General features: G+C 43.3%; 44 protein-coding genes. 20 read left to right on the plus strand and 24 right to left on the minus strand.

The window, feature by feature from the left end; genetic code table 11:
• Positions 1-650 precede the first annotated feature (650 nt).
• Positions 651-920 (minus strand): hypothetical protein, encoded by a 270-nt coding sequence (locus AY607_RS04620; RefSeq protein WP_225215812.1) that lies wholly within the window; start codon positions 918-920, stop codon positions 651-653.
• Between the two features lie 485 nt (positions 921-1,405).
• Positions 1,406-2,620 carry a tyrosine--tRNA ligase gene (gene tyrS / locus AY607_RS04625; protein ID WP_044112806.1) on the minus strand — a complete coding sequence of 405 codons (1,215 nt, stop codon included), beginning with the start codon at positions 2,618-2,620 and terminating at the stop codon, positions 1,406-1,408.
• A gap of 80 nt (positions 2,621-2,700) precedes the next feature.
• Between tyrS and AY607_RS04630 the strand changes: the two genes are divergently transcribed.
• The gene (locus AY607_RS04630) at positions 2,701-3,828 is read left to right on the plus strand and encodes an anhydro-N-acetylmuramic acid kinase (RefSeq protein ID WP_005094877.1); all 1,128 of its coding nucleotides are present in this window, start codon (positions 2,701-2,703) and stop codon (positions 3,826-3,828) included.
• Between the two features lie 121 nt (positions 3,829-3,949).
• On the opposite strand, the gene AY607_RS04635 is transcribed toward AY607_RS04630, so the two are convergent.
• From AY607_RS04635 to AY607_RS04650, 4 genes are all read right to left on the minus strand, one after another.
• Positions 3,950-5,242 (minus strand): lytic murein transglycosylase, encoded by a 1,293-nt coding sequence (locus tag AY607_RS04635; protein ID WP_064101901.1) that lies wholly within the window; start codon positions 5,240-5,242, stop codon positions 3,950-3,952.
• A 703-nt stretch (positions 5,243-5,945) separates the two neighbouring features.
• A complete protein-coding gene (locus tag AY607_RS04640; RefSeq protein WP_064101902.1) occupies positions 5,946-7,067 on the minus strand; it encodes a 5-(carboxyamino)imidazole ribonucleotide synthase in 1,122 nt (373 codons plus the stop codon).
• Between the two features lie 15 nt (positions 7,068-7,082).
• The gene (gene purE / locus AY607_RS04645; protein WP_064095275.1) at positions 7,083-7,595 is read right to left on the minus strand and encodes a 5-(carboxyamino)imidazole ribonucleotide mutase; all 513 of its coding nucleotides are present in this window, start codon (positions 7,593-7,595) and stop codon (positions 7,083-7,085) included.
• 198 nt (positions 7,596-7,793) lie between these two features.
• Positions 7,794-8,135, minus strand: coding sequence for a DMT family protein (locus tag AY607_RS04650; RefSeq protein ID WP_064095281.1), 342 nt, complete (start codon positions 8,133-8,135; stop codon positions 7,794-7,796).
• A 243-nt stretch (positions 8,136-8,378) separates the two neighbouring features.
• Here AY607_RS04650 and mpl point away from each other — a divergent pair, with 243 nt between their 5' ends.
• Positions 8,379-9,743: a UDP-N-acetylmuramate:L-alanyl-gamma-D-glutamyl-meso-diaminopimelate ligase gene (gene mpl / locus AY607_RS04655; RefSeq protein ID WP_064095274.1), complete on the plus strand. Its 1,365-nt coding sequence runs from the start codon at positions 8,379-8,381 to the stop codon at positions 9,741-9,743.
• 358 nt (positions 9,744-10,101) lie between these two features.
• Entirely contained in the window at positions 10,102-11,184 is a 1,083-nt protein-coding gene (locus AY607_RS04660; RefSeq protein WP_064095273.1) for a zinc-dependent alcohol dehydrogenase family protein, read from the plus strand.
• Positions 11,185-11,262: 78 nt separating this feature from the next.
• On the opposite strand, the gene AY607_RS04665 is transcribed toward AY607_RS04660, so the two are convergent.
• The gene (locus tag AY607_RS04665; RefSeq protein WP_081408796.1) at positions 11,263-11,736 is read right to left on the minus strand and encodes a BLUF domain-containing protein; all 474 of its coding nucleotides are present in this window, start codon (positions 11,734-11,736) and stop codon (positions 11,263-11,265) included.
• A gap of 197 nt (positions 11,737-11,933) precedes the next feature.
• Between AY607_RS04665 and AY607_RS04670 the strand changes: the two genes are divergently transcribed.
• A complete protein-coding gene (locus AY607_RS04670; protein ID WP_064101903.1) occupies positions 11,934-12,281 on the plus strand; it encodes a hypothetical protein in 348 nt (115 codons plus the stop codon).
• On the opposite strand, the gene AY607_RS04675 is transcribed toward AY607_RS04670, so the two are convergent.
• Positions 12,274-12,564: a GNAT family N-acetyltransferase gene (locus tag AY607_RS04675; RefSeq protein WP_064101904.1), complete on the minus strand. Its 291-nt coding sequence runs from the start codon at positions 12,562-12,564 to the stop codon at positions 12,274-12,276. The genes AY607_RS04670 and AY607_RS04675 overlap by 8 nt on opposite strands.
• Positions 12,565-12,866: 302 nt before the next feature.
• Between AY607_RS04675 and AY607_RS04680 the strand changes: the two genes are divergently transcribed.
• Together AY607_RS04680 and AY607_RS04685 are read left to right on the plus strand one after the other, a co-directional pair.
• Positions 12,867-14,060, plus strand: a complete 1,194-nt coding sequence (locus AY607_RS04680) for a sugar transporter (RefSeq protein ID WP_064101905.1) — start codon at positions 12,867-12,869, stop codon at positions 14,058-14,060.
• A gap of 332 nt (positions 14,061-14,392) precedes the next feature.
• The gene (locus AY607_RS04685) at positions 14,393-15,358 is read left to right on the plus strand and encodes a TerC family protein (protein WP_064095280.1); all 966 of its coding nucleotides are present in this window, start codon (positions 14,393-14,395) and stop codon (positions 15,356-15,358) included.
• A gap of 39 nt (positions 15,359-15,397) precedes the next feature.
• Here the strand turns inward: AY607_RS04685 and AY607_RS04690 are convergent, their stop codons facing one another.
• On the minus strand, positions 15,398-15,913 hold the full coding sequence (locus AY607_RS04690; protein WP_081408797.1) for a nucleotidyltransferase family protein: 516 nt from the start codon (positions 15,911-15,913) through the stop codon (positions 15,398-15,400).
• Between the two features lie 159 nt (positions 15,914-16,072).
• Here AY607_RS04690 and guaD point away from each other — a divergent pair, with 159 nt between their 5' ends.
• The 3 genes from guaD (at position 16,073) to AY607_RS04705 (ending at position 18,582) form a co-directional block, all read left to right on the plus strand.
• Positions 16,073-17,392: a guanine deaminase gene (gene guaD / locus AY607_RS04695; protein WP_064101906.1), complete on the plus strand. Its 1,320-nt coding sequence runs from the start codon at positions 16,073-16,075 to the stop codon at positions 17,390-17,392.
• Positions 17,393-17,603: 211 nt separating this feature from the next.
• Positions 17,604-18,131, plus strand: coding sequence for a hypoxanthine phosphoribosyltransferase (gene hpt, locus AY607_RS04700; protein ID WP_064095267.1), 528 nt, complete (start codon positions 17,604-17,606; stop codon positions 18,129-18,131).
• Between the two features lie 193 nt (positions 18,132-18,324).
• Positions 18,325-18,582 (plus strand): GlsB/YeaQ/YmgE family stress response membrane protein, encoded by a 258-nt coding sequence (locus tag AY607_RS04705; protein WP_064095266.1) that lies wholly within the window; start codon positions 18,325-18,327, stop codon positions 18,580-18,582.
• 107 nt (positions 18,583-18,689) lie between these two features.
• Here AY607_RS04705 and AY607_RS04710 read toward each other — a convergent pair whose 3' ends face one another.
• Complete coding sequence (locus AY607_RS04710) at positions 18,690-19,391, minus strand: DsbC family protein (RefSeq protein WP_064095265.1); 702 nt, start codon at positions 19,389-19,391, stop codon at positions 18,690-18,692.
• Positions 19,392-19,773: 382 nt separating this feature from the next.
• On the opposite strand from AY607_RS04710, the gene AY607_RS04715 reads away from it, so the two are divergent.
• Positions 19,774-20,919 carry an MFS transporter gene (locus tag AY607_RS04715; RefSeq protein ID WP_064095264.1) on the plus strand — a complete coding sequence of 382 codons (1,146 nt, stop codon included), beginning with the start codon at positions 19,774-19,776 and terminating at the stop codon, positions 20,917-20,919.
• A gap of 32 nt (positions 20,920-20,951) precedes the next feature.
• Here the strand turns inward: AY607_RS04715 and mnmE are convergent, their stop codons facing one another.
• The 5 genes from mnmE to rpmH form a co-directional block, all read right to left on the minus strand.
• The gene (mnmE, locus tag AY607_RS04720; protein ID WP_064101907.1) at positions 20,952-22,310 is read right to left on the minus strand and encodes a tRNA uridine-5-carboxymethylaminomethyl(34) synthesis GTPase MnmE; all 1,359 of its coding nucleotides are present in this window, start codon (positions 22,308-22,310) and stop codon (positions 20,952-20,954) included.
• A gap of 92 nt (positions 22,311-22,402) precedes the next feature.
• On the minus strand, positions 22,403-24,166 hold the full coding sequence (yidC, locus tag AY607_RS04725) for a membrane protein insertase YidC (RefSeq protein WP_064095262.1): 1,764 nt from the start codon (positions 24,164-24,166) through the stop codon (positions 22,403-22,405).
• A gap of 5 nt (positions 24,167-24,171) precedes the next feature.
• A complete protein-coding gene (gene yidD / locus AY607_RS14815; RefSeq protein WP_004281931.1) occupies positions 24,172-24,492 on the minus strand; it encodes a membrane protein insertion efficiency factor YidD in 321 nt (106 codons plus the stop codon).
• 9 nt (positions 24,493-24,501) lie between these two features.
• Positions 24,502-24,894, minus strand: coding sequence for a ribonuclease P protein component (gene rnpA, locus AY607_RS04730; protein ID WP_064095261.1), 393 nt, complete (start codon positions 24,892-24,894; stop codon positions 24,502-24,504).
• 29 nt (positions 24,895-24,923) lie between these two features.
• On the minus strand, positions 24,924-25,058 hold the full coding sequence (rpmH, locus tag AY607_RS04735; protein WP_000831329.1) for a 50S ribosomal protein L34: 135 nt from the start codon (positions 25,056-25,058) through the stop codon (positions 24,924-24,926).
• 663 nt (positions 25,059-25,721) lie between these two features.
• On the opposite strand from rpmH, the gene dnaA reads away from it, so the two are divergent.
• The 4 genes from dnaA to gyrB all read left to right on the plus strand — a co-directional run bounded on the left by dnaA (position 25,722) and on the right by gyrB (position 31,995).
• The gene (gene dnaA / locus AY607_RS04740) at positions 25,722-27,104 is read left to right on the plus strand and encodes a chromosomal replication initiator protein DnaA (protein WP_064101908.1); all 1,383 of its coding nucleotides are present in this window, start codon (positions 25,722-25,724) and stop codon (positions 27,102-27,104) included.
• A 108-nt stretch (positions 27,105-27,212) separates the two neighbouring features.
• A complete protein-coding gene (dnaN, locus tag AY607_RS04745) occupies positions 27,213-28,361 on the plus strand; it encodes a DNA polymerase III subunit beta (RefSeq protein WP_064095259.1) in 1,149 nt (382 codons plus the stop codon).
• 29 nt (positions 28,362-28,390) lie between these two features.
• Positions 28,391-29,470 carry a DNA replication/repair protein RecF gene (gene recF / locus AY607_RS04750; protein ID WP_064101909.1) on the plus strand — a complete coding sequence of 360 codons (1,080 nt, stop codon included), beginning with the start codon at positions 28,391-28,393 and terminating at the stop codon, positions 29,468-29,470.
• 56 nt (positions 29,471-29,526) lie between these two features.
• Complete coding sequence (gyrB, locus tag AY607_RS04755) at positions 29,527-31,995, plus strand: DNA topoisomerase (ATP-hydrolyzing) subunit B (protein WP_064095257.1); 2,469 nt, start codon at positions 29,527-29,529, stop codon at positions 31,993-31,995.
• Between the two features lie 1,180 nt (positions 31,996-33,175).
• Here the strand turns inward: gyrB and AY607_RS04765 are convergent.
• Positions 33,176-34,339, minus strand: a complete 1,164-nt coding sequence (locus AY607_RS04765; protein WP_064101911.1) for a zinc-dependent alcohol dehydrogenase — start codon at positions 34,337-34,339, stop codon at positions 33,176-33,178.
• A gap of 325 nt (positions 34,340-34,664) precedes the next feature.
• Positions 34,665-36,596 carry an ATP-binding cassette domain-containing protein gene (locus AY607_RS04770; RefSeq protein WP_064095255.1) on the minus strand — a complete coding sequence of 644 codons (1,932 nt, stop codon included), beginning with the start codon at positions 36,594-36,596 and terminating at the stop codon, positions 34,665-34,667.
• Between the two features lie 217 nt (positions 36,597-36,813).
• On the opposite strand from AY607_RS04770, the gene AY607_RS04775 reads away from it, so the two are divergent.
• The 4 genes from AY607_RS04775 to erpA all read left to right on the plus strand — a co-directional run bounded on the left by AY607_RS04775 (position 36,814) and on the right by erpA (position 40,741).
• Positions 36,814-37,818: a putative solute-binding protein gene (locus tag AY607_RS04775; RefSeq protein WP_064095254.1), complete on the plus strand. Its 1,005-nt coding sequence runs from the start codon at positions 36,814-36,816 to the stop codon at positions 37,816-37,818.
• A gap of 254 nt (positions 37,819-38,072) precedes the next feature.
• Complete coding sequence (locus tag AY607_RS04780) at positions 38,073-39,083, plus strand: putative solute-binding protein (RefSeq protein WP_064095253.1); 1,011 nt, start codon at positions 38,073-38,075, stop codon at positions 39,081-39,083.
• Between the two features lie 193 nt (positions 39,084-39,276).
• On the plus strand, positions 39,277-40,284 hold the full coding sequence (locus AY607_RS04785) for a putative solute-binding protein (RefSeq protein WP_064095279.1): 1,008 nt from the start codon (positions 39,277-39,279) through the stop codon (positions 40,282-40,284).
• 121 nt (positions 40,285-40,405) lie between these two features.
• Positions 40,406-40,741 (plus strand): iron-sulfur cluster insertion protein ErpA, encoded by a 336-nt coding sequence (gene erpA / locus AY607_RS04790; RefSeq protein WP_004281944.1) that lies wholly within the window; start codon positions 40,406-40,408, stop codon positions 40,739-40,741.
• A gap of 54 nt (positions 40,742-40,795) precedes the next feature.
• Here the strand turns inward: erpA and AY607_RS04795 are convergent, their stop codons facing one another.
• From AY607_RS04795 to AY607_RS04820, 6 genes are all read right to left on the minus strand, one after another.
• Positions 40,796-41,173 (minus strand): hypothetical protein, encoded by a 378-nt coding sequence (locus tag AY607_RS04795; RefSeq protein ID WP_171254913.1) that lies wholly within the window; start codon positions 41,171-41,173, stop codon positions 40,796-40,798.
• Positions 41,174-41,278: 105 nt separating this feature from the next.
• Positions 41,279-42,187: a matrixin family metalloprotease gene (locus tag AY607_RS04800; RefSeq protein WP_064101912.1), complete on the minus strand. Its 909-nt coding sequence runs from the start codon at positions 42,185-42,187 to the stop codon at positions 41,279-41,281.
• A 60-nt stretch (positions 42,188-42,247) separates the two neighbouring features.
• Positions 42,248-43,087, minus strand: a complete 840-nt coding sequence (blaOXA, locus tag AY607_RS04805; protein ID WP_064101913.1) for an OXA-134 family carbapenem-hydrolyzing class D beta-lactamase — start codon at positions 43,085-43,087, stop codon at positions 42,248-42,250.
• A 145-nt stretch (positions 43,088-43,232) separates the two neighbouring features.
• The gene (gene dnaK / locus AY607_RS04810) at positions 43,233-45,173 is read right to left on the minus strand and encodes a molecular chaperone DnaK (protein WP_064095249.1); all 1,941 of its coding nucleotides are present in this window, start codon (positions 45,171-45,173) and stop codon (positions 43,233-43,235) included.
• Between the two features lie 119 nt (positions 45,174-45,292).
• Complete coding sequence (gene grpE, locus AY607_RS04815; RefSeq protein ID WP_064095248.1) at positions 45,293-45,841, minus strand: nucleotide exchange factor GrpE; 549 nt, start codon at positions 45,839-45,841, stop codon at positions 45,293-45,295.
• A gap of 764 nt (positions 45,842-46,605) precedes the next feature.
• The gene (locus AY607_RS04820) at positions 46,606-47,091 is read right to left on the minus strand and encodes a hypothetical protein (protein ID WP_064101914.1); all 486 of its coding nucleotides are present in this window, start codon (positions 47,089-47,091) and stop codon (positions 46,606-46,608) included.
• A gap of 217 nt (positions 47,092-47,308) precedes the next feature.
• On the opposite strand from AY607_RS04820, the gene AY607_RS04825 reads away from it, so the two are divergent.
• Positions 47,309-48,379, plus strand: a complete 1,071-nt coding sequence (locus tag AY607_RS04825) for an alpha/beta hydrolase (protein ID WP_064101915.1) — start codon at positions 47,309-47,311, stop codon at positions 48,377-48,379.
• A 68-nt stretch (positions 48,380-48,447) separates the two neighbouring features.
• Here the strand turns inward: AY607_RS04825 and AY607_RS04830 are convergent, their stop codons facing one another.
• Positions 48,448-49,122 (minus strand): acetoacetate decarboxylase family protein, encoded by a 675-nt coding sequence (locus AY607_RS04830; RefSeq protein WP_064095245.1) that lies wholly within the window; start codon positions 49,120-49,122, stop codon positions 48,448-48,450.
• A 103-nt stretch (positions 49,123-49,225) separates the two neighbouring features.
• On the opposite strand from AY607_RS04830, the gene AY607_RS04835 reads away from it, so the two are divergent.
• On the plus strand, positions 49,226-49,798 hold the full coding sequence (locus tag AY607_RS04835; protein WP_064095244.1) for a peptidylprolyl isomerase: 573 nt from the start codon (positions 49,226-49,228) through the stop codon (positions 49,796-49,798).
• The last annotated feature ends 402 nt before the right edge of the window (positions 49,799-50,200 follow it).

Below are 50,200 nucleotides of genomic sequence, written 5' to 3' on the forward strand. Positions count from 1 at the left end.
CAATGAAAATAATTTCGATCAATCAACCAGTAAAAATCCACACAAGTTGTTCTTCATAATCTCTTAATGATCTTTCTAACACCTCGTCAGTGCTAGAAGCTGGACTTCGATATACTTAACAACTCAGCAATCTGCTTCGTTCGTTTCCGTCTATCTCGTCGGTATGGGTGCATTCTAGAGGATTTCAGAATCATTGCAACCCCCAATTCACTATATTTTTCACGCATGTATCTTTTTTCTACAAAATTCATTAAAAAATCGTTTTTTTATCTAAATTTTGAGCATTTTTCTGCATTAAAAGCTGTACTCAGTGCAATTTTCTTTAATACCGCCAATCTCATTAAGACCTCATAGCTATCAAAAATGTATAAATTTCAAAAAAATGCCTAAACTTCAATCAGACGTTAAGTTTTCCACACTCTATATCCAGAACTTTCTAAAATTTCCTTATATCTATTTATATCTTTTTCTGTTTTCTAACTGGCTTATTAGACAAATAAAGGTAGAAAGCAAAATTTACTACTTTTTCTATGATCTTTTTTTACTACGAGATTTTTAAAAGCACAAATACCGGCCTGATCCCCACTGGTTCCAGATCAGTTCTAAAATTTCATTAAAGATATTTAAAGATAAAAAGGGATTAAAGTAGATTAATTCGTCTTTGATGAACTACGATCTTTTATCCAATGCTGCATCACTTCCTGAATAACCTCTTTTTTACCGTTATAGTCTTCAGCAGCGAATAATAATTTAGCCCGATGTGGTAATCGTTCTTTGACTAAGGAAAAAAGCAGATAATGTGAGGCAAGATCTAATTGCTGGAATAAAGCACAAGCATAGTGAAAAGACTTTCGCTTTTGTTCAGAAACGTCATATTCAAATAAAAAACGTAAAATGAAATCAATATCTTCATCAAACATCTGTTCAGTCTGGTAGTGATACACCTTATTTACCTTTCTTTTTTATAAATGAAATGAGGTTTAAAAAAGGATGAAGCTAATTTTGACTTTATTTCATTTGTTGAATACCGAAAATCGCGCTTAGACCACAGCAATAAAAAAGGAAGAGATCTCTCCCAAAATCTCTCCCTTAGAATTGAATCTTTACCCGATCCACGATGTCATTATTATAGTTATTCACTTTAAAGCTTAAAAAGAGTCTCTTTGGAAGGAGACCTTATAAATTGTGGATTTACCTTATTATTACTACCCTCTAGATGTCTAAACAAATTCTCTAGATGAATAAATCCTATACATAATATTCCCGAAAAGCAAGCAATTTGGAAAAAATTACCTATTGTTTTCATAGGGTTTTTTTTGAAGTTACTTATTCGATTTATGAATATAGGACATCAATAAAAAAGCAGGCCGAAGCCTGCTTTTATTTCAACAACTTAGCTCTAAATTTAGTCAACAAAAGTCACTTTAGCGATGGATTTTTTACTCGCTTGAATAATCAAAGTCACGTTCTCTTTCACAGAAAAAGAGGCATCAACTGGCTTCCAGTCCACTTTTACCGCACCACGACCAAGTGCATCTTTGGCTTGTGCTGCATTTTTAGTTAAGCCTGCTTCACGTAAAATTGAAGTAATAAAGATTTCGCCACCGAATTCAGCACGTGAAATGGTCACTTCAGGCGTACCTTCAGGCAATTCACCTTCAGTAATGATATTACCTGCACCTTTATGTGCATTGGCAGCTGCTTCAGCACCATGGAAACGCTCGACCAGCTCTAACGCGAGAATCTTTTTGACTTCTTGCGGATTACGGCCTTCTGCCACTTCTTTTAATAGTTGCTGAATTTCTTCAATTGACTTGAAACTTAACAGGTCAAAATAACGCTCGATCAGAGAATCCGGCATTGAAAGCACTTTTTGGTACATCGCACCTGGTGCATCAAATACACCAATATAGTTACCTAAAGACTTGGACATCTTGTTGACGCCATCCAGACCTTCAAGAATTGGTACAGTAATACAGACTTGTGGTTCCTGATCATAACGACCTTGAAGCGTACGACCCATCAACAGGTTAAAGGTCTGGTCTGTACCACCCAGCTCTACATCTGCTTCCAGTGCGATCGAGTCATAACCCTGAACCAATGGATACAAGAATTCATGAATCGCGATTGGCTGATGATTGTTATAGCGCTTGGTAAAGTCATCACGCTCAAGCATACGTGCAACCGTTTGCTGAGATGCCAGTTGAATCAGATCAGCTGCAGTTTTTTGAGCAAACCATTCCGAGTTGAACACCACTTTGGTTTTGTTTGGATCAAGAATCTTAAATACTTGTTCTTGATAAGTTTTAGCATTTTCTAAAACTTGTTCACGTGACAACGGTGGACGTGTCGCACTTTTTCCGGTTGGGTCACCGATCATCGCAGTATAGTCACCGATCAGGAAGTACACCTCATGACCCAAGTCCTGAAATACTTTTAACTTATTAATGAGAACCGTATGACCCAGGTGTAAGTCAGGCGCAGTCGGGTCAAAACCCGCTTTAATTTTTAATGGGCGATTCTGTTTTAATTTCTTGAGAAGGTCTTCTTCAGAAATAATTTCGTGGGTGCCTCGTTGAATGAGGGCAAGTTGTTCTTCAGCCGGCAGGAAATTTGACATCACAAAATCCAATACATCAGTTACTCAATTTGTGCGATATACTAACACTTTTTCAGCATATTGCAGGCTTAAGAATAACCATGACAGCGATCTATATTGGGGTAATGACCGGCACGAGCATGGATGGTGTCGATATTGTTGCTGCTTCTTTTGATCCACTCCAGCTTCATGCCACACTCACTTTGGCATTTGATCCCGACCTTCGGGATGAGCTGATGGCACTGACCTTGCCAGATGACAATGAAATTGACCGCATGGGTAAGGCCGATGTTGCATTGGCACAAATGATTGGTCATGGTATTAATGCGCTGATTGAAAAAAATAACCTGGATAAATCCAGAATTAAGGCGATTGGCTCGCATGGCCAGACTATCCGGCATCGTCCTGAACATGGCTTCACCCTGCAAATTGGTGACCCGAACATCATTACTGAAATTACCCAGATTCCGGTGATTTCAGATTTCCGTCGTCGTGATCTGGCGGCAGGTGGTCAGGGAGCACCTTTAGTTCCAGCATTTCATCAGGATATCTTCCAGCATGACAGCATTCACCGGGTAATTTTAAATCTGGGCGGTATTGCGAATGTCAGCCTGCTGCCTGCCGGCAAGCCTGAAGAGGTGTATGGTTTTGATACCGGACCGGCCAATATCTTGATGGATGCTTGGTGTTCCCGTTATACCGGTCAGCCTTTTGATGAAAATGGTAACTGGGCAGCCTATGGCACCCCGATTCGCAGCTTGCTGGATCGCTTGCAGTCACACGAATTCTTCTCCAAAGAGCCTCCGAAAAGTACCGGTCGTGAAGATTTTAACTTGGAATGGCTGGATGAACAGATTGCTGACTGGCGCAATGACCTACAATACGATGAACTGGAAGACACTCCAGAAAATGTACAGGCGACTTTATTAAAGCTCACCACCCGTGCCATTAAAAAAGCCATTTACCGCTCCGGCATGGATACCGGACAGGTTTTTGTTTGCGGTGGTGGTGCCTACAACTCACATTTACTGGAGCAGTTGCGCTGGCGCCTGCGCAAACATGAATGGAGCGTACAGACTACCGCCGATCTGGGCCTCAGTCCGACCTGGGTAGAAGCTACTGCCTTTGCCTGGCTGGCCATGCGTTTTATGAATCAGCTAAATGGCAACCTGCCTGCAGTCACTGGTGCCGCTGGCTATCGCGTTCTCGGCACCATTACTGCTGTTTAAATTCAGCGAATTACTATTATCTTGCATGGCTATGCTACACAGCTACTCAAAATAGCTACTCAAAAACAGTCGTCAAAAAAGGTTTGCAAAAATGCAGACCTTTTTCAGTTTTCAATATTCTTTATTGCATCATGCGTTTGGCATTTTCATTTCTAAAGGCCCGCAAAATTTGCTGACCGGCACGACCTGTAGGACTTAAGCCCAAACGCTGCTGTTCCTGACGAATCGCCTGACGGGTTTTATCTCCAATCAGGCCATCCACCGCACCAATGTCATAACCTCGATTCAATAAAAATTGCTGGATCTCACGACGTTCTGCACGAGAAGTTCCCGGATCATCGGTGGGCCATGTGGCCGTAAAGCTACCTTTACCCTGCAAACGATCTGACAGATGTGCAATCGCCAAGGCATAACTTTCTGCCGCGTTATAGCTATAAATGGCATCAAAGTTTTTAAAGACCAGGAACACCGGGCCATTCGGCCCCGCAGGCGCAAGTAATCCGGCTTGAGAGGATTGTGATAAATTTCCTTGAATTAAAGGCGAACCGTCGGCACGCACCACCCCCTGATTAAGCCAGTTACTCAAGGATTTTTTATTACGACGGCCTTCACCAGAAACCGACATGCCTTGCGGGATCTTGACTTCAAAACCCCAAGGTTGTCCGCTCTGCCAGCCTCGCTTGCTTAAAAAGTTTGCGGTCGACGCCAGTGCATCAGGAATGCTCGAAACCAGATCACGTCGGCCATCACCATCAAAATCAACTGCAAGTTCATCATAAGTCGATGGCATAAACTGGGTATGACCAAATGCGCCTGCCCATGAGCCACGCAGCTGCTCTTCACGCACATCACCACGCTGCAGCAGTTTCATGGTGGTAAAGAACTCACCACGGAAATAACTTTGACGACGACCTTCACAGCTCAAGGTACCCAAAGCCTGCAATAAAGGGTAACGACCCGAAATATCACCGAAATTACTTTCTACTCCCCATACCGCCACGATGGTTTCTGCAGGCACCCCATAAACGGCACTAATACGGTTTAACACTTCACGATGCTGCTGCAGTTTTTGCCGGCCCAGTTGGACACGCTCTTCATCAACCAAACCTGACAAATAATCCCAGATCGGTGTTGAAAACTCAGGCTGATAGTTCAGGCGCTCGATCACAGAATAATCGGGTGTTAAATTTTGGGTATAGCGATCATAAGTTGAACCACTCACCCCTTGGGCAACTGCCTGACTGCGTAAATTGGCAAGACAATTCTGAAAATTATTTTGGGATGCATAATTTGGACTACTTGAACTAGCAGGCAAATTAGTCGGTGTGACACGCTGGCCATTAATAATAAGTTCTGCCTGTGCCTGAGTTGCAGCCAAAACCACAGAACCAACAAAAAGTGCAAGCCGTTGCATAAGACCCCTGAATATTTAGATTTCGAATTATGTTTTTACCTTAGCAGCTCATGATGAAAATTAAAGCGCCAATACGTAAATTTAAATTCATAATTTCTACACTTTTGAATTCATTTTGTAGTTTTAAATTTAAATATTTATCCACAGGTTGTTTTTTAAATTCAAAATGCGCGCGGTTTTGAATTTAAAGTTATAAATTGAGTCCAATTTTATGAATTTAAAAATTAATTGTGGATAACTTAAGTTGATAATAGAGTGCTTTAAACCGTCAGAGCTTCTGGCTGACACGATGCTGGTTTTAAATTCATTAAAATGACGAGCCAGTTTTAAATTCAGAAACTTTGAATTTATTTATCGGATTTTAAATTTGAATTCATGCTTTTGAATTTAAAAGTACAATTTGAATTCAAAGCTATTTTAAATTTGAATTTATTTTTATGAATTTAAATTTAAAACCATATCCTAGTTTTAAATTCAAATATTGATTCAGGCTTATCCATAGTTGAATAGCAACAATCCCGCGCAAAATCGGCTTGAATGAGATGATGATATTTATAATCAATTGATCGGTTTATAATCAATTATTCTACAAAATGATCCGACCAATGGCAGGTATTTTTAAAGAGGCGCAATCATGCCTGAAAGCAGGCAAATAAAAAAGCGATCACAGTAGTGATCGCTTTTTTTATCAGCAAGTTAAAGCCTAGATGGTCATATCTTCGCTCAATGCCAATGGATTTGGTAGAATTTTCGCCAGTTGACGGCAAAGTATAGACAATTGCGTACTGTCATTTGGCATCAGGGTAATATGACCAATCTTGCGGCCTTCGCGCTCTGACTTGTTGTAAAGATGCAAATGCGCCCCTTCTAATGCCAGTACATCTTCAGACTTTGGATACTGCCCAATGATGTTCACCAAGACAGTTGGACGGATCACTTCCGTTGAACCTAAAGGTAAACCTGCCACTGCACGTACATGATTCTCAAACTGTGAACATACGGCGCCTTCAATCGACCAGTGCCCCGAGTTATGCACGCGTGGCGCCATCTCGTTGGCATATAAGCCTTTGTCTGTCACAAACAGCTCAAGGGTCAGCACACCAACATAGTTCAGATGATTCAGCAGGCGAGTGATGTAGTCCTGCGCCACAGGCTGCAAATCTGCACTGTATGGTGCAGGCACAATCGAATGCGACAGGATCCCGTTATGATGATGGTTTTCTGCCAAAGGCCAGGTTTTGACATCGCCATTCTGGCCACGTACTGCAATGATTGAGACTTCACGTGAGAAAGTTACAAAACTTTCAGCAATCAGTTCACCCGCAGGACCCAATTCTGCCCAGGCCTGATCCATCTGGTCTGCCGAACGTAAAACGAATTGGCCTTTGCCATCATAACCGCCACGCGAGGTTTTCAGTACGATCGGCAAGCCCAGTTCAACTACAGCTGTTTTTAAACTTTCCAGTGAAGTGACCGCTTTATACGGTGCAACCGGAATAGCCAGTTCATCAAACAAGGCTTTTTCAGACAGACGATGCTGTGCAATCGCCAAAGCCTGACGTGGCGGATGCAGTTGCTTGCTTTGCGTCAGTACGTCAACATCTGCAAGGGGCGTGTTTTCAAACTCTAGGCTAAATACATCTGCACTGTTAATAAAGTCTTGCAGACCATTTTCAGCTTTGCTCGAAATCACTGGACCTAATGCAGCAGAAGGGCAGTCTGTGCTGGCTTCAAAAAATGTACATTGAATATTTAATGGAAGTGCCGCTTGCGCCATCATACGACCCAGCTGACCGCCACCAAAAATACCGATGGTTTTATCCATAATCTGTATCTCGACTTAAACCTGGCCTGGAATATTGTTGCTTGCCACTTTATCTGTTTGCGCCGTACGGAAATCTGCAACATTTTTTGCGATCTCTGGACGGGTCAAACCCAGAATTTGCGCCGCCATAATGGCAGCATTCGTGGCACCGGCAGGACCAATCGCCAAGGTACCGACTGCAATACCGGCTGGCATTTGCACAATAGACAGCAATGAATCAACACCGTTTAAAATCGAAGATTTCACCGGTACGCCCAGTACTGGCAAATCAGTTTTCGCTGCACACATCCCCGGTAAATGCGCTGCACCGCCTGCACCGGCAATAATCACCTGAATACCACGATCACGCGCTTGCTCGGCATATTCAAACAGGCGGTCTGGGGTACGATGTGCAGAAACGACTTCGGCTTCAAATGGGACACCAAGCTGTTTAAGCATATTGGCAGTGTGTTCGAGAGTTGCCCAATCTGATTGAGAACCCATGATAATACCTACGAGAGGAGTATCTTGTGCAGCAGCCGCATTCATTGCAAATTTTCCAGAGATTAAAGTAAGAAAAGATAAATCTCGACGAGAGAGCCAAGCTTGAATAGGAGTACTCATTATAGACTGAAAATTCAGCTTCATAAAATTTAACGGTCAAAGCAAGACTCGATTTTTCTTATTTTTTTATTGAATTCTTAAAAACTGGAATAAAAATAGGGGAGTAGTCGTAGTTACTGCCATTTAGGAACTGCGGAATACAAAATAGATACATCCGCACAGACACAAAGCGGCCCAGAGATAATCCAGTCTAAGCGGCTGTTTAAACATGAAAATCATGAAAGGTACAAACACCAGTAAGGTCACCACTTCCTGGGTAATTTTCATTTGACCGACAGCCAGTCCTTGCTGTGCCAGTAATTTGGTCGCCGGAATCATCAGGCTATATTCAAACAGGGCAATGATCCAGCTGAATAAAATTGCCTGCCAGAGGGGTGCATCATGCGGCAAAAACTTTAAATGTCCGTACCAGGCCAGTGTCATAAAACAGTTGGCAATCACCAGAAGAAATAGAGCCTGGAGCATCTGCATGCACTCTGCAAAAAGGTTTAACTTATTTTACCGTTTATTTGGTGAAAAGATATTGCACTGCTTGTAACTTTTCTTTGAGTTTATCCTTGAAACTGGATTAAAAAAATCCCGCAATCCGCTCTGAGTTTTGACTATCTTTTCGTGTAAAGCCTTGCTATCGTTGCTTGCAAATTGAATAAATCATGCCAGTAGCACCAATCTAAGGTGACAGGGTCAGACAGGAACGGAGTGAAGTAGATGCATCTGCATATTTTGGGTATTTGTGGCACCTTTATGGGCTCGTTAGCGCTACTTGCACGCGATCTAGGCCATCAGGTAACAGGTTCTGACCTGAATGTATATCCGCCGATGTCGACCCAACTTGAAAATGCAGGCATTACTTTAATGCAGGGCTATGATCGTAGTCATTTGCAGCCTCATCCGGATCTGGTGATTGTCGGTAATGCCATGAAGCGCGGCATTGATGCTGTGGAATACATGCTGAATGAAGGTCTGCCTTATATTTCGGGTCCGCAGTTCCTGGCCGATCATGTGCTGCAGGGCAAACATGTTTTAGGTGTTGCCGGAACACATGGCAAAACGACGACGACCACCATGCTGGCCTGGGTCCTGGATCAAGCCGGTCTGGAGCCGGGTTTCCTGATTGGTGGTGTACCCCTTGGCTTTTCGGAAAGCGCACGTCTGGGCGGTGGCAAATACTTCTGTGTCGAAGCGGATGAATATGACTCTGCTTTCTTCGACAAGCGTTCCAAGTTCGTACATTACCATCCTAAAACTGCAATTTTAAATAACCTGGAATTTGACCATGCCGATATCTTCGATGATCTGGCAGCAATTCAAAAACAGTTCCATCATTTAGTCCGTACCATTCCCAGCGAAGGCCGGATTATCGCACCAATTACTGAAAGTAATATTGATGAAGTCTTGGAACAAGGCTGCTGGACACCGGTGGTGCGTACTAGTCTGGATGCCAATGAAAAAGCTGAGCTGTATGCTGAGCAGTTATCGGAAGATGGTTCCCATTTCAAAGTGCTGCAACATGGTGTGGTCAAAGGTGAAGTGCTGTGGAATATGACCGGGCAACATTCAGTTGCCAATGCACTTGCGACAATCGCAGCCGCTGAACATGTCGGGGTATCCATTGCAACAGCCTGTGAAGCGCTATCGAATTTTGGCGGAGTAAAACGCCGTATGGAGCTGCTAGGCACAGTCCGTGGTATCGAGGTGTATGATGATTTTGCCCATCATCCGACAGCGATTGACACGACCCTGGAAGGCGCACGTAAACGTCTGGGTGAACGCAAACTCTGGGCGATTATCGAACCGCGCTCCAATACCATGCGTATGGGCAGCCATAAAGATGGTCTGGCCCATTCTGCTCGTCTGGCGGATGAAGTGATCTGGTATCAACCTGAAGGGCTGGACTGGGATCTGCAACCGGTCATTGATGCTGCACCCAACAAAGCCAAAGTTGCACGCACACTGGATGACATCATTCAGACTGTGGTCGCTGAAGCAGGCGAGGGTGATGCCGTAGTGATTATGTCAAATGGCGGTTTTGGCGGTTTGCATCAGAAGCTAATGACTGTTTTACAAGCATAAATTAATCTAGAGTCAGTAAAAAAGCCCGCTAAGCGGGCTTTTTTTTAACAGGTTAAAATATTCATTGAGCAAAAGTGTATACCTGTACTGACCTGAAATACCATGACTTAGATATTGATCCAAACAGCGGATTCCTCCCTAAATTCCCCCTGATGATTTTTTGTTGCAATCTATACATAAGACTCATTGTAGCCCCATAACACGCAAGGCATAATCGGGAAGAATACAGGTATTTATAGACCTGAAAGCTAGATCATGAATCAGCCCATTGCTGCCACTCTAATAAAAGCGATTAAGGCATTCACCATTCTGGCTAAGCCAGGTCATTCTCACTCCTCACTCCCTTAGGAGATGTGTCATGACAAGTATGAAAGCGATGGTCTATTACGGCGAAAATGATATCCGCTTTGAAGACCGCCCTGTTCCCACTCTTTTGCATCCTGGCGATGCCATCATCAAACTAGAAAAAGTCACGATTTGTGGTACCGATCTCGGGATATGGAAAGGTAAAAACCCGGAAATTGAGCAGGAAGCTGTACGAAAAGAAGGTAGTTTTAATGGCCGGATTCTGGGCCATGAAGGCATTGGCATAGTGGAAGAAGTCGGTGCGGCAGTCAAGAACTTCAAAAAGGGTGACCGGGTCATTATCTCCTGTGTCAGCCGCTGTGGAACCTGTGAAAACTGCCAGAAACAGCTGTATGCCCATTGTCGCAATGACGGCGGCTGGATCATGGGTTATATGATTGACGGCACTCATGCCGAATATGTGCGTACTCCCTTTGCCGACACTTCACTTTATCATTTACCTGAAGGCCTGGATCAAGACGTGGCCGTGTTTCTCTCAGATATTTTGCCTACTTCCCATGAAATTGGGGTGCAATATGGCGATGTCAAACCAGGTGACAATGTCGCTGTGGTCGGCGCAGGGCCAATTGGCATGAGTTGCCTATTGACTGCACAATTCTACTCACCTGCCAATATTATTATGGTGGATACGGATGATAACCGGCTGGAATTTTCCAAAACTATAGGGGCGACTCATACTGTCAACTCCGCCAAGGAAGATGCCATCCAGAAAATTTTAGAGATTACTGATGGGCGCGGTGTGGACTGTGCCATTGAAGCAGTAGGGATAGAACCTACCTGGAATATTTGTCAACATATCGTCAAAGAGGGTGGACATGTCGCCAACGTCGGCGTGCACGGCAAACCTGTCAGCTTTGAACTGAACAAACTCTGGATTAAAAACCTGACGATTACTACAGGTCTAGTCAATGCCAATACAACCGGTATGCTGCTTAAAACCTGCTGTTCCGGCAAACTGCCACTGGAAAAACTGGCAACCCATCATTTTAAATTTGCCGATTTTGAAAAAGCCTATGATGTATTTAAACATGCAGCTGATGAAAAGGCATTAAAAGTCATGATTGACATGAACTGATACCTGTCAGATTAAAAAAGTCCGCCATGCGGACTTTTTTATTTTCTACTTTTATCTACAAATCAATCGATCAATAGATCAGAAGTAGGGGACATACCCGCGTTGCTTATAACCTTTGGGTGATGCCAGACTGGCCTGATTTTCCTCCAGACGATACAGCACTTTCAAAAATTCAGAAATTCCTGACTGCTGTAAAGCATGCGGTTCAAACTGCTTGAAACCTAAACGTGAAAATAAAGAAGAAATTTCACTATGTTTATGCACATATTTCATTGACCATTCCGAGAAATGGGACTGTTCTACAAACGCATCTTCAAAACGCAGGACATTGTGATGGCGGGCATCTCGAGAAATGCGCAGAAATAAGCTTTCCACTATTTCAGTCTGGCCTTCCAGACATTGGAAAAACTTGCCATGGGAATAATATAAAACGCCATGAATCTGATGCTGTTGATTAAAATTCCGGGCAGTCGCCAAAATATCGCTCAACTCTTGTAACAACTCTTGTTCAGATTCTATCCGTTCACTGGCATAGCAAAGTTGTAGCATCATGCGTCTTACTCAGAGGAGGAATTAAAACTGCAGTTTAATCAATTATTTTACCTTAAGTCGACTATTTTTTAAGCAAATATCCGTTTTTGCTTACAAGCATTTCTGTTTGCATTTTAGATTTGAACTTTTAACAATAGCCTCTAAATTATTAAACGAATATTTTCATACACCTACCATAAACATAAGGACACAGCCTGATGTTAAAAGATCTGATCTTAACCCTCGGCTTACTATGTGGGTGTTTTGCCCTGATGATCACTTTAAATAATTTGGCCTTCAGTACTCAAACCAATCTGCTCATCAGTTCGATTTTTATCAGCTGGACCATTTTACAATTTGTCGGTCATCACATTTATTTCCATGCCAGTTATCTGCTGATTATGGCAATTTTGTTGATGCTGCAACAATTTGAAGAAATTTTCTGGGCCATGACCGGTATGATGGCAGGCTTTGGTATATATACCCTGTTACAGGGTGTAGTTCTGCCTGTTTTAAAAGAAAAACTAGGCCGATCTTTTGAAAATTCTCCCTGGATAGTCAAATAGCCGTTGCTGCGACATCGGCCAGACTAGAATCACGTTTAAACATGACATCCACATAGGAACATTGCGGAATAATTTTTAACTGTTTCTGGCGGGCAAAATCCACCAGCACGTCCAGCATTTTGCGTGCAATCCCCTGACCGCGCAAGGAATTGTCTACCCAGGTATGATCGGCCACAATGGTTGACGCATCATGCCACTGATAGGTAATTTCGGCCAGACGTCGACCATTTTCTTCCATAAAAAATACACCGCCGCGTTTTGAATCCTGATGTTGAATATCCATACTGAAAGCTGATCCTGTGTAAAATTGCTGGTTCTTTCAATTTAAAACATCTTGCTGAATTAACAATATGAATTATTGTTAAGTTTTTAATAGGTGATGAAATTTTTTATTTCACTCCCTTATTTATTTTAAATTTTCCTGCCCTCTATCAGGTTTTATTGCTGTCTTAATTGCAGGGATAATCTCGCTTAAATCATCACAGTTTTTTCTACATTTTTTTTCTTTCTTGAATTTTAATTTTTATCTACTTCCTGATTAAGAGACAGGATTAGAATACTGCATCTTTTTACAGGCAATCCCTTATGTCTGATTCAGCTTCTGCTTCTTCTGTCACCCAGCAATGGATTGGGGTAATTGCCTTAGCCTGTGCGGCTTTTATTTTTAATACGACTGAATTTATTCCTGTGGCCTTACTAAGCGGAATCGGCCATAGCTTTGCCATGTCTGCGACCCAGATCGGTATCATGCTCACTATTTATGCCTGGATCGTGGCATTACTCTCACTTCCGATCATGCTACTCACTAAAACCGTAGAACGGCGTTTTTTGCTGATGCTGGTCTTTGCAGTATTTATTTTGAGTCATGTCCTGTCTTATTTTGCCTGGAGTTTTAGTGTACTACTAGTTAGCCGGGTCGGGATTGCCATTGCACATGCCTTATTCTGGTCGATTACTGCCTCACTCGCGGTTCGGGTGGCACCTAAAGGCAAAGAATTTCAGGCACTGGGCTTGCTGGCCACAGGAACAGCCATGGCTATGGTACTGGGCATTCCATTTGGCCGGATGATTGGTGAAGCATATGGCTGGCGTAACAGTTTTGCCCTGATTGCCTGTGCTGCACTTATTATTTGTCTGATTCTGGCTAAAGCCTTGCCACTTCTGCCCAGTGTAAATTCAGGCTCCTTGAGCAGCCTAAAAGTCCTGATCCGACGTCCAAGCCTGATGCTGGTCTTTGCTTTGACCATTCTGATGATTACTGCGCAATTTACCGCCTATAGCTATATTGAGCCATTTTCTCTGAATATCGCCGGATTTACTTCTGAACAGACTACGACCTTACTGCTGGTCTATGGCGGAGCGGGTTTTCTGGGTTCATATCTGTTTGGCCGCTTTGCTGCACAATTCCCGAAAATGACAATTCCTGCTTTTAGCTTGGGTATGGCCATTTCAATGTTACTGCTCTTGCCACTCTCTGCTACGGTCACAGGACTGTCTGGATTAACCTTGCTGTGGGGCTTGAGTATTATTGGCTTTAGTTTGGCCTTACAATCCAAAACCCTGAATCTTGCGGCAGATGCTACCGATGTCGCCATGGCCATTTATTCAGGACTATATAATGTTGGTATAGGTGCAGGTGCCTTACTTGGCGGTATCATTACGACACAGATCGGTTTAGACAGCATAGGCTGGGTAGGGGCGGGGCTGGCAATGCTTGGATTTCTGCTCAGTATCTATCTGGTTAAACGTCCAGATTTTCTGTCCAAAGCTGCTGATTAAACGCTGCTTTTTTGTAAAATAAATTGTGATTTCCAGTCAGATCTGTCATGCTCCTTGCATATTGAGCAATCGCTCAAACAGAATTGAGTTTGAACAAGGGGAGTAGCCTCCTCCAAACGTTTAAGAATGAAATTTCAGTTTTTGAACGTGTCAGAATATCGTCATTACACTTTGCAAAAAGTCGGTATCTGAGCATCTTTAGGTCACACTTGATATAAAAAAGTGAAACACCAAGATGTAGGCAAGACCTTGATCATGTTGTTATAGATGTTTTTCATCTGGCAGCTGGTCAAGGTTTTTTTATGGCCAGTCGTCCGATGTGGAGAGTTCACATGGAAACAATTGGTACGCTCTGGTTGTATCTTGTCTTTTTCGCAATTGTCGCCGTCATGCTGGTGATCGATTTTATCGGCTTTAAGCATCAGCATGGCCAGGAAGTAAAAGTCCGCACTGCGGCCTACTGGAGTATTGCCTGGGTCAGTGTCGCCACCTTATTTGGTGGCGGTTTATGGCTGTATCTGGAACAGACTGCAGGTGTGGCAATTGCCAATACCAAGGTCATGGAATACTTTGCCGGTTATCTGCTGGAAAAATCCCTGGCAATTGATAATGTTTTTGTCTGGCTGATGATCTTCGCCGCCTTTGCCATTCCACCGGCACTACAACGTAAATTGCTGTTATATGGTGTACTGGGTGCGATTATACTCAGAACCATCTTCATTTTTATTGGTGCCTGGTTTGTACAGGAGTTCTCCTGGATTCTGTATATCTTCGGTGCGTTCCTGGTGTATACCGGCTTCAAGTTTCTGCGCGGTCAGCATGAAGAAGACAGTAATATTGAAGATATGGCCATCCTGAAATGGCTACGTAAACACATGCGTATCACCCCGAAACTTCAGGGTGACAAATTTTTTGTACGTCAAAACGGATTGCTCTGGGCAACGCCGTTGTTCCTGGTCCTGATTCTGGTCGAAGCCTCTGATGTGATCTTTGCCGTCGATTCTATTCCAGCTATTTTTGCCGTTACCACCGATCCCTTTATTGTTCTCACTGCAAACCTGATGGCGATTTTAGGCCTACGCGCCATGTTCTTCCTGCTCTCAGGTGCAGCTTCAAAAATGCATTATCTGCCTTATGGTCTCGGGATCATTCTGGTCTTTATCGGCTTTAAGATGCTGATGCTGGATGTGTTCCATATGCCGATCTGGATTTCCTTAAGCTTTATTGTGCTTGTCTTGACTATCACTGCAATCTTGTCGATTCGACATAGCAAGAAGCATAACGAAACCACACTGTAAAATTAAGCATTAAAAAAGCCTGCATCAGCAGGCTTTTTTTTAGTGTTCTATCAGGGATAATTTGGGCCATTTTTGCAAAAAATGTTTGCTCAATATGCGTTGATCGAACACGGCATAGCTGACTAAATTTGGATTCCAACGCAACTTTAACTCAAATAAATCGATCAAACCGAAAGGGGTGATCAACTCTAACGCATTATCATCTTGCAGGCGCAGTGCCAAAGCTGTGGCTGTTTCTGGCCAAAGAGATAGGGGCTGTTCAACTGAAGTCAAAGGTTCAATCCTTTTATTTTGATCGCTCCGGTACCACTCATGTACAAAAGCTTGATTAGTCACATCCCAAATAATATCTAGAAAATAGTTCTTTAGCTGATCTGCCAGTTGCCACGCTAAAGGACGAGCCTGCTCATTTTCATCATAGAAAATCACATCGACCTCAGTATGATTCATTTCATATTCCCAGCCATGTAAATGTGCCCAGATCACATGACGTAATACACCCGCTGTGACATAAGCTTTAGAGTGCAATTGTGCTAACTGATGCAAGATGCGCATTAAGATCGGCTGCGCACGCACGATCTATTGCAATTGATTATGATCATTGGATGGGGTCATAGAAGAATCGGGATCACTATTTAAATATGAATGTTCATACAAACATGGCAATTTTTTCAGCTACAATCAATCGAAAAAATCAAAAAGCGTAGGTTTAAAATGTCTTCTGTAATTGCAACGACAGCGATCCGTGGTCGCTTCCTCGACATTCAGAATACAGTTGCCCAAGCACGTGATATACACGACCAAGTGCGATATGTAGAAGATGGTTTACTCATCATAAAAAATGGAAAAATCCAGTGGTTTGGCTCCTGGCAGGAAGGACAGCATCAACTTGCTGCAGGGCTAACGGTGACCCACTATCCTGAACAGCTCATTATTCCCGGCATGATTGATACCCACATCCATTTCCCGCAAACTGAAATGGTCGGGGCTTATGGTGAACAGCTGCTGGAATGGTTAAATACCTATACTTTTCCCACTGAAATCCAGTTCCAGGATTCATCCTATAGCGAAAAAATTGCCGAATTTTTCGTGCAGGAATTGCTTAAAAATGGCACTACGACGGCATTAGTCTTTTGTACTGTGCATCCTGAATCTGTAGATGCTTTGTTCAATGCGGCGACCACGCGCAATATGCGCCTGATTGCAGGTAAAGTTCTGATGGATCGTCATGCGCCAGATGCCCTGATGGACACTGCAGACAGGGCTTATTCTGAGTCTAAAGCCCTGATCGAGAAATGGCACGGTAAAGGACGAAACCTGTATGCCATCACACCGCGCTTTGCTCCGACCTCAACACCTGAACAACTGCAAAAAGCCGGCCAGCTCAAAAGTGAATATCCGGACGTGTATGTACATACCCATCTCAGTGAAAATAAAAACGAGATCGCCTGGGTAAAAGACCTCTTTCCAGAACATGAAGGTTATCTGGATGTTTACCATCATTATGGTTTAACCGGCAGCAAATCCGTCTTCGCGCATTGCGTACATCTGGAAGAAGGGGAGTGGGACTGTATGCAGCAAACCGACTCTGCGATTGCTTTCTGTCCAACCTCCAACCTGTTCCTTGGCAGTGGTTTATTTCCCCTGAAGAAAGCCTGGAGTAAAGGAGTTAAAGTCGGCTTAGGTACAGATATTGGAGCAGGAACATCCTTTAACCAGCTGCAAACCCTGAATGAAGCATATAAAGTTCAACAGCTGCAGGGAGAAAAACTATCAGCTTTTGAATCGCTGTATCATGCCACTTTAGGTGGTGCTAGAGCTTTAAGTCTGGACGACCGGCTGGGTAACTTCAACCTTGGCAAAGAGGCAGACTTTGTGGTTCTGGATCTGAATGCGACTACCTTACAAACACTGCGTCAGAGCAAGGCGAGGAATATTGAAGATACCTTTTTTGCACTGACCATGCTGGGGGATGACCGTAATATTGCAGCTACTTATGTTGCTGGACAAGCTGTCTATGTCAAAGCCCAATAAACCGCGTCAGCGCCGGATCATTTTAACTGCAATCGTCGCTATATGTGCTTTTGCACTGAAACGAGACTCTCGGCAGCCAAAAAAATGATTACATTTACCGCAGGTAAAACAGGTGCATCTCAGCTAAGGATGTATTAAAATTACCGTAATTCAGGTGTTGCAGGTCAACACCTTTTTTATTTTGCTATTTTTACTTTTTAGGTATCTACCCATGACCGTTCAAATGAGCGTAATGATTTCCGCTGAAGAAATTCAAGCTAAAGTCAAAGAGCTTGGTGCTCAAATCGATGCACACTATGCCAATAGTGACAAAGAGCTTGTGCTTATCGGTTTATTACGCGGTTCAGTGATCTTCATGGCGGACTTATGTCGTGCCATTAACAAGCCGCATGAACTCGACTTCATGACTGTATCAAGCTACGCGGGCGGTACGGTATCAAGCCGCGATGTTAAAATCCTGAAAGATCTGGACGGTGAAATTCATGGTAAAGATGTACTGGTCGTTGAAGATATTATCGACTCGGGCAATACCTTGAGCAAAGTACTGGAAATCCTGCAGACCCGTAAACCTAATTCTATTCAGTTATGTACGTTGGTAAGCAAACCTTCACGTCGCGAGATTGAACTTGAGGTGAAATTTTTGGGCTTTGAAGTTGAAGACAAGTTTATTGTCGGTTATGGCCTGGATTATGATCAGAAATACCGTCATATTCCTTTTATTGGTGAAATCGGTCTTTAAGATTGGGTTAAATCGATAAGCACTGTTTAGAAAGTGGCCTTGTGCCACTTTTTTTTATTTCTTGAATAATTTCAGTAACACAGGGAACAAAAACACAACAGCCCGTTTCAGGATTCAACTTTTTATCCACCCGACTTTATTTCAATATGAGTGAACGATGTAAAACAAAGACATGACAAGAAGGAGTATGCATATGTGGACAATTATTATGGCTATTGTCATCGGTTTTATAGCAGGTCTGATTGCTCGTGCCATTCATCCCGGTAACGATAAGGCAGGTTTTATTATGACGACCTTGCTAGGTATAGCAGGCTCCTTGTTGGCAACTTTTGCTGGCCGTATGCTGGGTTTGTATTCTGCGGACTCAGCTGCCGGTCTGATCGCTTCGGTGATTGGTGCGGTGATTATTCTGTTTATTTATAATATGATCAACAAACGCCATACCATCTAAAGCAATTTGCCATTTCGGTTAGGCTAGGCTTAATTGCCGGCATATAAAAAAAAGCACCTGATCAGGTGCTTTTTTTTATATTGCATAACGGATCATTTGATTGGATATTATAGCTCGAATTCTTTAAAGATCTGTTCAATCTGTTCTGCCGGATAGGCACCCATCACCTTAAAACCATTTGAAAATATAATCGCTGGTGTTCCATTCACACCTAAAGATTGCGCCAGTTTGTTATTACGCTCAATCGGATTGGTACAGCCTTTTTTAGAACCCGGCTGAATTCCTTTAGCAATCAAATCTTCCCAAGCCTGTGCTGGATTGGACTCGCAGTACACCTGTTTTGAAGGAGCCACAGATTGCGATTTTAATGGCAGGATAAAAGTATAAATGGTTACATCATTGAGTTTTTTCAGCTCTAGTTCAAGTTTTTTGCAATACGGGCAATTTGGGTCAGAAAAGATCGCAATCTGACGTTTACCCGTACCTCTTACACTTTTCAGTGCATCCTGAAGCGGTAATTTTTTCCAGTCGATACTATTTTGTTTTAGCATTAAATCGCGGGTCAAATTATGCTGATCCTGAATCCGCAGCATCGGGCCGGCAATTACATGCTTGGCATCTTCATTCAGATAAACCACCTGGTCCTGCATGGAGCCGCTATAAATGCCTTGCATTTCTGTGGTCTGAATATTTTCAATTTTTAAGTTAGGACTGTTTTTGGCCAAATTCGTTTTCACCGTATCAATATTGGCGAATGCAAAGCTTGAAACGAAGGCACTTAAACTCATAATCAGTATTTTTTTTAACATGAATGTTCTACATGAATTAGATAAAAATGTACTTCGATTCTAAACGCTCTTCTTTTAAATTTCTCAAGCATTTATGTTACTGCGCATTCTGGGTTAAATCCTCTTGTGATGTTTCACGTGGAACAAAAAGAAGAATTATATTTAATTCAACCACACCAAAACCAGAATAAAAACAAATAAGTTTTTGTATTTTATAATTAAATTATGATCTAAATTATTCCAGAAAAATATCTGGGCAATTGAGCCTTGACCATTTTTCTCTATCCATTCTAAACTGCAGACACTTTCTATATTCCTCGCTATGCCCTGACATGGATTGGCCAAGGATTAATACTAAAATGGCATTTTCATGACAATAACGACCAGCTGGCGACCGTTCTTGATGGTTAGCCTGGCTTTAATGATGGGAACGCTTGGCACAGCTTTGGCGAGCCCTCTTTATCCGATCTATCAGCAACTCTGGCATTTACTGCCCAGTCAGATTACCTACATTTTTGTTGCCTATATGTTGGGCTGTCTCTCGACCCTGTTATTTTTGGGCAGGACCAGCAATAGCATCGGATTTTTACGCACCCTGCAAATTGGTCTGGCACTGATCACACTGGGACTCATCGTTTCGGTCTTTGCCCAGAATGCACTCATACTGTCGATTGGCCGTTTTATTATTGGGATTGCCTCAGGCCTGATGACTACTTCTGCCATGATGGGTTTGCTGTATACCATTCCAGAAAGCCATAAACATACAGCACCACAACTGATTTCAATCATTACCGCAATGGGGTTTGGTTTGGGACCTCTGGTCGGGGGAGTGATTGCACAGTTTTCCGCTGCACCTTTGGTGATGCCATATTTACCGGTTATTCTGGGCGCTATGTTCTGTCTGTTTGGTCTGTTCTGGATCAAGGTGCCCAAGGTTGAGCTGCAGCCCTTTAGTATGGCACCCAAACTGCAACGACCTGAAGCCAAGTTTCATCTGGTGTTTATGATTATTGCAGTAACGGCTTTTAGTGCTTTTGCCGCTTTTAGCCTGTTTGCTTCTCTGTCACCCTCCTTTGTCCGCAATATTTTACCTTGGCATGGTCCTCTGGTCAGTGGCCTAGCCATTACCAGTATTCTGGTGGTCTCGGTGATCGTGCAGATGATGGCCAAAACGGTCGCAGCTTCAAAATGTCTGAATATCGGCCTGATGATGATGGGCTTGAGCATGATAATTCTGGCGCTCTGTATGTACGCAAAAATCAGCCTGCTTTTTTTCATCAGTGATCTTTGCTTTGGAATCGGCCATGGTTTTGCCCTGATGGGGGCTTTTGCAATGATTCACCAAATCACCAGCATGAACAACCGTGCAGCCGTCATGTCAACCTATCTGTTTATTGCCTATCTGGGCACCATTGTGCCCATTATTGCCGTGGGTTATCTGGCCGATCACTGGGGGCTGGATTTCGCCGTAATCAGCTTTTGTATCGCGATCAGTCTGCTGTGTTCTGCACTGTGGTGGACTTATCAAAAAGCCCCTGTAGCTGCCTAAAAAATCCCTCAACTGAGGGATTTTTTAAATAATTATTTACCAATACAGAACGATCCGAAGATCTTGCCCAGCAGATCATCGGCACTAAAATCACCCGTGATTTCGCCCAAGGCATTTTGTGCCAGACGCAAGGACTCTGCCACCAGTTCCCCCGCGTTATACACCACCAGCTGTTCACGCGCTTCAGCCAAGTACATTTGAGTGCGCTTCATTGCGTCTAAATGACGGGTACGGGCAATAAAGGTGTCTTCCTCAGGCTGGAAGCCTGCATGCGCTGTAATCGCTTCTATGAGCGCCTGAACGCCGGTTTCCTGTTTGGCGGAGACGGTGATATGGCGAAAGCCATTTAAATCCCTAATCTTGGCTTTAGTACCGGTCAGGTCGCATTTATTGCCAATCAGCATCAAACGTTTCGGTTCGATATATTCGGCAAAATATTCCTGAGCAAGTTGCAGCGGATCTTCCCCCTGGCTTAAATCATAGACCAGTAGTAATAAATCAGCCTGTTCAATTTCTTTAATCGCGCGGCGGATTCCTTCTTTTTCAACAATATCGCCGGTTTCACGCAAACCTGCGGTATCGGTGAGGGTAATTGGCAGACCATTTAAGGTAATTTTTTCATGCAAGACATCACGTGTGGTACCGGCAATATCGGTCACAATCGCACGTTCAATTCCGGCCAGCGCATTCAGCAGAGAGGATTTACCGGCATTCGGTTTACCTGCAATTACGACTTGCAAGCCTTCACGTAATAACTGACCTTGACGTGCAGATTGCTGTACTTGAGTGACTGCACTGGATACGCCATCCAGCAGATTTAAAATCTTGCCATCCGCCAGAAAATCAATTTCTTCTTCCGGGAAATCAATCGCGGCTTCCACATGCAAACGCAGGTGAATCAGCTGCTCAAGCACTGCATTGACTTTGGTCGAAAACGCGCCTTGCAAAGAACGTACCGCAGAACGGGCGGCTGCTTGCGAGCTTGCATCAATCAGGTCGGCAATCGCCTCGGCCTGCACCAGATCCAGCTTGCCATTCTCAAAAGCACGCATGGAAAACTCACCCGCTTTGGCCGCAGTAGCGCCCAGCTCAAGCAAACGGCCGAGCAGGGCATTCTGAATTACCGGCCCGCCATGACCTTGCAGTTCCACCACATCTTCACCGGTAAATGAGTTTGGATTCGGAAAACAGATGACCAGTCCTTCATCCATGACCTCACCGGCTGCATCATAGAACTGGCGGAAACCGGCAAAACGCGCTTTAGGCAGCGCTTTTTGGGTCAGTTGCTGGGCAATCTCATAGGATTTTGGACCAGACAGGCGAATCACCCCAACGCCGCCACGTCCTGGTGGAGTTGCAATCGCAGCAATAGTTGTGGTTCGGTTGAGCATAAAATTCACCTGCAAAGACTCAAAAGTACAGCCAAAAAAAATCCGCCTAAGATTACCATCTTAAGCGGATTTATTCAGCCTATCCGTACAACTTAGTTGACTGGAGTGGCCTCATCACGTTTAGCACGATCTTTGGCAACAGACTTGTTAATCAAAGTTTGTTGCAGAATCGTGATCAAGTTGTTGACGATCCAGTATAAAACCAAGCCTGCCGGGAAGAATAACAAGAATACCGTAAAGATAATCGGCATAAACTTGAAGACTTTCGCCTGCATTGGATCGGTCGGCTGCGGATTTAACGACTGCTGGATATACATGGTCAAGCCCATCAGCAATGGCAGGATGAACCAAGGATCCATTGAAGATAAATCCTGAATCCACAGAATCCATGGGGCATGACGCAGTTCAACCGATTCCATCAATACCCAGTACAAGGCCAGGAAGATTGGCATTTGCAATAATAGCGGTAAACAGCCCGCAAGCGGATTGACCTGTTCACGTTTGTACAATGCCATCATTTCTTGAGAGAAGCGCATCCGGTCTTCACCGAATTCTTCTTTCATGCGCTGCATTTCCGGGGCAATCAAGCGCATTTTCGCCATCGAGCGATAGCTCTTCGACGACAATGGCCACAGGATCAGTTTCACCAGAACGGTCAACAGAATAATTGCCCACCCCCAGTTACCTACCAAGCCATGGAAGAATTCAAGACCCACGAACAGCAATTTTGCAATTGGCCATAACCAGCCATAATCAACGGTCTGGTTTAAACCTGGAGCCAAATCTTTCAGTTCTGACTGGATTTTTGGACCTGAATAGAAAGTCGCATCTACTTCAGCCACGGTACCTGCAGGCACATTGAAAGTCGGTGAAGTAAAACCGATGATGTTCATGTTATCGGTTGATTTGCGTGATTCAAGCTTGGCGCTATAGGCTTCACCATCGCCTTGAGTCAACTTCAGATGACCTGGTACCCATGCACTCACAAAGTAATGCTGCACCATTGCCACCCAGCCACCTTTGGCTTCAGTACTGACTTTCTCTTCAACAAAGTTGTCGAATTTAAGTTTGTTGTACTGCTCGTCCGGAGTACCCCATGCACCGCCCAGGAATGTTCCCAGCGTGAAGATACCCTGATCGGATTTGCCTGGATCTTCCGAGTTATCCCGTTTGATCTGACCGAACATCTGACCTTGCCAGGTCTGGCCACTGCGGTTAACCACTTTATGGTTCACCACGACCGGATATTCACCTTCAGTGAAATTGAAGGTCTTGATGATCTCGACACCATCAGCGGTTTTAAACACCAGCGGTACAGACAAGACTTTCAGGTTTTTACCGTCTTTGCTCTTGACTGTCTTTGCATCTGCCAGAGTATAAGCGGTTTTTTCCATTTCATAGGTTGGACGGCCGTTACGGCTGCTGTCCGGTCCATTCAGACCGATCAGGCCAGACTGGGCGACATAGGTCCGTTTCGCATCGCTTTCCAGCATGACGAAAGGTTCATCGCTGTCTTTGTTCTTGTCATGATTGAGTAATTCAACACGAACAATATCACCACCCTTGGGATTGATCCAAAGATGATAAAGGTCAGTTTGTACTGAAATAAGCTGCTGACTTACAGGTGCTGTGGCATCCGTGGCTTGCTGCGCTGGCACATTTGCTTGTGGCAGATCAGAGGCAACTGTAGCCGTCTGACCATTTGGCAAATCTGCAGATACGTCATGCGAAACAACAGCAGTTTCCTGCTGCGGTTTTGTTTCAGCATTTCCATAATCTTTTTGCCACGCCAAAATGAGCAAATATGCGACAACAAACATGGCTCCGAGAATTGCAATCCTGGCCCATTGTTGCATATGTATTACCCCAAGTGGTGAGAGTGATTTTGGTTCAATAAACGATCACGAAAGGGTACAGCAACGTGAAGCGTTTGAGAATCTATTTGCTGAAATGAAATAAAACGAATCGCTTTTGAGGGAACAGGATCATATCCCGAGCCCCCCCACGGATGACAACGGCAAATACGTTTAGTAGCCAGCCACACTCCACGCCCAGCGCCATGCATCTGGACTGCTTCCAAGGAATATTGAGAACAAGTTGGAATATAACGACAGCGCGGTCCAAGAAGAGGACTAATCGCAATCTGATAGAAACGGATCAACCAATGCAGTAAACGTACCATTGGCCAACTCTACTTTTGTGGGAAGGGGGCTATTTTTGAATGCTTTTTGGCAAGACGGTTAAGTTTTTGCCAGGCAAATTGTAATTGCTGGTGCAATTCTGCATTAGATACTGTCTCAATACCAATTTTCGGCATGATTACAATGTCTAAGTCATCTAATTGCTGTTGATGCAGGCGAAAACTTTCGCGAGCAAGTCGTTTTACTCTATTTCTTTCGTGTGCGCGTCGCACTTTCTTCTTAGCAACAACTAAACCCAAACGGCTATTTGGCAGTTCGGAATGTTTTGCAAGAAATAAGAAATGGGGTTGATGCACTTTAAAAAGCGCACCATCAAAGACACCTTTATAATCGGCAGCACAGCGTAATCGCAACTCTGTGCCAAAACTATAAAGTTTTGTCATAACACCCAAAATCGTCTTAGCGTAACTGATTAAACAGTTAAGCTATGACGACCTTTTGCACGACGGCGAGCTAATACTTGACGACCAGCTTTAGTAGCCATACGAGCACGGAAACCATGAACACGCTTACGCTTTAATTCAGACGGTTGGAATGTACGTTTCATATTGAAACTCCAAAAAATGATCTTTCTGTGAAGGTCCGCGATTTTAGTGCTCATTGCTTGAGCTGTCAATGCAAAAGCACTTTTCTTTTCAAATAACAGCAAAAAAGAGCGAAGGTGTATTTTTTATGCAGAACTGGATAACACTAGCTCGATTTGAGTTAACCACAAATCAAGTTATTGTTATTTAAATAAATATAAGTTATAAACAACTCTATCAACAAAGTTATCCACATGTTATCCAGAGTTTAAATTTGAACTCCGAGTTTTGAATTTAAATTTAATACTTTTTGAGTTATCCACAAAAACTCGCGATCTTATAAGTAAATTCAAATTTATAAATTTAAATTTATTACTATTAGGGAGCGCTTTTTCTATGGATAAGCTATTTTTTATTTATATAAACATTAAGTTATGTTGTGGATAAAACTGTTGTTATTAATTTTATACTTTGTGGATAACTTTGTGATATATTTTATCCACAGCTTGCGGATAAACTTATCCACACCGGGTTTTAAATTTAAATTTATGCACCTTGATTTCTTTTTGCACAATTTTTGTGGAAATTGCCATGACAGATGTGGATAACTTGGTTAGAATGGCGACCCGCTTTTGGTCGCGGGCAGCTTTTTTTCGAATGAACAATGGAATGAATAGGGGATTCACATGCTTTGGACGGACTGCTTAAATCGCCTGCGACAAGAGCTCTCTGGAAATGTCTTTACCATGTGGATTCGGCCATTGGTTGCAGAAGAGCTGGAGGATACCTTGCGTCTTTATGCACCGAATCCTTACTGGACGCGCTACATTCAGGAACATCATCTGGAACTGATTTCAATTCTGGCAGAACAGCTGTCTGAAGGTCGCGTGCGTAAAGTTGAAATTCTGGTAGATTCTCGCCCGGGGGCAATCTTGTCTGCGAGTGAACAGCCGGCCACCACGACTGCTGCACTAGAATCCGCACCTGTTGTCGCGCCATCCCCGCGTCCCAAGAAAGAAAAAGAAGATTCAGGCAAAAATAGCCGTAAACGTCAGTTGAACCCCTTATTCACCTTTTCGCTGTTTGTGGAAGGTCGTTCTAACCAGATGGCAGCAGAAACCTGTCGTAAGGTACTGACCCAGCTGGGTGCTTCCCAGCATAACCCCTTATTTTTATATGGTCCGACTGGTCTGGGTAAAACCCATTTGATGCAGGCAGTCGGCAATGCACTGTTGCAGGCCAAACCGAATGCCCGGGTCATGTACATGACCGCAGAAAGTTTTGTGCAGGATTTTGTCAGCTCTTTGCAGCAGGGCAAGGTTGAAGAGTTTAAAAAGAACTGCCGCTCTCTGGATCTGTTACTGGTTGATGATATCCATCTGCTGGCGGGTAAAGAAGCCAGTCTGGTGGAGTTTTTCTATACTTTTAACGCACTGCTGGACGAGTCCAAGCAGATTATCCTGACCTCGGATCGTTATCCTAAAGAGCTGACCGAACTGGATCCACGTCTGGTTTCACGTTTTTCCTGGGGCTTATCGGTAGGTGTTGAACCACCGGATATTGAAACCCGGATTGAAATTTTGCTGAAAAAAGCAGAAAACACCGGAGTGGATTTACCACGTAACTGTGCGCTGTTTATTGCTCAGCAGGTCGTGGCCAATGTACGTGAGCTTGAAGGTGCGCTGAATAAAGTGGTGGCGATTTCACGTTTCAAAGGCACGCCGATTGATCTGGATGTAGTGCGTGAATCTTTGAAAGATGTGCTGGCGATTCGAGCGCGTACCATCAGTACTGAAAACATTCAGCGTGTGGTCAGTGAATATTTCCGTATTCCGTTAAAAGAGATTGTTGGTCCAAAACGTACCCGGATTTATGCCCGCCCCCGTCAGCTGGCGATGGGCTTGGCCCGTGAACTCACCGGCGACAGTTTTCCGGAAATTGGCATGGCTTTTGGGGGGCGTGATCACAGTACCGTGATGCATGCCTGCGAGAAAGTACAGAGCCTGCGCGAAGAAGATCCGATCTTTAACGAAGACTATAAAAACCTGCAACGTCTGTTGCAAAGTTGACCGAAAACGCTCAAATTCTATTCTTGCTATGCGGCTGCTTTTGCCGCATAGTAAACCGTCAAAAAATCACTTTTTCTATATTAATCTTCAGCTTTAGAGGAATGCACCGTGCGTTTAAAAATCGCGAAAGAAAGCTTACTGAATGTTCTCTCACATGTCGTAGGAGCGGTTGAACGTCGCCATACCTTGAATATCCTGTCTAATCTGAAAATTCAGGTGACCGCACAAGCATTGACCGTAACCGGTTCGGATCTGGAGGTTGAGCTGGTGGCGAGTACGGCGCTGGCTGAAGGTGCCTGTCTGCAGGAAGGTGAGACCACAGTTCCTGCACGTAAACTGATTGATATCTGTAAGTCACTTCCTTCAGCGGCATTGATCGATTTGCATATTACTGAAGACCAGCGCTGCATTCTTAAATCAGGTAACAGCCGTTTTGTACTGGGTACCTTGCCTGCTGATGATTATCCATTACTAAATACTGAAAACACACAAGGCACGCAAGTGACAGTGACACAGCGTGAACTGAAACGCCTGTTTGAAAAAACTGCTTTTGCCATGGCGGTTCAGGATGTGCGTTTTTACCTGACCGGTACCTTGCTGGAAATTGATGCCAATCAGCTTCGTGCAGTAACTACCGATGGCCACCGTCTGGCATTGTGTGAAACGACAGCACAATCTACGGCAACCCAGCCGATTCAGGCGATTGTGCCACGTAAAGCCGTTGCAGAATTACAGCGTCTGCTGAGCGTTGAAGATGAGCAATTATCTTTATTGATTGGTCGTGAACTGCTCAATGTGACCATTACCATGCCAAGCCGTGACAAGGAACAGGCGGATATTACCGTACGTTTCACGACTAAACTGATTGATGGTAAGTTCCCGGACTACCGCCGTGTAATTCCACGTGGTGGCGACAAAGTGGTGATGATCGCACATGACGTGTTCAAGCAGTCTTTGCAACGTGTGGCGATTTTAAGTAATGAAAAACTTCGCGGTGTGTTTCTGAACTTCAATGCCGATTCCTTGCAGCTTCGCGCCAATAACCCGGAGCAGGATGAAGCAATTGAAGATCTGGCAATTCAATATTCAGATTCCCCGCTAGAAATGTCATTTAATGCGCAGTATCTGATTGAAGTGCTCGGGGTGCTGGATGGCGATGATGTGTCGATGACCATGACTGAAGCGAACCAGTCTGTTTTGGTACAGGACCCGGCACATACAGATCAAGTCTATGTTGTCATGCCGATGCGTGTTTAAGCCGCGGCTTTTTGATACTCAGATAAGCTATGCATATTACGCGTTTACATATTGAGCGTGTACGGAATTTAAAGACGGTTGCTCTCCACGGATTGCAGCCGTTTAATGTTTTTTATGGCCAAAATGGTTCAGGTAAAACCTCGATTTTAGAGGCGATTCATTTACTGGCTGCCGGGCGTTCCTTCCGTACCCATATTCCCAAAAATTATATCCAGCATGGCGCACAAGATGCGATTGTGTTTGCACAGTCTACGACTGAAAAAATTGGCATGCAAAAAATGGCTGGCGGGGAACAGTTGATTAAGGTCAATGGTGATCTGGTCGCGACTCAGGGTCAGCTGGCCAAACTGCTACCCTTGCAGCTGATTGATCCGCAAAGTACCGATATTATTGATCATGGTGCCAAACCACGGCGTCAATTGCTGGACTGGTTGATGTTCCACGTGGAACCGGAATTTTATCATGCCTGGCAATATTATTCGCGTGCGCTGAAACAGCGGAACAGCCTGCTCAAAAGCAAACGCTTTCTCAGTCTTTCCGATCTGGAACCGTGGAACCAGATGCTGAGTGAATATGGAGAAATCCTGCATTCGCAGCGTGTCGGGATCGTAGAACAATGGAAGCCATTTTTTGAAGATGATCTGAAACAGTTGTTACCTGAGGTACAGGTCAGTCTGGAATACAGTCCAGGCTTCCATAGTGAAAGCGGTCTGTTGAATGACCTGACCAATCATCATGAAAAAGACTGCGAGCGACGCTATACCGAATATGGTCCACATCGCGCAGATTTGCGTTTAAAGACCCCGATGGGGGACGCAGATGTAATCCTGTCGCGCGGGCAGAAAAAGCTGCTGATGATCGCATTAAAACTGTCGCAAATCGCAATGCTACATTCTTGTAATAAGGAAACTGTGGTATTATTAGATGATGTGACAGCAGAATTAGATTTAACCGCACAACAACGTTTAATTGAGCGATTGAGCCAACTTGGTAGTCAAGTTTTTATTACCACCTTAGACCATGAAGCAGTACAGAAGCACTTACATGATTTGTCTATCTCATATCAGTTATTCAGTGTTGAAAACGGTACTGTTCAAGTTGTGCAATAATATTTTTTGAGTTTTACCCATCTTTGGATAGACCTATTTTTCACTAGGGAGAAACCATGAGTTCAGAAGATCAAGCTGCTTCTCAAACAGAACAAACCATTGAAAAGGCTTATGATTCCTCTAGCATCAAGGTATTACGTGGTTTAGACGCAGTCCGTAAGCGTCCGGGCATGTATATTGGTGACACAGACGATGGTACGGGCCTGCACCACATGGTGTTCGAAGTAGTCGACAACTCGATTGACGAAGCCTTGGCGGGCCACTGTGATGAAATTATAGTCACCATCCATGAAGATGAATCGGTTTCAGTTTCTGATAATGGCCGTGGTATTCCGACCGATATTCACCCTGAAGAAGGTGTGTCTGCAGCAGAAGTAATTTTAACGATTCTGCATGCCGGTGGTAAGTTCGACGATAACAGTTATAAGGTCTCTGGCGGTCTGCATGGTGTGGGTGTTTCCGTAGTCAACGCACTGTCTGAAAAATTACTACTGAATATCAGCCGTGCCGGAAAAACCTATGAACAAGAATACCGTCATGGTGATCCTGTTTATAAATTACGCGAAACAGGCACAACAGATCAATCGGGTACTACCGTTCGTTTCTGGCCAAGTGCAGAAACCTTTAGCCAGACCATTTTCAATGTTGATATTTTAGCGCGTCGTTTGCGTGAACTGTCCTTCCTGAATGCTGGCGTACGCATTGTGCTTCGCGATGAGCGCGTGAATCTTGAAAATGTTTATGACTATGAGGGTGGCCTGTCCGAATTCGTTAAATATATTAACGAAGGCAAAACGCACCTGAATGATATCTTCCATTTCACCACACAGGCTGAAAATGGCATTGGTGTGGAAGTGGCGTTGCAGTGGAATGATTCTTATCAGGAAAACGTGCGCTGCTTTACCAATAACATCCCGCAAAAGGATGGCGGTACACATCTGGCTGGTTTCCGTGCTGCTTTGACCCGTGGTTTAAATAACTACATGGACAGCGAAAATATCCTGAAAAAGGAAAAAGTGGTAGTCTCGGGTGATGATGCGCGTGAAGGTCTGACTGCCATCGTGTCAGTCAAAGTACCTGATCCAAAATTCTCTTCACAAACCAAAGAAAAACTGGTGTCAAGTGAAGTGAAGACTGCGGTTGAACAGGCCATGAATAAGTCATTCTCTGAGTACTTGCTGGAAAATCCGCAAGCAGCGAAAGCTATTGCCGGCAAGATTATTGATGCAGCGCGTGCCCGTGATGCAGCACGTAAAGCGCGTGAAATGACACGTCGTAAGAGTGCGCTGGATATTGCCGGTCTTCCAGGTAAACTGGCTGATTGTCAGGAAAAAGATCCGGCACTGTCGGAACTATATCTGGTCGAGGGTGACTCTGCAGGTGGTTCAGCCAAGCAGGGCCGTAACCGTAAGATGCAGGCGATTTTACCGTTGAAAGGTAAGATTTTGAACGTAGAGCGTGCCCGTTTTGACCGGATGATTTCTTCTGCTGAAGTGGGTACTCTCATTACTGCGCTCGGCTGTGGTATTGGCCGTGAAGAATATAATCCGGACAAGCTGCGTTATCACAAAATCATCATCATGACCGATGCTGATGTGGATGGTTCGCACATCCGTACGCTGCTCTTGACCTTCTTCTTCCGTCAAATGCCGGAACTGGTCGAGCGGGGTCATATCTATATCGCGCAGCCACCATTGTACAAGCTGAAAAAAGGCAAGCAGGAACAGTACATCAAGGACAATGATGCACTGGAAACTTACCTGATCTCCAATGCGATTGATGAGCTGGAACTGCATATTAGCGCAGAGGCTCCCGCGATTCGTGGTGAAGCTTTGGCACAAGTCATTGCAGATTATCAAACCTCGCAAAAGAGTTTGGCGCGTTTAACTGTACGCTATCCTGCAACGGTACTTGATGGCTTGCTTGCTCTTGATGCGTTCAAACTTGATCAAGCCAATGATTTGGATTATGTAGAAACTTGGGCTAAGCAAATGCGTGACCATGTTGAGAATATGCAACCAAGTTTGCGGCCTGAACTCAGCATTGAAACCTTTGAAAAAGAAGATGCTGAAGGTAATAAATCAAATACCTATTTACCACGTATCACGATTTATATTCATAACTTACCGCATTCTTATTTGCTGGATGCAAACTTGTTGGGTTCAAGTGAATACGCACGTTTGTTGAAAAACTCGAAGAGTTGGTTCACCTTGCTTGAAGAAGGGGCTTACCTACAAAAAGGCGAGCGTAAAATCCCTGTTTCAAGCTTCCATCAAGTGTGGCAAAACATCTTGGCTGACTCACGTCGTGGCATGATGATCCAGCGTTATAAAGGTCTGGGCGAGATGAATGCAGAGCAGTTGTGGGAAACGACCATGGATCCAGACAATCGTAACATGCTGCAAGTGACGGTCACAGATGCGATTGAGGCGGACCGTATGTTCTCTTGCTTGATGGGCGATGATGTAGAACCACGTCGTGCCTTCATTGAAGAAAATGCCTTGAATGCTGACATTGATGCCTGATCCTTCAGGATAAACTCAAACATAAAAAAGCGCCTTTCGAGGCGCTTTTTTTAGATCAATTTTTTACTCATATCCTGTGGACTAGGCAGAATAGAGTAAATATGGACAGATTTTTAGATATCGAACTGGTTCATTTTAGTTTTAAAAAGCCGGCTTGAGTGAGCCAGTTTGATTCTAGGAAAGGGGTTAGGTATAGATCCACCAGCTTGGAGGAATACAGGAAATTTGGAATGAGTATCTCATTATAAAAATGAACTGCATCAGAAATTTAAAGAGAATTTTTTGAATAATAAGGTGAGGGAGAAGGACGCTCTTTATATGATGAGGAGTATCTATGCAGTCCAAAATGCTGGGTGAACACTGTATCGGTTAAAGTGGAATTAAAGGAATATATACAATAAGGGCTGTTCAAACGCTTAGTAGGGAATTGGCTAAAAATAAAAAATAGCTTGTTCAAAAAAATCCAATATCCCAAAAGAAATGAAAAATTGCTGAATATAAATTTTTATATTTTCAATAACTTGTAAAAAATTTGGTATAAGAAGTTAAATAATACGTGAATGGTATTGCTTTAAGCGTGTAGTAAGCCTGATTAAATATGTGGATAACTCTGAAGTTATCCACGATTTTTATGTGAATAAGATAGTATTTTACGATGAGTTTTAATTCACTTCTTAATTCTTTTTTTAAATTCAAAGTTAAACTTTATGGTCTTGTGGATAAGTGTTTTTAAATTTAAAATAGCACTTTAAATTTAAAAATGGATTTGGCGAGATATTCGTAGAGTGTCCAGACTATTTTCTATATGGGTTTTAAAATAATAAATTATTATAAATTATATACTTGTGTATATAGTGTAGTTTCTCTAACCATTGGCGTGGAACATATTTTTTAATCAAAACTCAGGGTGTAGTTAAACTACATAGTTAATTTAATAATCAAGTGAACTTTCATTTTTATTTAAAATCATAATATTATCGATCTTTGCTTAATTTTTTCTTTTTCCTCTTAGGGCTTATTTTTGACTTCATTAGTGAAAATCGAACATCTCTTTCGTTTCTGGATAGAAAAGAGGGAGGGGATTGCTGAAGTGTGATGAGGAGGAGTAGAAAAAAGAGGAGTGATAAAATAACTATAAAAATAAAAAAAAGCGCCTGACGGCGCTTTCCTTTAATCATCTTTATGGCGTCAGGATGACTTTACGGCAATCTTCTTCCCGTTTATCAAAGATACGATAACCTTCAGCTGCATCTTCCAGTTTCATGCGATGGGTAATGATTACATCAGGAGAAAGATCCCCATTTTCAATATATTCTAATAACTGCGGCAGATACTTATGCACATGAGTTTGTCCCATTTTAAAGGTCAAACCTTTGTCGAAGGCATCGCCGAACAGGAAGCCATGAATTGGGCCGGCATAAACTCCCGGTACACTGACTACGCCGCCACGACGGACTGCCGCAATACATTGTCTCAGGGCAGAGCCACTCGAACCTTCTAGTTTCAGATTGGTCATTACAGTTTCCAGAACGCTACCTTTGGCTTCAAAACCAACAGCATCAATGACTGCATCAACCCCACGATAACCTGCGGTATTTTGAATAATAAACTCAGCAGCATCGACTTCATCAAAATTGACCGGAATCGCCCCATAAGTTTGATGAGCAAATCGCAAGCGATAAGGATGGTGATCGATCATGAAGATCTGTTCAGCACCGAGCATTCGCGCACAGGCAGCAGCAAGTAGACCCACTGGTCCGGCTCCATAAATAGCGACACTGGAACCTCGACCAACTTGGGCATTGGTGACTGCCTGCCAGGCAGTCGGCAGAATATCGGTCAGGAACAATACTTTTTCATCCGGCAAGGAGCCGGGTACCTTAAACGGGCCCACATTGCCTTTGGGAATTCGCACATATTCGGCTTGACCGCCTGGCACACCACCATACAGGTGGCTATATCCAAACAATGCTGCACCAGGTGGAATCTGCTTTTTATTCAGGATGGCACCACGGCCTGTATTGGTATTTTCACAGGCAGCCATGAGTTCATGTTCACAGAAAAAACAGTGTCCGCATGCAATCACAAACGGAATAATAACCCGGTCACCTTTTTTTACTGAAGTAACTTCAGGACCGACTTCTTCAACCACCCCCATAAATTCATGACCAAAAATATCCCCTTGTTCGGTTGCTGGAATTTTCCCCCGATAAAGATGCAGATCTGAGCCACAGATGGCAGTGGCCGTTACTCTAAGAATGACATCATCTGCTTCCTGAATGACTGGATCAGGAACGGATTCAACTCGTACATCGCGAGTACCGTGATAAGTAAGAGCACGCATGCGGATTTCCTCTCTAGTTCAACATTAAACAGACTTGAATTTAAGGCTGTCAAAAATTAAAAGTACTTGTATTAGAGCCTTAGGAGGTAAACTGGCGCTGTAAATTAATGTATGAAAAAAGCCACTCAATTGTTTAAAAAATAAACTTATATAAGAGTTGCGTAATTCACATACAAAATGTGTCAATTAATCAATAAAGAGGAAACTTGAAAGCACGGGGGAATAAAGTGGGTAAAAAAATATTGAAACTAGACTATTCAAATAAAAAAGAGACGAGTAACGATTGTTACCCATCTCTCAGCTAATGAATGGGATAGAAACAGCTTTAGAAGGATTGCTCCAGATTTTCCAGTTCCATCATCAGTTCCAGCATCTGTTCTTCGGCTGTTTCCAGCTTGGCTTTCAGCTCGGTTTGCTCATTCATCAATTTCAGTAAGTCATTTTTACGTGATGCTTCATATAAAGCACTGTCACCGAGTAAGGTTTCAATTTCAGCCAGACGCGGCTGAAGCTTTGCAATCTGTGCTTCGCATTTTTCAATATTTTTACGAATCGGACGACTGAGTTCCCGCTGGCGCGCAGCTTCTTTACGTTGAGCTTCTTTATCCAGTTTGGAAATGGTCGGTTTGACTTCAACCTGGGATTTCACCGGTTCGGCCGGCTTTTGCCCGTTTTTGATCATCTCGCTCCGGGCCTGGCGTAACCAGTCCGCATAAGCAGCGAGATCACCGTCAAATTCACGGCATTGACCATTATGAACCAGTAACAGTTCATCACAGACACTGGCAATCAGCTGGCGTTCATGCGAAACCAGTACCACGGCACCCTGGAAATCCTGCAAGGCCATAGTCAGTGCATGACGCATATCCAGATCTAAGTGGTTGGTTGGCTCATCCAGAATCAGTACATTGGGACGCTGCCAGACAATCAGTGCCAAGGCCAGACGTGCGCGCTCACCGCCAGAGAAGCTTTCACTTGGCGTATCCATACGTTCGCCACTAAACCCAAAACTACCCAGGAAAGAACGCAGGCTGGCTTCACTGATTTTTTTATCGGCAATACGTGCCAGCTGTAACATCGGGCTGGCATTGCCATCCAGTGCGTCCATCTGATGCTGGGCAAAATAACCGATATTGAGCAATTCTGAATCTTTACGCAGACCTTGAATCAGTTTTAAGTCACCGACCAGTGATTTGATCAGCGTGGATTTACCAGCGCCATTCATCCCGAGCAAACCGATCCGGCTGTTTGGCGTGATCTGTAAATTTACATTGGTCACAATCAGCTTGTCACCATAACCGATATCGGCATGTTCCAGTTGCAATAATGGCGAACTCATTTTGGTCGGTTCACGGAAACTGAAAGTAAATGGCGTATCGACATGTGCAGCGGACAGTTCCTGCATACGTTCCAGCTGTTTGATCCGGCTTTGGGCCTGTTTGGCTTTGGTCGCTTGTGCTTTGAACCGGTCAATATATTTTTGCAGGTGCGCGCGGGTTTCCAGCTGCTTTTCATAAGCTTGCTGCTGCTGTGCCAGACGTTCACTACGGGTGCGCTCAAAGGTCGAATAGTTACCGGTATATAAAGTCAGTTCCTGATTTTCGATATGTAAAATATGGTCGGTAATCGCATCGAGGAAATCCCGGTCATGCGAAATCAGTACCAGCGTACCTTCATAGGCTTTCAGCCAGTCTTCGAGCCAGAGAATCGCATCCAGGTCCAGATGGTTGGTCGGTTCATCAAGAAGCAGTAAGTCTGACCGGCTCATCAGGGTACGCGCCAGATTCAGGCGCATACGCCAGCCACCGGAAAAACTTGAAACATCCAGTTGTGATTGGTGTTCAAAGAAGCCCAGACCAGCCATCAGCTGCGAGGCTTTGGCAGGAGCCGAATAACCTGAAATTTCATCAAAACGGCCATATAAATGGGCCAGTTCTGCATCATCCAGTTGATCCGGCTGATCGAGTTTCTGCTGAATCTCCCAGTATTCTTCATCGCCCGACAACACGAAATCAATGGCTTTCATATCCAGGGCTTTAATTTCCTGAGCCATATGCGCCACGGTCCATACCGCAGGTCGGGTCAGTGAACCACTGTCCGATTCCATACCACCGAGCAAGGCTGCAAACAGGGTCGATTTCCCCGCACCATTGACACCGGTTAGGCCAATTTTCCATCCTGGGTGTAACTGCATCGACGCTTTTTGAAATAAAACACGTCCACCGCGACGTATAGATAACTGGTCTAACTGAATCATTGAGAAATCAAGGCTAAGCAATAAGATGTGCCTATTCTAAAGGAAAGCCCCAGAAAAATGAAAAATCTTGCAGTTTTTACTGAAATGAAAAGTTTTTTGACCTCTGTTCCCTACTAGGAGGTAAACGCTCAAGTTGAGTAAAAGCTCTATTTTTACTGTGAGTAGTCGTTTATAGTTCATATGGTTAGAACAATAAGTACGATAGAGTCAAATAAAAATGAAAAAGGGATATTTAATTTTGTCTGCGCTGGGTCTGTTTGTGTCGACTTCGAGTCAAGCCAGTGTGAATGTCTGTGTTTTCGATTTGCTGGGAAAATCGGGTGAGTCCTATAAGTTACTGGAGGAATGGGCACTGGCAGCAAAAAGCTGGGGAGTACAGGTAAAGTTGAGCGCCTATCAGGATGAAGCCAAGGTAGATCAGGATGTCAAAGCTGGAAAGTGTGATGCTTTTTATATGACCTCCATGCGCTCCCGGGCCTATAACAAATTTGCCGGATCAATTGATGCGATTGGTGGCGTGCCGAATAATGACATTGCCATGAAAGCTATCAGTTATGTACTGGATAAACGCAACAGCAAACGCCTGATGACCCAAATTGGCAAGGAAAAATTTGAAGTCGCAGGCATCGGCCAGATTGGTCCGGCTTATATTTTTGTTCGTGATCGCGGACTGAATAAACTGGAACAGGTCAAAGGCAAGAAATTTGCCGTATTGCATTATGACTATGCACAAAAGATCATGGTGAACCGGATTGAAGCGGTACCGGTAATGTCGGAAATTTCCAATTTTATCCGTAAGTTCAATCAGGGGGAAGTCGATATTGTGGCTGCACCGGCCTATGCTTTTAAACCGCTGGAGCTGGAAAAAGGCCTGGGCTCTAGAGGTGCCATGATCAATTTTCCGGTAGTGAATGTCACTGCAGACCTGATTATTCGACCAGATAAGTTCCCGGCAAGCTTTGCGGCGCAATCCCGAAGCTGGTTTGTCAGACAGTTACCACGCAGCTTTGCCATGGTCAAGCGCATGGAAGCTGAAATTCCAAGCAAATATATTCTGAATCTCAGCCGTGAAGACCGTGTGGCTTATCAAAAGATTTTGCGTGAGGGCCGAATCGATTTAACCAAGCAGGGGATTTATGATTCAGGCATGATGACTGTGTTGAAGCGTGCGCGTTGTACGGTAGAAAGAACCAATTTTGAGTGTTCAATTAGTGGTGAATAAAACTGTAATCATGTATATCTTTGTAACTATGATGAGCTAAATGTAATTATAAGCAAGCAGTATTTAAAACTAACTTATTAATAATTAATAATATATTTAAAATTGGTGTGAGCGGTTTAAATGAATTTATCTTTAGAGGCCAAAATGCGGCTTTTGAATGGAGTAAATGCTCTATTTTTTTTAATTAAACTTGCTTAATATTTGTTCCGTGTACGGACACTCAGCAAATAACAAGATTTCAAAGGATCACTACAATGAAAAAAACACTCTTATCATTGGCTGCATTTTCTGCATTTGGTTTTGCAAGTGTGGCACATGCAGAAAAAGTCGATATCTGTGTGTTTGACTTACTGGGTAAATCCGGTGAGTCTTTCCAGATGGCGCAAGAATGGGCACTGGCTGCAAAAGGCTGGGGCGCAGACATCAATCTGATTGCGCGTCAGGATGAAGCGGTTGCTGACAATGACTTTAAGGCAGGCAAATGTGATGGCGTATTTATGACTGCCATGCGTGCCCGTCAATATAACAAGTTTGCCGGTTCCATCGATGCCTTGGGTGGTGCACCGAATAATGCCATCGCCCAGCGTGCCATCAGTTTTGCCTTGGATAAACGTAATGCAGGCAAAATGGTGACCAATATGGGCGGCAAAAAATATGAAATCGCCGGTATTTCTCCGCTGGGTTCGGCATTTATTTTTGTTCGTGATAAAAATATCAATTCGATTGAAAAAGCCGCAGGTAAAAAATTCGCAGTACTTGGCTACGACGATGCCCAGAAAATCATGGTACAGCGTGTCGGTGCGCAGGCAGTAATTTCCGATGTTTCCAACTTTGTGGCCAAATTTAATAATGGTCAGGTAGATATGGTCGGTGCACCTGCCTATGCTTATAAGCCGCTGGAAATCTACAAGGGCCTGGGTAATAACGGCGCGATGTTTAATTTCCCGGTGCTGCATGTGACTTCTGATTTTGTGATCCGTCCGGAAAAATTCCCGGCAGGTTTTGGGCAAAAATCGCGTGACTGGTTTATCAAAAACCTGCCAAAGAGCATGGGAATGATCAGCCGTCTGGAAGCAGGTATTCCGTCAAAGTATAAAATGAATCTGAGTGCTGAAGATAAAACCAAGTATCAGAAAATGTTACGTGATGGCCGGATGGATATGACCAAACGCGGAATCTATGATGCCAGCATGATGTCGGTATTAAAACGTGCGCGCTGTTCTGTCGATAAAGCCAACTTTGAATGTTCACTTTCTGGCGAATAATTTGATTTTTAAAGAAAAAAGCTTAGAGTCATCTAAGCTTTTTTTATGGATGCCTCGGTCAGATCTGCCATTGTGCAGCGAATAAAATAGCTTAAGCTTGATCTAAATATTAAATTCACATGTTTTATATAAAAAACAGTCACATGTGACTAAAACTGCAATAACAAAAACAAGCAATAAGGAAATGAGGATGATGCATAGAGGATGGAAAGCACTGGCATTGGCTACGGCGACACTGGCTGTTTCAGGTCTGGCCCAAGCTAAACAGGTGATTTGCGTATTTGATCTGGTCGGTAAAAACGGTGATGTCTATAGTGTGATGAAAGACTATCAGTTGGCGGCCAAAAACTGGGGAGCAGATGTCGAACTGCGAGTAAATACCAATGAAGCCGTGGTTGCAGAAGATTTTAAAGCTGGAAAATGTGACGGGATTAGTGTGACCGGTATGCGTGGCCGACAATTTAACAAGTTTACCGGTTCTCTGGATGCAATTGGGGCTATCACCGATCTGAATCTAGCGGTTAAAGTCATGCAGGGCCTGGCCAGTCCCACCTTCGCCAAACAAATGCTGCAAGGTAAATATGAAATTGTCGGCGTGATTCCGGTGGGGGACGCTTATCTGCTGGTGAATGACCGCAGTATCAATACTGTTGCCAAAGCAGCCGGCAAGAAAATTGCGGTACTGAGCCATGACGAAGCACAAAAAATCATGGTACAGCAGGTCGGTGCACAAGCGGTGAGTGCCGAAATCAGCAATTTTGCCAGTATGTTTAACAATGGTCAGGTGGATATTATCGGTGCACCAGCTGCAGCATTTAAGCCTTTAGAATTACATAAGGGGTTAGGTAGTAAGGGTGCGATTGTGAATTATCCGGTGTTGCAGGTTACCGGTAATATTATTATCCGTCCCGATAAATTCCCGGCCGGATACGGACAAAAATCACGTGAGTGGGTCAAGAGCCAGTTACCGCGTGCCTTTGGCATTTTGGGTAAAATGAAATCAGATATTCCATCAAAATACTGGATGGATATTCCTGCGGCAGATAAACCGGGTTATCAAAAAATGATGCGGGATTCCCGAATTGACCTGACCAAACGCGGCGTTTATGACAAACGTATGATGAAACTGCTGTGGCAATTCCGTTGCAAACAGAATCCGACAAATTTTGAATGTGCCTTACAGGATGAGAACTACAAATAATCCTGATAAAATTACTCTGATTTGACTTTTAATCTGTAGAGACTGACCATATATTGAGTGTGTTATACTTAAATATGGTCTTTTCTTTCTAAAGACATTCCATTCAACAGAGGAATCCGCCATGAATGCCCAAGCGCTTGTGCTCACCGACAATGCCGCAAATAAAGTACGCCAGTTGCGTGACAGTGAAGGTAACCAAGACTTAATGCTCCGTGTTTATGTCACCGGTGGCGGCTGTTCAGGTTTCTCTTATGGCTTTAACTTTGCAGAAAGCCAGAATGAAGATGATGCAGAATTTGCCAACGGTGATGTTAAAGTCCTGGTCGATTCATTGAGTTATCAATATCTGGTCGGTTCAGTTGTGGATTATTTAGAAGGTCTGGAAGGTTCACGTTTCGTGGTACAAAACCCGAATGCCACTACCACCTGTGGTTGTGGATCTTCATTCTCGATCTAAATCCAGATATAAAAAAGTCCTCTTAATGAGGACTTTTTTATATCTGGATAAAGTTTAGCTATCCAGTTTAACCGCTTCAAGCAGGTCAAAGATTACGGTAGTAACATCCTGACTCAACTCGCGGTTATTAAAAATTTCATAGGCGCTAATAGTAATGTCGGTATCGCTTGGCAACAGACGCTGTTCTTCTTCAATCAGGTCATTGATCGGTAATAAAGTCTGTTTGATTGCCAGATGCAGAATATCTTTGTATTCCAGATTTTCATCGTCGAGTTCAATCAGTTGTTCATTGAAATAAGGCAATAAAATCGAATGAAGATAGGGTTGGATGTCCTCGATATCAAAGATTTCGATATCACGGGTTTCATCAATCGTACTAATGTGGTCATTTACTTCAATTAAAATATGGTAGTAACTCACACGAATCTCCAAAGATGGCCTGAACAATGTAGCCGTTCACAATAACATGAAATCAGAATGGAGTCTTTTTTATAATACTTATACACTTAAATTAATTAGGGGATTCAGACTGATTAACTAACGGTTATATAGCAGGGTTTTATCTGCAGGGCGTAGCTGGAAGTGTTGCAGATTCTGTTTACCCAGTACAGGATACATCAGCGCTTCCGGGTCATTATGATGATACAGACCCAAGGCATGTCCAAGTTCATGGGCTAAGGTCAGACGCAAATCATCTTCTGCATCAAACTGATAAACCTGAATTTGATCACCCATAAAAACACCCTTATGAAATTCGCGGGCAGGAAAACGCTGTTGAGCCTGAATGATATTCTGCTGATGGTTCTGGAGGCCATGCTGATGCATGGAAACATTCATATTAAAGGAACTTTGCTGTTCCTGCAGGTACTGAAACTCCCGTTGAAAAGTTGCCGATTTGCGCTGTAAAGCCAAGACTTCATATTCAATCTGTTCGCGTTCATATGCGGATAAATCTGGCTGCTGACGGCGTTGCTGTAAGGCTTGAAATTCACTATTGATCTGGTTTTTTTGCTGAATGAGGCGTTGCTGCTGACTTTCCAGATGTTGATGGGAGGCTTGCAGATTTTTGACCTGCCGCTGATACCTGGCGTCATCTGCCAGTAACTGTTTTTCAATTTTCTTTAAGGCATTGTAGTCTTGCTGGCGTTGATCATAGATCAGGCGAATACTTAGTCTGGCATTTTCATCATATACCAGCAGATCATCACGATTTGTACCCTGATGCCAGATCTCGACTGCTTCCTTGCTCAGCTGAATGACTTGATCTTTACTCATTCCAAAGCCTGAATCGACCTGATCAATGCGAAAACGTAAACGCGTATCGAAAGGATGCGTCAAGCGATCAGCCAGCGAGTTATAGCGCAGTTGTGGATGGGTTTTGGTCTGCATATGCAGATAGGCAGACACGATCAATTCCATAATGAACAGGCAGAGCAAGAGACGCATATTTTTATTTAAATGTTTATTTTTTAAAAATATAGCCTAATTTTAATACTTTTCCCATGCTTATTTGCTTTGCTGCTCCGCTTTTGGGTAAAGCCCTAATTCGCCCAGAGCCTGCTGTAGAATTTCAAGGCGAATGGCTGGATTCATATTGGTTTGCATTTGCATATTCAGGGAAAATGCCACGATTTCCCCCTGAGGGATTTCGACCCACCCGGTGAGCCAGCCAACTTGCGGTTCTACATCCATGCCCCAACCGGATTTGGCATACAGGCGATAAGCTTGCCGTTCCTGTAAAAGTAACATGGCTTTAACTTGCTGCTGGACTTGAGGATCAAAGGGGAGCTCTCCTCGAGCAAGAGCAGAGACAAATTCGACTTCCTGTTTCGGGCTAATTTTTAGAGGCCCGATCAGCCAGAAGTTATCGACCTGCTGCCCAATCTGCTGATTGCCGAACCGGATGCGTTGCACTTCCTGCTGCATCAATTCCAGACCGATACGACGTGCCAGTTCCTGGTAGACCGGTACCGCAGAAGCTTGCATGGCCTCGCCGAGCGTCATATCTTTTTCCCAGGCGGCAAAACTGCGTTTCTTGCCATCCCATTTAAAGATTTCATTGGCTGTGGCTTTGCCATGCTGCAAGCCAATCAGGGCATTCACTATTTTAAAGGTTGAGGCAGGAACATATTCGGTATCTGCTCGGCTTAAATCATTGCCATAGATCTGTAACTGTTGACCACGCTGAATCACTAGAACGCCAGAGCTTTGTGCCTGATCAAATAAGCTGGCAATAGCTTGGGTGGATTGAGTCAAAGTGCTTTGAGATGGGGAAGATGAAACGGGCAGGCTACACGCTGTCAGGCCCAAACAACTCAGTAAAGGCAGCAAAATCAGAATTTTCATGGGTTCAAGGTATTTTAATGTTTGATTTAACTTAAACAGCTTTTTCTGGAAATACGATCAAATTTTAGTAATTTTTATTTTATTCCTTCAAGTCGAGGCATAAAAAACCGCGCTTTCGCGCGGTTTTTTCAGTTAAAGCGACAAATTATTTTTTGTCATCTTTCACTTCAGTGAACTCAGCATCTACAACGCCGTCGTCCGCTTTTTGAGCTTGGCCTTCGCCACCTTGGAATGCATTCGGGTCGAAACCTTGTGCACCGCCTTGGCCTTGTGCTGCTTCATATGCACGTTGTGTGATCGGCATGATGATGTTTTGCAATGCTTCAGTTTTAGACTTAATCACTTCAGCGTCATTTTCTTTAGTTGAAGCTTCAAGTTCAGAAACCGCAGTCTCAACCGCAGTTTTCTCGTCCGCAGTCACTTGTTCACCAAGATCTTTCACTGCTTTTTGAGCAGAAGCAATTAATGCATCAGCTTCGTTACGTGCTTTCGCAAGCTCTTCAAATTTACGGTCTTCTTCAGCATTCGCTTCAGCATCTTTGATCATCGCTTCAATTTCAGCATCGCTCAAACCAGAGTTTGCTTTAATTTGAATAGATTGCTCTTTACCTGTGCTCTTATCTTTCGCAGATACTTTCAAGATACCATCAGCATTGATGTCGAACGATACTTCAATTTGTGGCACACCACGTGGAGCCGGTGGAATATCGCCTAATTGGAAGTTACCCAACAATTTGTTTTGTTGAGCCATTTTACGTTCACCTTGGTAAACCGAAATGTCTACTGCAGGCTGGTTGTCAGCAGCTGTAGAGAACACTTGTGATTTTTTCGCCGGAATTGTGGTGTTTTTCTCGATGATTGGAGTTAACACACCACCCATTGTTTCAATACCAAGAGTCAATGGAGTTACGTCAAGAAGAAGTACGTCAGTTTTATCACCAGACAATACTGCACCTTGAATCGCTGCACCAATCGCTACTGCTTCGTCAGGGTTTACGTCTTTACGTGGCTCTTTACCAAAGAATTCCTGAACTTTTTGTTGTACCAGTGGCATACGTGATTGACCACCGACCAAAATCACATCAGAGATGTCAGAAGTCGAAAGACCTGCATCTTTAAGTGCAGTCTTGCATGGTTCAATCGTACGCGCTACCAGATCAGCCACCAAACCTTCAAGTTTTGCACGGGTAACGTTGATCACCAAATGTTTAGGACCAGTCGCATCCGCGGTAATGTATGGAAGGTTGATTTCAGTTGCATTAGAAGATGAAAGTTCGATCTTCGCTTTCTCAGCAGCTTCTTTCAAACGTTGTAACGCTAAAGGATCTTGCTTCAAGTTGAAGTTCTGTTCTTTCTTGAACTCTTCAACCAGGTACTCGATTAACGCGTTATCGAAGTCTTCACCACCCAGGAATGTATCACCGTTGGTAGATAACACTTCAATTTGCTGGTCGCCATCAAGGTCTGCAATTTCAATGATTGATACGTCAAAAGTACCACCACCCAAGTCGTAAACTGCGATTTTACGATCGCCTTCTTTCTTGTCCATACCGAACGCAAGTGCCGCAGCAGTTGGTTCGTTGATGATACGTTTAACTTCTAGACCAGCAATTCGGCCTGCATCTTTGGTAGCCTGACGCTGTGCATCGTTGAAGTAAGCAGGGACAGTAATAACTGCTTCAGTCACTGTCTCGCCTAGGTAATCTTCAGCAGTTTTCTTCATCTTTTTCAAGATTTCAGCAGAAACCTGTTGTGGCGCAAGTTTTTTGTCGTTGACCTCAACCCAAGCATCACCATTATCCGCTTTGATGATCTTATAAGGTACCAGACCGATATCTTTTTGTACCGCTTGGTCTTCATAACGACGACCGATCAAACGTTTGATCGCGAATAGTGTATTTTTCGGGTTAGTTACTGCCTGACGCTTTGCAGATTGACCCACAAGAATCTCGCCATCTTTATAGGCAATAATAGATGGTGTAGTACGTGTGCCTTCAGCATTTTCAATTACTTTAACTTTGTCGCCTTCAAGTACTGCAACACATGAGTTGGTAGTACCTAAGTCAATACCAATAATTTTAGCCATTTGGATGTTTCCTCAAAAATTTTCTTGTGATTTCCACTTGTTATCTGATATGAGAGTCATTCATTTTTTTTCAAGTAACATTTTTGAAAAAAATGTACAAACTCCCTAATTTATTCAGCTTAAGCGCCAACCATCACCATTGCAGGACGCAATAAGCGACTGTTTAACGTATAGCCTTTCTGCAAAACACTACCAATTTCATTGGCCTTAGCATTTGCATCAATGCCTACAGCCTGATGAAGCTCAGCATTAAATCCGCTACTGGTATCTACAACCACAACACCAAATTTTTCCAGTGTAGTGAGTAATGATTTCAAGGTAAGTTTGACGCCCTCAAGCAAAGGAGATTCTTCTTCATTCGCAGCATTAATTGCGCGCTCAAGATTATCAACCGTATCCAAAAGCTCTTTGGCGAATTTTTCTAATACTGTATCTTTATGTTTTTCAGATTCACGCTGAATACGTTCCACGCTTTTCTGTGCTTCATAGACTGCATTGGCCGTACGTGCTTTCTCTAGCTTTAAGTCACCTTCAAGCTGCGCAATCTGTTCTTGTAAAGACTCAACAGAAACTTCTGCCTGCTCGGATTCAGCTTGAGTTTGCGCTATATCTTTTTCCGCTTGCTCTTGCTCAAATTCTTGAGCTTGCTCATTTTGCTCAGTCGCCATTGATTTACTCCGTTTGAATGGGTTCTTAAACATGTACAGTCTACAGTCCTTGGCCCTTAGTGTTCATCGTATTAAGATGGAACTGCCAAGGTTGAAATAGTCAATTACCTTAAGAAATCGGGGCAGGGTATGAAAATTCAAGCATAAGCCCAGATAAATTTTATGATTTATGCAAAATCCCGAATACAGAAAGGAGAAGATTTTATAATTGTGAAAAAAATACAGCGGAAAAATCTTAAAAAGATAGCTAGTCTTTATGTGCCTAAGTCCAGTATCCTGATGTAAATATGTTGTATTTATTAGAATATAAAAAAGAAAAATCCACTAAATATTAAAATGAAAATAATAATAATCGTATTTTTAAATTAAAATGGCAGTCTTGATTTGTTTTAAGTCACTATAAAAAAGTAACCTTGCACTTTTGCTTATCCTAGTGGCCTTAATTAGAAAAATTCACTAAACCAGCCTCATAATCTCCTGTTTTTAATTCGCTTTTCTCGGCTACACCTCTCCCAAAAACTCAGCTTTTTTAGCTGCTTATTTATTAGACACAAAAGCGATTAATATTTAACTAATAAAGTATTACACAAAAAATAAGCAACTCGGTATGATTCATTTTAGATTCTATCGCTGTAGTTTCTTCTTATTTTGAATTTGTTTTCGTGGCTTATCCTATTCTCTAGATAAGCCTTTTTTTTGCCCGATATTTTCTTGCATTCAAATAAAAAGCCCGATCTGGGCTTTTAGTGAATACAATGCAGGTCTTAATCACGACGATCGCGCGAACGTTGCTCCTGATGGCGTCGGTTATCATTCCAGCGTGGATTGGAACGATTTTGCTGGACTTTTTTCGTGCGCTGATCTGTGGCACGTTTACGATCTAGCTCCTGACGACGCTTATTACGATCTGCTTCTACCTGTTTTTGCCGTTGCGTCATCAGATTTTTACGCTGCTGTTCCTGGCGTTGCCGTTCTAGCTGGTTTTTACGTCGATCCTGATCTAATTGTCTTTTGCGATCCTGTTCCCAATTACGACGCTGTAATTCCTGTTTACGTCGATCCTGCTCAATACGTTTGCGCTGCTGCTCATATTCCCAGCGTTGCCGGTCATAGCGACGATCCTGTTCATAACCACGGTCATAACGCTGATCATAGCGACCGTCATAATAGCCGCCATCTTCAGGAAATGCGACGCAGCCTACAGCTAAAAATGCAGTCGCCAGAGACAAAGCTATGATTTTAATAGCCATAGGCATTCTCCCGATTTTTAATAAAAAATATACTTAATCGTGCAAAATTACGTCAAAAATAACCTTTAACCGGTCAATGACATCTTCTATAAATGAGGATAACGTATCGGGCAAAAGCTATCTGTACATAGATATTAAGACTTCTATAAGAATATGGTCACTGAAACGCTAATCGTGTAGAAACTATGAAGAATTAAGAGAATAAGGACTAAAAGTAATGACAGTGAATCATCCGGTTCTGCAACGTTTGATGGAAAAAGGACAGGGAACTGCAGCTCGTATGCTGGATCGCTTACCCGGTATTGCCCAGGAAGCACTAGTGAAGGCTTTGGATTATCCTCATGTCTATCCTGATTTAGACCCTTTGGTAAAATGCCTGATGGCCATCCAGATCAAACAGGGGCACAGCAGTTTTATCAGTGAAGATGTTGTGCATTCACGTACCCTGTTTGACGCACGCATGAAAGCTATCCGGGCCCGACCGACCGCGGTCAAATTTGTCGAAGAGCTCCGCCTTCCTCTACAGAGTGGCAGTATTTTTGCACGGCATTATCATCCTGCACCGCAAAAGAAGTTACCGATGGTAATTTTTTATCATGGCGGTGCCTTTATGGTCGGCGGTCTGGATACTCACGATGAATTCTGCCGATTGCTGGCAGTGCATGCCAAAGTTCAGGTATTGAGTGTGGCCTATCCCCTGACACCAGAATTTAGCCCTTTGCAGATGGTACAGGTATGCGAAGATGCCTTGGCTTGGGCACATCAGCATGGCAAGCAACTGAAAGTCTATAAAAACCGTATTGCTGTGGCAGGGGACAGTGCCGGCGGAAATCTGGCAGCTGTGGTAGCGCAGCGCAGCGCAGGAAAATCTTATGCCGCACGGGCACAACTTCTGCTTTATCCTGCAGTTGACTTCAAAAGTCGCCATCCATCTTTTTATGCCTATAAAGATGGACTGGTACTTTCAGAGCAGGATATTGATCTGGTGACCTTAATGTATGCCCAAACCCATCAGATTGAACTGGATGACCCACTGATTTCGCCGACCTATGGTGAGCTGAAAAACTTGCCGCCAAGTTATGTGATTACAGCACGTCATGATGTCCTGCATGATGAGGGTTCAATCTATGCACACAAATTGCGTCAGAATGGTGTAGCTGTTCTTTATGATGAATATACCGATCAGGCCCATGGTTTTATCAATCTGACCCCGATCTCACGTCGTGCCAAAAAATATGTGATTGAGATCAGTAAGAACTTCCGCAAATTTTGGGACAAAAACAGTTAAACCGAAAGCATGAAGAAAAAGGTGTTTCTTATGAAACACCTTTTTTATAGCTAAATTTAAATGCATGATTATGGCTTGTTACTGATCTGTGCTTCAGGAAAGATCAGATTAAATTGGGGGACATAAAAGCTTTGCAGCAATTTGGCTTTGGAAAAATCTGGAAATATATCCTCAGCATCTTGCCACTCTACTTGTGAAAGTGTGGAGAGGTGTCCACGAAACTGCGGACTAAACTGAAAACGTTGACCTTTCCAGGCCTGCTGAATCTTGAGCATAGATGCTGGAATATGGTGACTATTAATATAAAATTGACGGGCAGATTTGGTTTTCTTCAACCGAATCGTCATCTGCTGGTTCTGATGCTGGATCTGACACAGAATTTCCTGATCCTTTTCTTGCCATTTAAATTGTGCATATTGTTTGGGAATGCCCCATAAATGCTGACCATGTATGACAGATTCATGGGTAGACACATAAATTTTAGGAATCGAGCTGAGACGCCGTTTACTAATTAAAGGATGATCCAGAATTAGTAACTCATCATAGGGACCAATCGGTGAAGTTTGATAGCGTACCAGCATCACTTGAACCATACGACCCAGCGGAGAGGGCGCGATCCGGAACTGTTTTGCTTGTTCAATGAAGCTGGGGGTCAGCCAATAGTTCAGAATAAAACCTTCACCCTGCAAGCGCCAAGGTGGAAACTGATGGATATTTTGCTCCTGTAATAATGCATGTTTCATTCTTATTCTCTTGTCTTTAGTCGGCAGGTCACTGCAATATAAATCATAAAAGATTAATATATAGTCATTCACAACCATTACTTCTAAGTAGATGAGTTAATAAATGTTAAAGAAATCATTATGTGTGATCGCGCTTGCCGCGACCAGTCTGCCAAGCTTTGCTGCAAATACGATTATTGAGATGAATACTTCAATGGGAAATATTGAAATTGAACTCTTTAATGATAAAGCCCCCATCTCGGCAAAAAATTTTGAAAATTATGTAAAGAGCAACTTTTATAAGGACACCATTTTTCACCGGGTCATTCCTGGCTTTATGGTTCAGGGTGGTGGCTTTGATGTGAACATGCAGGAAAAAGCCAATACCAAAGCACCGATTAAAAACGAATCGTCAAATGGTCTGCATAACAAGCGTGGCACTTTAGCCATGGCACGTACCAATCAGCCGGATTCTGCCCGCGCACAATTCTTTGTAAACCTGGTCGATAATGATTTTCTGGATCGTTCTGCTAGAAATGCCGGCTATGCGGTATTTGGTAAGGTCACTAAAGGTATGGATATCGTCGATCAGATTGCTAAAGTACCCACTAGAAACTATGGAATGCATCAAAATGTGCCAGTAAACCCTGTAAAAATCACCAGTGTGACGATTAAAGCACCAGTTGTGAAAAACTAGGCATAGAATAAAACAGAAATATTTAATTTATATTTCTGTTTTAAAAATATGTACTTATGTAATTATTTGCATAAAATTGAACCAATTTGGTGCATAAAAATAAAACACTCGTGATTCTTGTGCGTTAAAAGCGCTTGCACGTGTAAGAAATTGCCCTATAATGAGCACATACCGACGAGATAGACGAAAACGAACGAAGCAGATTGCTGAGTTGTTAAGTATATCGAAGTCCAGCTTCTGGCACTGACGAGGTGTTAGAAAGATCATTAAGAGATTATGAAGAACAACTTGTGTGGATTTTTACTGGTTGATTGATCGAAATTATTTTCATTGATTGATGGTAGAAATTACTCGAAGTTTATTTGAGAAATATTTGTCAGAAAATTGATGAGCCAAGATTGG

It is taken from the genome of Acinetobacter sp. SFA (assembly GCF_001647535.1).
GTDB lineage: Bacteria > Pseudomonadota > Gammaproteobacteria > Pseudomonadales > Moraxellaceae > Acinetobacter > Acinetobacter pecorum.

What these genes read in the sequence shown, in the direction of transcription:
- AY607_RS04620 (WP_225215812.1), bottom strand. Translation starts at nt 920, where the DNA reads ATGTTTGATGAAGATATTGATTTCATTTTACGTTTTTTATTTGAATAT.
- tyrS (WP_044112806.1), bottom strand. Translation starts at nt 2,620, where the DNA reads ATGTCAAATTTCCTGCCGGCTGAAGAACAACTTGCCCTCATTCAACGA.
- AY607_RS04630 (WP_005094877.1), top strand. Translation starts at nt 2,701, where the DNA reads ATGACAGCGATCTATATTGGGGTAATGACCGGCACGAGCATGGATGGT.
- AY607_RS04635 (WP_064101901.1), bottom strand. Translation starts at nt 5,242, where the DNA reads ATGCAACGGCTTGCACTTTTTGTTGGTTCTGTGGTTTTGGCTGCAACT.
- AY607_RS04640 (WP_064101902.1), bottom strand. Translation starts at nt 7,067, where the DNA reads ATGGATAAAACCATCGGTATTTTTGGTGGCGGTCAGCTGGGTCGTATG.
- purE (WP_064095275.1), bottom strand. Translation starts at nt 7,595, where the DNA reads ATGAATGCGGCTGCTGCACAAGATACTCCTCTCGTAGGTATTATCATG.
- AY607_RS04650 (WP_064095281.1), bottom strand. Translation starts at nt 8,135, where the DNA reads ATGCTCCAGGCTCTATTTCTTCTGGTGATTGCCAACTGTTTTATGACA.
- mpl (WP_064095274.1), top strand. Translation starts at nt 8,379, where the DNA reads ATGCATCTGCATATTTTGGGTATTTGTGGCACCTTTATGGGCTCGTTA.
- AY607_RS04660 (WP_064095273.1), top strand. Translation starts at nt 10,102, where the DNA reads ATGACAAGTATGAAAGCGATGGTCTATTACGGCGAAAATGATATCCGC.
- AY607_RS04665 (WP_081408796.1), bottom strand. Translation starts at nt 11,736, where the DNA reads ATGATGCTACAACTTTGCTATGCCAGTGAACGGATAGAATCTGAACAA.
- AY607_RS04670 (WP_064101903.1), top strand. Translation starts at nt 11,934, where the DNA reads ATGTTAAAAGATCTGATCTTAACCCTCGGCTTACTATGTGGGTGTTTT.
- AY607_RS04675 (WP_064101904.1), bottom strand. Translation starts at nt 12,564, where the DNA reads ATGGATATTCAACATCAGGATTCAAAACGCGGCGGTGTATTTTTTATG.
- AY607_RS04680 (WP_064101905.1), top strand. Translation starts at nt 12,867, where the DNA reads ATGTCTGATTCAGCTTCTGCTTCTTCTGTCACCCAGCAATGGATTGGG.
- AY607_RS04685 (WP_064095280.1), top strand. Translation starts at nt 14,393, where the DNA reads ATGGAAACAATTGGTACGCTCTGGTTGTATCTTGTCTTTTTCGCAATT.
- AY607_RS04690 (WP_081408797.1), bottom strand. Translation starts at nt 15,913, where the DNA reads ATGCGCATCTTGCATCAGTTAGCACAATTGCACTCTAAAGCTTATGTC.
- guaD (WP_064101906.1), top strand. Translation starts at nt 16,073, where the DNA reads ATGTCTTCTGTAATTGCAACGACAGCGATCCGTGGTCGCTTCCTCGAC.
- hpt (WP_064095267.1), top strand. Translation starts at nt 17,604, where the DNA reads ATGACCGTTCAAATGAGCGTAATGATTTCCGCTGAAGAAATTCAAGCT.
- AY607_RS04705 (WP_064095266.1), top strand. Translation starts at nt 18,325, where the DNA reads ATGTGGACAATTATTATGGCTATTGTCATCGGTTTTATAGCAGGTCTG.
- AY607_RS04710 (WP_064095265.1), bottom strand. Translation starts at nt 19,391, where the DNA reads ATGTTAAAAAAAATACTGATTATGAGTTTAAGTGCCTTCGTTTCAAGC.
- AY607_RS04715 (WP_064095264.1), top strand. Translation starts at nt 19,774, where the DNA reads ATGGTTAGCCTGGCTTTAATGATGGGAACGCTTGGCACAGCTTTGGCG.
- mnmE (WP_064101907.1), bottom strand. Translation starts at nt 22,310, where the DNA reads ATGCTCAACCGAACCACAACTATTGCTGCGATTGCAACTCCACCAGGA.
- yidC (WP_064095262.1), bottom strand. Translation starts at nt 24,166, where the DNA reads ATGCAACAATGGGCCAGGATTGCAATTCTCGGAGCCATGTTTGTTGTC.
- yidD (WP_004281931.1), bottom strand. Translation starts at nt 24,492, where the DNA reads ATGGTACGTTTACTGCATTGGTTGATCCGTTTCTATCAGATTGCGATT.
- rnpA (WP_064095261.1), bottom strand. Translation starts at nt 24,894, where the DNA reads ATGACAAAACTTTATAGTTTTGGCACAGAGTTGCGATTACGCTGTGCT.
- rpmH (WP_000831329.1), bottom strand. Translation starts at nt 25,058, where the DNA reads ATGAAACGTACATTCCAACCGTCTGAATTAAAGCGTAAGCGTGTTCAT.
- dnaA (WP_064101908.1), top strand. Translation starts at nt 25,722, where the DNA reads ATGCTTTGGACGGACTGCTTAAATCGCCTGCGACAAGAGCTCTCTGGA.
- recF (WP_064101909.1), top strand. Translation starts at nt 28,391, where the DNA reads ATGCATATTACGCGTTTACATATTGAGCGTGTACGGAATTTAAAGACG.
- gyrB (WP_064095257.1), top strand. Translation starts at nt 29,527, where the DNA reads ATGAGTTCAGAAGATCAAGCTGCTTCTCAAACAGAACAAACCATTGAA.
- AY607_RS04765 (WP_064101911.1), bottom strand. Translation starts at nt 34,339, where the DNA reads ATGCGTGCTCTTACTTATCACGGTACTCGCGATGTACGAGTTGAATCC.
- AY607_RS04770 (WP_064095255.1), bottom strand. Translation starts at nt 36,596, where the DNA reads ATGATTCAGTTAGACCAGTTATCTATACGTCGCGGTGGACGTGTTTTA.
- AY607_RS04775 (WP_064095254.1), top strand. Translation starts at nt 36,814, where the DNA reads ATGAAAAAGGGATATTTAATTTTGTCTGCGCTGGGTCTGTTTGTGTCG.
- AY607_RS04780 (WP_064095253.1), top strand. Translation starts at nt 38,073, where the DNA reads ATGAAAAAAACACTCTTATCATTGGCTGCATTTTCTGCATTTGGTTTT.
- AY607_RS04785 (WP_064095279.1), top strand. Translation starts at nt 39,277, where the DNA reads ATGCATAGAGGATGGAAAGCACTGGCATTGGCTACGGCGACACTGGCT.
- erpA (WP_004281944.1), top strand. Translation starts at nt 40,406, where the DNA reads ATGAATGCCCAAGCGCTTGTGCTCACCGACAATGCCGCAAATAAAGTA.
- AY607_RS04800 (WP_064101912.1), bottom strand. Translation starts at nt 42,187, where the DNA reads ATGCGTCTCTTGCTCTGCCTGTTCATTATGGAATTGATCGTGTCTGCC.
- blaOXA (WP_064101913.1), bottom strand. Translation starts at nt 43,087, where the DNA reads ATGAAAATTCTGATTTTGCTGCCTTTACTGAGTTGTTTGGGCCTGACA.
- dnaK (WP_064095249.1), bottom strand. Translation starts at nt 45,173, where the DNA reads ATGGCTAAAATTATTGGTATTGACTTAGGTACTACCAACTCATGTGTT.
- grpE (WP_064095248.1), bottom strand. Translation starts at nt 45,841, where the DNA reads ATGGCGACTGAGCAAAATGAGCAAGCTCAAGAATTTGAGCAAGAGCAA.
- AY607_RS04820 (WP_064101914.1), bottom strand. Translation starts at nt 47,091, where the DNA reads ATGGCTATTAAAATCATAGCTTTGTCTCTGGCGACTGCATTTTTAGCT.
- AY607_RS04825 (WP_064101915.1), top strand. Translation starts at nt 47,309, where the DNA reads ATGACAGTGAATCATCCGGTTCTGCAACGTTTGATGGAAAAAGGACAG.
- AY607_RS04830 (WP_064095245.1), bottom strand. Translation starts at nt 49,122, where the DNA reads ATGAAACATGCATTATTACAGGAGCAAAATATCCATCAGTTTCCACCT.
- AY607_RS04835 (WP_064095244.1), top strand. Translation starts at nt 49,226, where the DNA reads ATGTTAAAGAAATCATTATGTGTGATCGCGCTTGCCGCGACCAGTCTG.